Origin of the sequence: Sphingobacterium corticibacterium (assembly GCF_004208525.1) — a bacterium.
GTDB lineage: Bacteria > Bacteroidota > Bacteroidia > Sphingobacteriales > Sphingobacteriaceae > Sphingobacterium > Sphingobacterium corticibacterium.
Genome location: NZ_SGIT01000004.1, coordinates 230,687 through 287,860, shown reverse-complemented (window position 1 = coordinate 287,860; position 57,174 = coordinate 230,687). Strand labels below are relative to the sequence as shown.

64 protein-coding genes and 2 tRNA genes (2 of these 66 only partly in view) are annotated in these 57,174 nt (G+C 41.4%); 21 read left to right on the top strand and 45 right to left on the bottom strand.

The window, feature by feature from the left end; genetic code table 11:
• From ykgO to EWE74_RS17930, 32 genes are all read right to left on the bottom strand, one after another.
• Positions 1-103, bottom strand: the 5' portion of a protein-coding gene (gene ykgO, locus EWE74_RS18085) for a type B 50S ribosomal protein L36 (protein ID WP_130143056.1). Its footprint begins 14 nt before the window's first position; only the first 103 of its 117 coding nucleotides appear in the window; it begins with the start codon at positions 101-103; the stop codon falls past the left edge of the window.
• Between the two features lie 48 nt (positions 104-151).
• Entirely contained in the window at positions 152-370 is a 219-nt protein-coding gene (gene infA, locus EWE74_RS18080) for a translation initiation factor IF-1 (RefSeq protein ID WP_021071231.1), read from the bottom strand.
• Positions 371-445: 75 nt separating this feature from the next.
• The gene (gene map / locus EWE74_RS18075) at positions 446-1,228 is read right to left on the bottom strand and encodes a type I methionyl aminopeptidase (RefSeq protein ID WP_130143055.1); all 783 of its coding nucleotides are present in this window, start codon (positions 1,226-1,228) and stop codon (positions 446-448) included.
• A gap of 3 nt (positions 1,229-1,231) precedes the next feature.
• Positions 1,232-2,575 (bottom strand): preprotein translocase subunit SecY, encoded by a 1,344-nt coding sequence (gene secY / locus EWE74_RS18070; RefSeq protein WP_130143054.1) that lies wholly within the window; start codon positions 2,573-2,575, stop codon positions 1,232-1,234.
• A gap of 6 nt (positions 2,576-2,581) precedes the next feature.
• On the bottom strand, positions 2,582-3,028 hold the full coding sequence (gene rplO / locus EWE74_RS18065; protein ID WP_130143053.1) for a 50S ribosomal protein L15: 447 nt from the start codon (positions 3,026-3,028) through the stop codon (positions 2,582-2,584).
• A gap of 120 nt (positions 3,029-3,148) precedes the next feature.
• The gene (gene rpmD / locus EWE74_RS18060) at positions 3,149-3,328 is read right to left on the bottom strand and encodes a 50S ribosomal protein L30 (RefSeq protein ID WP_130143052.1); all 180 of its coding nucleotides are present in this window, start codon (positions 3,326-3,328) and stop codon (positions 3,149-3,151) included.
• A 5-nt stretch (positions 3,329-3,333) separates the two neighbouring features.
• The gene (gene rpsE, locus EWE74_RS18055; RefSeq protein WP_130143051.1) at positions 3,334-3,852 is read right to left on the bottom strand and encodes a 30S ribosomal protein S5; all 519 of its coding nucleotides are present in this window, start codon (positions 3,850-3,852) and stop codon (positions 3,334-3,336) included.
• Between the two features lie 11 nt (positions 3,853-3,863).
• Positions 3,864-4,217: a 50S ribosomal protein L18 gene (gene rplR, locus EWE74_RS18050; protein WP_130143050.1), complete on the bottom strand. Its 354-nt coding sequence runs from the start codon at positions 4,215-4,217 to the stop codon at positions 3,864-3,866.
• Between the two features lie 5 nt (positions 4,218-4,222).
• Positions 4,223-4,777 (bottom strand): 50S ribosomal protein L6, encoded by a 555-nt coding sequence (gene rplF, locus EWE74_RS18045; RefSeq protein ID WP_130143049.1) that lies wholly within the window; start codon positions 4,775-4,777, stop codon positions 4,223-4,225.
• Between the two features lie 22 nt (positions 4,778-4,799).
• On the bottom strand, positions 4,800-5,198 hold the full coding sequence (gene rpsH, locus EWE74_RS18040; RefSeq protein WP_130143048.1) for a 30S ribosomal protein S8: 399 nt from the start codon (positions 5,196-5,198) through the stop codon (positions 4,800-4,802).
• Positions 5,199-5,342: 144 nt separating this feature from the next.
• Entirely contained in the window at positions 5,343-5,612 is a 270-nt protein-coding gene (gene rpsN / locus EWE74_RS18035) for a 30S ribosomal protein S14 (RefSeq protein ID WP_130143047.1), read from the bottom strand.
• Positions 5,605-6,174: a 50S ribosomal protein L5 gene (gene rplE / locus EWE74_RS18030; RefSeq protein WP_130143046.1), complete on the bottom strand. Its 570-nt coding sequence runs from the start codon at positions 6,172-6,174 to the stop codon at positions 5,605-5,607. Before rplE ends, rpsN begins: the two co-directional genes overlap by 8 nt.
• The gene (gene rplX / locus EWE74_RS18025; protein ID WP_130143045.1) at positions 6,174-6,518 is read right to left on the bottom strand and encodes a 50S ribosomal protein L24; all 345 of its coding nucleotides are present in this window, start codon (positions 6,516-6,518) and stop codon (positions 6,174-6,176) included. The genes rplE and rplX overlap by 1 nt, the downstream gene beginning before the upstream one ends.
• A gap of 2 nt (positions 6,519-6,520) precedes the next feature.
• Positions 6,521-6,889, bottom strand: coding sequence for a 50S ribosomal protein L14 (gene rplN / locus EWE74_RS18020; RefSeq protein ID WP_130143044.1), 369 nt, complete (start codon positions 6,887-6,889; stop codon positions 6,521-6,523).
• Positions 6,889-7,143 carry a 30S ribosomal protein S17 gene (rpsQ, locus tag EWE74_RS18015; RefSeq protein WP_130143043.1) on the bottom strand — a complete coding sequence of 85 codons (255 nt, stop codon included), beginning with the start codon at positions 7,141-7,143 and terminating at the stop codon, positions 6,889-6,891. The genes rplN and rpsQ overlap by 1 nt, the downstream gene beginning before the upstream one ends.
• A 15-nt stretch (positions 7,144-7,158) precedes the next feature.
• The gene (gene rpmC, locus EWE74_RS18010; protein ID WP_130143042.1) at positions 7,159-7,377 is read right to left on the bottom strand and encodes a 50S ribosomal protein L29; all 219 of its coding nucleotides are present in this window, start codon (positions 7,375-7,377) and stop codon (positions 7,159-7,161) included.
• A gap of 93 nt (positions 7,378-7,470) precedes the next feature.
• The gene (gene rplP / locus EWE74_RS18005; RefSeq protein ID WP_093364169.1) at positions 7,471-7,893 is read right to left on the bottom strand and encodes a 50S ribosomal protein L16; all 423 of its coding nucleotides are present in this window, start codon (positions 7,891-7,893) and stop codon (positions 7,471-7,473) included.
• Between the two features lie 57 nt (positions 7,894-7,950).
• Entirely contained in the window at positions 7,951-8,745 is a 795-nt protein-coding gene (gene rpsC / locus EWE74_RS18000; protein ID WP_130143041.1) for a 30S ribosomal protein S3, read from the bottom strand.
• An 11-nt stretch (positions 8,746-8,756) separates the two neighbouring features.
• Entirely contained in the window at positions 8,757-9,188 is a 432-nt protein-coding gene (gene rplV, locus EWE74_RS17995; RefSeq protein ID WP_130143040.1) for a 50S ribosomal protein L22, read from the bottom strand.
• Positions 9,189-9,195: 7 nt separating this feature from the next.
• On the bottom strand, positions 9,196-9,462 hold the full coding sequence (gene rpsS / locus EWE74_RS17990) for a 30S ribosomal protein S19 (protein WP_037498931.1): 267 nt from the start codon (positions 9,460-9,462) through the stop codon (positions 9,196-9,198).
• Positions 9,462-10,289 carry a 50S ribosomal protein L2 gene (gene rplB, locus EWE74_RS17985; RefSeq protein ID WP_130143039.1) on the bottom strand — a complete coding sequence of 276 codons (828 nt, stop codon included), beginning with the start codon at positions 10,287-10,289 and terminating at the stop codon, positions 9,462-9,464. Before rplB ends, rpsS begins: the two co-directional genes overlap by 1 nt.
• Before the next feature lie 6 nt (positions 10,290-10,295).
• A complete protein-coding gene (gene rplW / locus EWE74_RS17980; RefSeq protein WP_130143038.1) occupies positions 10,296-10,586 on the bottom strand; it encodes a 50S ribosomal protein L23 in 291 nt (96 codons plus the stop codon).
• Position 10,587: 1 nt separating this feature from the next.
• The gene (gene rplD, locus EWE74_RS17975; protein ID WP_130143037.1) at positions 10,588-11,217 is read right to left on the bottom strand and encodes a 50S ribosomal protein L4; all 630 of its coding nucleotides are present in this window, start codon (positions 11,215-11,217) and stop codon (positions 10,588-10,590) included.
• A gap of 5 nt (positions 11,218-11,222) precedes the next feature.
• Positions 11,223-11,840 (bottom strand): 50S ribosomal protein L3, encoded by a 618-nt coding sequence (gene rplC, locus EWE74_RS17970; protein WP_130143036.1) that lies wholly within the window; start codon positions 11,838-11,840, stop codon positions 11,223-11,225.
• A 252-nt stretch (positions 11,841-12,092) separates the two neighbouring features.
• Complete coding sequence (locus tag EWE74_RS17965) at positions 12,093-12,452, bottom strand: CoA-binding protein (RefSeq protein WP_130143035.1); 360 nt, start codon at positions 12,450-12,452, stop codon at positions 12,093-12,095.
• A 14-nt stretch (positions 12,453-12,466) separates the two neighbouring features.
• The gene (locus EWE74_RS17960) at positions 12,467-13,612 is read right to left on the bottom strand and encodes a serine hydrolase domain-containing protein (RefSeq protein WP_130143147.1); all 1,146 of its coding nucleotides are present in this window, start codon (positions 13,610-13,612) and stop codon (positions 12,467-12,469) included.
• Between the two features lie 209 nt (positions 13,613-13,821).
• Complete coding sequence (locus EWE74_RS17955) at positions 13,822-15,492, bottom strand: 2-oxo acid dehydrogenase subunit E2 (protein ID WP_130143034.1); 1,671 nt, start codon at positions 15,490-15,492, stop codon at positions 13,822-13,824.
• Between the two features lie 45 nt (positions 15,493-15,537).
• Complete coding sequence (pdhA, locus tag EWE74_RS17950) at positions 15,538-16,533, bottom strand: pyruvate dehydrogenase (acetyl-transferring) E1 component subunit alpha (RefSeq protein WP_130143033.1); 996 nt, start codon at positions 16,531-16,533, stop codon at positions 15,538-15,540.
• A 110-nt stretch (positions 16,534-16,643) separates the two neighbouring features.
• On the bottom strand, positions 16,644-18,023 hold the full coding sequence (hisS, locus tag EWE74_RS17945; protein ID WP_130143032.1) for a histidine--tRNA ligase: 1,380 nt from the start codon (positions 18,021-18,023) through the stop codon (positions 16,644-16,646).
• A 110-nt stretch (positions 18,024-18,133) separates the two neighbouring features.
• The gene (rnc, locus tag EWE74_RS17940) at positions 18,134-18,874 is read right to left on the bottom strand and encodes a ribonuclease III (protein WP_130143031.1); all 741 of its coding nucleotides are present in this window, start codon (positions 18,872-18,874) and stop codon (positions 18,134-18,136) included.
• 90 nt (positions 18,875-18,964) lie between these two features.
• Positions 18,965-20,218 carry a beta-ketoacyl-ACP synthase II gene (gene fabF, locus EWE74_RS17935; protein ID WP_130143030.1) on the bottom strand — a complete coding sequence of 418 codons (1,254 nt, stop codon included), beginning with the start codon at positions 20,216-20,218 and terminating at the stop codon, positions 18,965-18,967.
• 22 nt (positions 20,219-20,240) lie between these two features.
• Positions 20,241-20,480, bottom strand: a complete 240-nt coding sequence (locus tag EWE74_RS17930; protein ID WP_105717695.1) for an acyl carrier protein — start codon at positions 20,478-20,480, stop codon at positions 20,241-20,243.
• Positions 20,481-20,741: 261 nt separating this feature from the next.
• Here EWE74_RS17930 and EWE74_RS17925 point away from each other — a divergent pair, with 261 nt between their 5' ends.
• From EWE74_RS17925 to EWE74_RS17910, 4 genes are all read left to right on the top strand, one after another.
• Positions 20,742-21,248, top strand: a complete 507-nt coding sequence (locus EWE74_RS17925) for an IPExxxVDY family protein (protein WP_239018707.1) — start codon at positions 20,742-20,744, stop codon at positions 21,246-21,248.
• Positions 21,249-21,378: 130 nt separating this feature from the next.
• The gene (gene pyk, locus EWE74_RS17920) at positions 21,379-22,809 is read left to right on the top strand and encodes a pyruvate kinase (protein ID WP_130143029.1); all 1,431 of its coding nucleotides are present in this window, start codon (positions 21,379-21,381) and stop codon (positions 22,807-22,809) included.
• A 141-nt stretch (positions 22,810-22,950) separates the two neighbouring features.
• A complete protein-coding gene (locus tag EWE74_RS17915) occupies positions 22,951-25,626 on the top strand; it encodes an outer membrane beta-barrel protein (RefSeq protein WP_130143028.1) in 2,676 nt (891 codons plus the stop codon).
• A gap of 3 nt (positions 25,627-25,629) precedes the next feature.
• Positions 25,630-26,490 (top strand): GLPGLI family protein, encoded by an 861-nt coding sequence (locus EWE74_RS17910; protein WP_130143027.1) that lies wholly within the window; start codon positions 25,630-25,632, stop codon positions 26,488-26,490.
• Between the two features lie 7 nt (positions 26,491-26,497).
• Here EWE74_RS17910 and EWE74_RS17905 read toward each other — a convergent pair whose 3' ends face one another.
• Both EWE74_RS17905 and EWE74_RS17900 read right to left on the bottom strand, forming a co-directional pair.
• Positions 26,498-26,854 (bottom strand): MmcQ/YjbR family DNA-binding protein, encoded by a 357-nt coding sequence (locus tag EWE74_RS17905; RefSeq protein WP_130143026.1) that lies wholly within the window; start codon positions 26,852-26,854, stop codon positions 26,498-26,500.
• Positions 26,855-26,866: 12 nt separating this feature from the next.
• Positions 26,867-27,418: a thioredoxin family protein gene (locus EWE74_RS17900; RefSeq protein ID WP_130143025.1), complete on the bottom strand. Its 552-nt coding sequence runs from the start codon at positions 27,416-27,418 to the stop codon at positions 26,867-26,869.
• A 246-nt stretch (positions 27,419-27,664) separates the two neighbouring features.
• Between EWE74_RS17900 and dnaK the strand changes: the two genes are divergently transcribed.
• A complete protein-coding gene (dnaK, locus tag EWE74_RS17895; protein ID WP_130143024.1) occupies positions 27,665-29,575 on the top strand; it encodes a molecular chaperone DnaK in 1,911 nt (636 codons plus the stop codon).
• Between the two features lie 82 nt (positions 29,576-29,657).
• Here dnaK and EWE74_RS17890 read toward each other — a convergent pair whose 3' ends face one another.
• The 3 genes from EWE74_RS17890 to EWE74_RS17880 form a co-directional block, all read right to left on the bottom strand.
• A complete protein-coding gene (locus EWE74_RS17890) occupies positions 29,658-29,918 on the bottom strand; it encodes a hypothetical protein (protein ID WP_130143023.1) in 261 nt (86 codons plus the stop codon).
• 28 nt (positions 29,919-29,946) lie between these two features.
• Positions 29,947-30,861, bottom strand: coding sequence for a sugar phosphate nucleotidyltransferase (locus tag EWE74_RS17885; RefSeq protein ID WP_130143022.1), 915 nt, complete (start codon positions 30,859-30,861; stop codon positions 29,947-29,949).
• A gap of 62 nt (positions 30,862-30,923) precedes the next feature.
• Complete coding sequence (locus EWE74_RS17880) at positions 30,924-32,480, bottom strand: helicase HerA-like domain-containing protein (protein ID WP_130143021.1); 1,557 nt, start codon at positions 32,478-32,480, stop codon at positions 30,924-30,926.
• Positions 32,481-32,707: 227 nt separating this feature from the next.
• Between EWE74_RS17880 and EWE74_RS17875 the strand changes: the two genes are divergently transcribed.
• From EWE74_RS17875 to EWE74_RS17865, 3 genes are all read left to right on the top strand, one after another.
• Positions 32,708-32,992, top strand: coding sequence for a hypothetical protein (locus tag EWE74_RS17875; protein ID WP_239018706.1), 285 nt, complete (start codon positions 32,708-32,710; stop codon positions 32,990-32,992).
• 189 nt (positions 32,993-33,181) lie between these two features.
• Positions 33,182-34,759 (top strand): SulP family inorganic anion transporter, encoded by a 1,578-nt coding sequence (locus EWE74_RS17870; protein ID WP_130143020.1) that lies wholly within the window; start codon positions 33,182-33,184, stop codon positions 34,757-34,759.
• 110 nt (positions 34,760-34,869) lie between these two features.
• Positions 34,870-35,517: a carbonic anhydrase gene (locus EWE74_RS17865; protein WP_130143019.1), complete on the top strand. Its 648-nt coding sequence runs from the start codon at positions 34,870-34,872 to the stop codon at positions 35,515-35,517.
• A gap of 73 nt (positions 35,518-35,590) precedes the next feature.
• Here the strand turns inward: EWE74_RS17865 and EWE74_RS17860 are convergent, their stop codons facing one another.
• On the bottom strand, positions 35,591-37,738 hold the full coding sequence (locus EWE74_RS17860; RefSeq protein ID WP_130143018.1) for a prolyl oligopeptidase family serine peptidase: 2,148 nt from the start codon (positions 37,736-37,738) through the stop codon (positions 35,591-35,593).
• Positions 37,739-38,002: 264 nt separating this feature from the next.
• On the opposite strand from EWE74_RS17860, the gene EWE74_RS17855 reads away from it, so the two are divergent.
• The 4 genes from EWE74_RS17855 to EWE74_RS17840 are packed head-to-tail and all read left to right on the top strand — an operon-like array spanning position 38,003 to position 41,469.
• Positions 38,003-38,746 (top strand): UDP-2,3-diacylglucosamine diphosphatase, encoded by a 744-nt coding sequence (locus tag EWE74_RS17855; protein WP_130143017.1) that lies wholly within the window; start codon positions 38,003-38,005, stop codon positions 38,744-38,746.
• On the top strand, positions 38,734-39,294 hold the full coding sequence (locus EWE74_RS17850) for a Crp/Fnr family transcriptional regulator (protein WP_165384765.1): 561 nt from the start codon (positions 38,734-38,736) through the stop codon (positions 39,292-39,294). The genes EWE74_RS17855 and EWE74_RS17850 overlap by 13 nt, the downstream gene beginning before the upstream one ends.
• A 46-nt stretch (positions 39,295-39,340) precedes the next feature.
• Positions 39,341-40,780 (top strand): sensor histidine kinase, encoded by a 1,440-nt coding sequence (locus tag EWE74_RS17845; RefSeq protein WP_165384764.1) that lies wholly within the window; start codon positions 39,341-39,343, stop codon positions 40,778-40,780.
• Entirely contained in the window at positions 40,777-41,469 is a 693-nt protein-coding gene (locus tag EWE74_RS17840) for a response regulator transcription factor (RefSeq protein WP_130143014.1), read from the top strand. The genes EWE74_RS17845 and EWE74_RS17840 overlap by 4 nt, the downstream gene beginning before the upstream one ends.
• A 44-nt stretch (positions 41,470-41,513) precedes the next feature.
• Here the strand turns inward: EWE74_RS17840 and EWE74_RS17835 are convergent, their stop codons facing one another.
• Positions 41,514-43,148: a RagB/SusD family nutrient uptake outer membrane protein gene (locus tag EWE74_RS17835; RefSeq protein WP_130143013.1), complete on the bottom strand. Its 1,635-nt coding sequence runs from the start codon at positions 43,146-43,148 to the stop codon at positions 41,514-41,516.
• A 10-nt stretch (positions 43,149-43,158) separates the two neighbouring features.
• Positions 43,159-46,206 (bottom strand): SusC/RagA family TonB-linked outer membrane protein, encoded by a 3,048-nt coding sequence (locus EWE74_RS17830; RefSeq protein WP_130143012.1) that lies wholly within the window; start codon positions 46,204-46,206, stop codon positions 43,159-43,161.
• A 238-nt stretch (positions 46,207-46,444) separates the two neighbouring features.
• On the opposite strand from EWE74_RS17830, the gene EWE74_RS17825 reads away from it, so the two are divergent.
• The 4 genes from EWE74_RS17825 (at position 46,445) to EWE74_RS17810 (ending at position 48,209) form a co-directional block, all read left to right on the top strand.
• Entirely contained in the window at positions 46,445-46,774 is a 330-nt protein-coding gene (locus EWE74_RS17825; protein ID WP_130143011.1) for a DMT family transporter, read from the top strand.
• A 74-nt stretch (positions 46,775-46,848) separates the two neighbouring features.
• Entirely contained in the window at positions 46,849-47,922 is a 1,074-nt protein-coding gene (gene prfA, locus EWE74_RS17820; RefSeq protein ID WP_130143010.1) for a peptide chain release factor 1, read from the top strand.
• 73 nt (positions 47,923-47,995) lie between these two features.
• Positions 47,996-48,069, top strand: a tRNA-Asp gene (locus EWE74_RS17815).
• 66 nt (positions 48,070-48,135) lie between these two features.
• A tRNA-Asp gene (locus tag EWE74_RS17810) sits at positions 48,136-48,209 on the top strand.
• Between the two features lie 131 nt (positions 48,210-48,340).
• Here EWE74_RS17810 and EWE74_RS17805 read toward each other — a convergent pair.
• From EWE74_RS17805 to EWE74_RS17795, 3 genes are all read right to left on the bottom strand, one after another.
• The gene (locus EWE74_RS17805) at positions 48,341-49,066 is read right to left on the bottom strand and encodes a basic secretory protein-like protein (RefSeq protein ID WP_130143009.1); all 726 of its coding nucleotides are present in this window, start codon (positions 49,064-49,066) and stop codon (positions 48,341-48,343) included.
• Positions 49,067-49,322: 256 nt separating this feature from the next.
• Positions 49,323-50,720, bottom strand: a complete 1,398-nt coding sequence (locus EWE74_RS17800) for a Gfo/Idh/MocA family protein (protein ID WP_130143008.1) — start codon at positions 50,718-50,720, stop codon at positions 49,323-49,325.
• A 149-nt stretch (positions 50,721-50,869) separates the two neighbouring features.
• Positions 50,870-51,694 carry a glycogen/starch synthase gene (locus tag EWE74_RS17795; protein ID WP_130143007.1) on the bottom strand — a complete coding sequence of 275 codons (825 nt, stop codon included), beginning with the start codon at positions 51,692-51,694 and terminating at the stop codon, positions 50,870-50,872.
• 145 nt (positions 51,695-51,839) lie between these two features.
• Here EWE74_RS17795 and panC point away from each other — a divergent pair, with 145 nt between their 5' ends.
• From panC to EWE74_RS17770, 5 genes are all read left to right on the top strand, one after another.
• Positions 51,840-52,685, top strand: a complete 846-nt coding sequence (panC, locus tag EWE74_RS17790) for a pantoate--beta-alanine ligase (protein WP_130143006.1) — start codon at positions 51,840-51,842, stop codon at positions 52,683-52,685.
• Between the two features lie 22 nt (positions 52,686-52,707).
• On the top strand, positions 52,708-53,058 hold the full coding sequence (gene panD, locus EWE74_RS17785; RefSeq protein WP_130143005.1) for an aspartate 1-decarboxylase: 351 nt from the start codon (positions 52,708-52,710) through the stop codon (positions 53,056-53,058).
• A 46-nt stretch (positions 53,059-53,104) separates the two neighbouring features.
• Positions 53,105-53,476 (top strand): hypothetical protein, encoded by a 372-nt coding sequence (locus EWE74_RS21355; RefSeq protein WP_223857708.1) that lies wholly within the window; start codon positions 53,105-53,107, stop codon positions 53,474-53,476.
• 205 nt (positions 53,477-53,681) lie between these two features.
• The gene (locus tag EWE74_RS21460; protein WP_130143004.1) at positions 53,682-55,919 is read left to right on the top strand and encodes a TonB-dependent receptor; all 2,238 of its coding nucleotides are present in this window, start codon (positions 53,682-53,684) and stop codon (positions 55,917-55,919) included.
• An 8-nt stretch (positions 55,920-55,927) separates the two neighbouring features.
• A complete protein-coding gene (locus EWE74_RS17770) occupies positions 55,928-56,413 on the top strand; it encodes a thioredoxin family protein (protein WP_130143003.1) in 486 nt (161 codons plus the stop codon).
• On the opposite strand, the gene EWE74_RS17765 is transcribed toward EWE74_RS17770, so the two are convergent.
• Together EWE74_RS17765 and EWE74_RS17760 are read right to left on the bottom strand one after the other, a co-directional pair.
• Positions 56,410-56,838, bottom strand: coding sequence for a CBS domain-containing protein (locus EWE74_RS17765; protein WP_130143002.1), 429 nt, complete (start codon positions 56,836-56,838; stop codon positions 56,410-56,412). The two genes, EWE74_RS17770 and EWE74_RS17765, sit on opposite strands and share 4 nt — an antisense overlap.
• A gap of 157 nt (positions 56,839-56,995) precedes the next feature.
• A protein-coding gene (locus EWE74_RS17760) for a fibronectin type III domain-containing protein (RefSeq protein ID WP_130143001.1) crosses the window boundary here: on the bottom strand, positions 56,996-57,174 show its end. The gene runs 445 nt beyond the window's last position; the window shows 179 of its 624 coding nt (coding positions 446-624); its start codon lies off the right edge, out of view; its stop codon occupies positions 56,996-56,998.

Genomic DNA, 57,174 nt, shown 5'->3' with positions numbered 1-57,174 from the left:
GCTTGAACTTAGGGTTCTTTTTGTTGATTACAAAAACCTTTCCTTTGCGACGGATAACTTTACAATCCGCGCTACGTTTTTTTATTGATGCTCTAACTTTCATTGTTGTAGTATTTTAAAAGCCTATTATACCGAAAAGTAAAAACAACCGCTATTTATAGCGATACGTAATTCTTCCCTTTGTTAAATCATAAGGCGACATTTCCAACTTCACTTTATCTCCAGGTAAAATTTTGATATAATGCATACGCATTTTTCCGGAAATATGCGCAATAATTTCATGCCCATTTTCCAATTCTACACGGAACATCGCATTAGAAAGCGCCTCCTTAATTATACCGTCTTGTTCTATCGAGGCTTGTTTAGCCATATATCCTATGTTAATTTACTTTTTTGGCCTGTACAAACAGGAGTGCAAAGATAAATAAAAAATATTGAAAACCAACTACTTTTTACCCAAAACTTCTTCCACATGTTCAAATGTCAGCAACACGTCCGGCGTACCTTTTCGGATAGCAACCATCTGTTCAAAATGAGCAGATAACTTTCCATCAATAGTACTCACCGTCCAACCATCATCCCAAAACTTCACACCAGCTTTGCCTGCATTGATCATCGGCTCAATACAAATGACCAAACCGGCGTCCAACTTTGGTCCAGAACCACGCTTTCCGTAGTTTGGCACTTCCGGCTTTTCGTGCAAATGTAAACCAACACCATGTCCTACTAGCTCTCTTACGATACCATAATGGTAAGGTGCAACATGTTCTTGCACGGCTGCTGAAATATCGCCTACACGTTTTCCGGCGACTGCCTGCTCAATACCTTTATACAAAGCTGCTTTGGTCACCTCCAACAATTGCTGTGCTTCTGCCGAAATATTACCTACACCAAAAGTGTAGGCTGAATCACTAATAAATCCCTTTAAATTGACGCCACCGTCTACCGAAACGATATCACCTTCCTTCAGCACATAATCACTCGGAAATCCGTGAACAATTTGATCGTTTACCGATATACATAACGAAAATGGGAAACCTTGATAGTTCAGGAATGCAGGGGTACCTCCATTGTCATGAATAAAATCATAGGCTAATTTATCTAGCGATAACGTAGTAATTCCAGGCTTTACTTCCTTTGCAATCTCACCAAGTAATAACGAGAGTACCTTTGCAGACTCTCGTATTTGCTCGATTTGTTCTTCTGTTTTATAATAAACTTTGGACATTTATTAAAGTGCTGATTGATCGATACCTTCTACGGTAGCTGTCGAACGACCCTTTACTCTGCCCGTCTTCATCAAGCCGTCATAATGACGCATTAACAGATGACTCTCAATCTGCTGTAATGTATCTAACACTACACCTACTAGAATCAATAAAGAAGTACCTCCATAGAAATGTGCGAATTGGTTATTCACACCTAATTTAGCCGCTAGAGCAGGCATCACCGCAATAATCGCAATGAATATAGCTCCCGGGAAGGTAATACGCGAGATGACGTTATCGATAAAAATATTCGTATCGTAACCCGGCTTTATTCCAGGAATAAAGCCGCCATTCTTCTTCATGTCTTCAGACATCTGCTGTGGATTTACCATAATTGCCGTATAGAAAAACGTAAACGCAATAATGAGAACAGCAAATGTTACGTTGTAGGCAACGGATGTATAGTTACTTAATGACGCTAAAAAATCAGACTGTAAATCTGGAAAAAACTGTGATAAAGCCATTGGCAAGAACATAATAGCCTGTGCAAATATAATAGGCATAACGCCGGCAGCATTCACTTTTAAAGGAATATACTGGCGTACCCCACCGACCTGCTTGTTACCAACAATCTTTTTGGCGTACTGTACAGGGACTTTACGAATACCTTGCACCACCAAGATGGCAAAAATCACAACAAAGAAAAGGGCGACAAACTCTAATAAAAGTGGAATAGGTCCACCTCCACTAGGACTCATACGAGATCCCCACTCTGCCACAATACCTGCTGGCAACTGCGCAATGATACCTGCCATGATAATTAAGGAGATACCATTACCAATACCTTTATCTGTAATTTTTTCACCAAGCCACATCACAAACAAGGTACCTGCTGTTAACACAATTGCAGAAAGAATAGTGAACATTGGTTCTGCTAATGTTTTCGCTTCTGCAGGGACTTGTGTTTTCACATAAGCTACCGCTTGCACCAACGTAATCGCCAATGTTAGGTAACGCGTAATCTGTGTCATTTTTTTACGACCCGATTCGCCTTCTTTTTGCATTTTCTGAAATGCAGGAACCGCTATCCCCAATAACTGAACAACGATTGATGCAGAAATGTAGGGCATTACACCCAACGCGAATATCGCCGACCGGGAGAACGACCCTCCAGCAAACATATTGATTAAGTCCAATATGCTATTGCCTTCGCTACTTCTAGCCACTAATGCATCAGGGTTGACACCCGGCAGAACCACGTGACAACCAATACGGTAGATAAGAAGAAGAAGCAATGTGGTAATAATACGATTGCGTAAATCTTCTATTTTCCATATATTGGTTAAGGTTGTGATTAGTTTCTTCATGTAATTTTATAGTTTTTCGATAGAACCACCTGCAGCTTCAATAGCTTTCTGTGCCGAAGCAGAAAAAGCATGGGCTTTAACTTCTACTTTAGTAGTCAACTCGCCACGACCTAAGATTTTCACTAAGTCTTTTTTGGCAACTAATCCATGAGCTTTTAAAGTATCGAAGTCGATAGCTGTCAAATTGTACTTAGCTACCAGCTCCTGCAATACGTCCAAGTTAATTCCTTTATACTCGACGCGATTCATGTTTTTGAAACCGAACTTAGGTACGCGACGTTGCAAAGGCATTTGACCACCTTCGAAACCAATCTTCGTAGAATGTCCTGAACGCGAACCGGCACCTTTATGGCCACGAGTTGATGTACCGCCACGACCAGATCCTTGACCTCTACCGATACGTTTTCTGTTTTTTACAGAACCTTTAGCTGGTTTTAAACTACTTAAATTCATTTTGTATTAAAAATGTTGTGTTACGCCTTCGCTCTCACTAAACAGGTCGTAACGATGAATAATTAATTAATAAACGGAATGGAAAGAATCCGAAAACCCTTTCCATTTACCTATTCTATCTTAAACAGTCTCTACCGCTACTAAGTGGTTGACTTTTCTGACCATACCGATAATGGATGGTGTAGCTTCAACTTCTACGAAGTGGTTGATACGTTTCAAGCCAAGGGCCTGAATAGTTCTCTTTTGGCGCTCGCTTCTGTCGATAACGCTCTTTATCTGGGTGATTTTGATTTTTGCCATGATAATTAACCGTTAAATACTTTGTTTAAATCGACACCGCGGTTTTGGGCAACGGTGTAGGCATCACGAAGTTTAACCAATGCATCAACTGTTGCTTTCACAACATTGTGCGGATTGGATGAACCCAATGATTTCGCTAATACGTCCTTAATACCCGCACTCTCCAATACGGCACGCATTGCACCACCTGCTAGTACGCCCGTACCGCCAACAGCTGGCTTAATCAAAACGCGACCTCCAGAGAATTTGCCATGTTGTTCGTGAGGAACTGTACCGTTGATGATAGGAACTTTAATCAAGTTTTTCTTTGCATCATCGATACCCTTCGTAATAGCCTCAGTAACCTCTTTTGCTTTACCAAGTCCGTAACCCACGATACCATTTTCGTCACCCACAACAACGATAGCCGAGAAACTGAAGGTACGACCGCCTTTAGTCACTTTCGCTACGCGTTGGATGCTTACTAAGCGATCTTTTAATTCTATTTCGCTTGATTTTACTCTTTTTATATTGCTTAATGCCATGTTCTTATTGATTAAAAGTCCAAACCGCCTTCGCGAGCACCTTCAGCCAATGATTTCACACGGCCATGGTATAAGTACCCATTACGGTCAAAAACTACTTTGCTAATACCTGCTGCTACAGCTTTTTCTGCCACTAATTTTCCGACAGCCTTCGATTGCTCTATTTTTGTACCGCTTGCGGCAAAATCCTTCGAACCTGAAGACGCTGAAGCTAACGTTTTTCCAGCCTCATCATCGATAATTTGAGCATAGATACCTTTATTGCTTCTGAAAACGGATAAACGTGGACGCTCAGCCGTTCCAGTCAGGCTCTTTCTTATTCCTTTTTTGATTCGCTCTCTGCGAGATGTTTTATTTCCTGCCATGGTTATTATTTTTTAGCTGATTTACCTGCTTTTCTTCTTAATACTTCACCTACAAATTTAACACCTTTTCCTTTGTAAGGCTCCGGCTTACGGAAGCTACGGATTTTCGCAGCAATCTGACCGATTAACTGCTTATCAGCACTTTCCAACGTAATAGTAGGATTTTTACCTTTTTCCGAAGTAGTAGTTACTTTAATTTCCTTTGGCAATATAAAAACAATCGGGTGAGAGAAACCTAAGGCTAACTCCAATGTATTACCTGTACTTGTTGCACGGTAACCTACACCGACTAGTTCCTGTGTAGTTTTGTATCCTTCCGTAACACCTACAACCATGTTATTGATTAAGGCGCGGTACAAACCATGTAATGATTTGTGTCTTTTTTGTTCAGTAGGACGTGATACTATAATAGTATCGTCTTCTTGTTTTACGGTAATATCACTATCCACTTGCTGTGTTAGTTCGCCTTTCGGTCCTTTTACCGTTACCAGATTTTTATCTGATACGTTGATCGTTACTCCCGAAGGAATAGCGATAGGCGCTTTTCCAATTCTTGACATTTCTTCTGTGTTTTTACCTAGATTAATAAACGTAACATAAAACCTCACCACCTACGTTTTGCAGACGGGCCTCTTTATCTGTCATTACTCCCTTGGAAGTCGACAAAATTGCGATACCCAGACCATTCAAAACACGAGGCATGCTGTCAACACCTGCATACTTTCTTAAACCAGGTTTACTCACACGTGTCAATGTGCGAATAGCCGGAATTTTGCTAATCGGATGGTACTTCAAAGCTATCTTAATGTTACCTTGAGGACCGTTTTCCTCGAATTTGTAATTAGCAATGTAACCTTTATCGAAAAGAACTTTAGTGATTTCTTTCTTAAGGTTCGATGCAGGAATTTCAACAACCCTGTGGTTGGCCTTAATGGCATTCCTTACTCGTGTAAGGTAATCCGCTATTGGATCTGTATTCATTATGTATAAAAATTGCGATAATGGTTTCTCACGGACTAACCAAAGTCTGGAGACCTGTCATCTGTTAATAAAATTTGCAAAACAAATTGCCCCGATAAACCGATTCACGATTTATCCGGGCAAAAGTAAATGTTTTTTTCTTGATTACCAAGAAGCTTTTTTCACTCCCGGGATTTTACCGTCCAAAGCCATCTCACGGAAAGTTACACGAGAGATACCAAATTGGCGCATATATCCTTTAGGACGACCAGTTAATTTACAACGATTGTGTAAACGTACCGGTGAAGCATTCTTCGGCAACTTATCTAACGCAGCGTAGTCACCAGCAGCTTTCAAAGCTGCACGTTTCTCCGCAAATTTAGCTACCAGCTTTTGACGTTTGAGTTCGCGTGCTTTTATTCCTTCTTTAGCCATTATTGTTTGAATTTTGATTTTTGAATGGTAAACCGAATTGTTTCAACAACTCCAAAGCCTCCACATCATTGTCGGCCGAAGTTACAAAAGTGATATCCATACCTTGGATTTTATTGATCTTATCAATATTAATCTCTGGAAAGATAATTTGCTCGGTGATACCTAAATTATAGTTACCTCTTCCGTCAAAACCTTTTTCGTTGATACCACGAAAATCGCGGATACGAGGCAAAGATACAGCTACCAAACGATCAAGGAATTCATACATATTGTTGTCACGTAATGTTACACGTGCCCCAATTGGCATTCCTTTACGTAGTTTAAAGTTCGAGATGTCCTTTTTTGATTTTGTAGGAACCGCTTGCTGACCTGTGATCAAGGTTAATTCAGCCACTGCATTGTCAATCAACTTCTTATCAGCAGTAGCAGCACCGATACCTTGCGATACCACAATCTTCTCAAGCTTCGGAACTTGCATAACGCTTTTATACTGGAATTTTTCCTTTAGCGCCGTACGGATTTCCTCCGCATATTTCGCTTTTAATCTTGGTACGTAAGTCATTATTTAATTTCCTCCCCTGATTTTTTTGCGTAACGAACAATTTTGCCATCTGCATTCACACGACGACCAACACGAGTAGGCTCACCTGATTTCGGATCGATCAACGCGATATTAGAGATGTGGATAGCAGCTTCTTTTTCAATAATACCACCGTTAGGATTAGCTGCACTAGGTTTAGTATGTTTTTTAACAATATTAGCGCCTTCTACAACCGCTCTATTAGTTTCTTTTATAACCTGTAGAACTTTACCCTGAACACCTTTAGCGTTACCGGCGATAACTTTCACTAAATCACCTTTTTTAATTTTGATTTTGTGCGTAGTTGCTTTTTTCTTCTGTGCCATAATTATAAAACCTCCGGTGCTAGTGATACAATTTTCATGAACTGCTTCTCACGTAGTTCCCGAGCTACTGGGCCGAAGATACGTGTTCCGCGTGGTTCATCGTTATTATTTAATAATACAGCAGCATTGTCATCGAAACGGATGTAAGAACCATCTTTACGACGGATTTCTTTTTTCGTACGTACGACTACTGCCTTGGAAACGGTTCCTTTCTTCACATTTCCTGAAGGTAAAGCGCTCTTTACGGTAACAACAACTTTATCACCGATAGATGCATAGCGCTTACGCGTACCGCCTAATACTCGGATTACTAAAACTTCTTTAGCTCCTGAGTTGTCGGCTACATTTAATCTTGATTCCTGTTGTACCATTATTTAGCCCTTTCTAATATTTCAACTAATCTCCAGTTCTTTGTTTTACTCAACGGACGTGTTTCCATGATTAATACCGTGTCGCCGATACCGCAGGTATTCTCTTCGTCATGAGCTTTGAATTTGGTAGTTTTTTTCACGAACTTACCATAGATAGGGTGCTTCACTTTACGTTCAACAGCCACCACGATAGACTTGTCCATCTTGTTGCTAACTACCAAGCCGATTCTTGTTTTTCTTAAATTTCTTTCCATTTTTCGACTTTACATTTATGCCTCAGCGGCTGTTTCGGATTGTGCAGCAATTCTACGTTTTGAAATCTCTGTAGAGATACGAGCGATAGTTTTGCGCCCTGCTTTGATCGCATTGGGGTTCTCAATAGCAGAAACAGCATGTGCAAATTTCAACTTGTTAAGAGCAGCTTTCTCTTGTGCGAGACGAGCTGTAAGTTCCTCTTGTGATAATTCGATAATTTCTGAATTCTTCATTTTCTTTCAGTATTGTGTCGGGTTATCTTAAGGTTTACATGTCATCATGTGGGTAACGGCCACATGATCTAAACCCATTGACATTACCAACGTTTATGCTTCTACGTAGTCTCTACGTATAACAAACTTTGTTTGAACCGGTAATTTTTGAGCAGCTAAACGCAATGCTTCTTTGGCAACCTCTAAAGGTACACCTTCTGCTTCAAATAACATACGGCCTGGACGCACTACGGCTACCCAGTATTCAGGAGCTCCCTTACCTTTACCCATACGTACCTCTGCAGGTTTTTTGGTAACAGGTTTGTCAGGGAAAATACGGATCCACACTTGACCTTCACGTTTCATGTAACGTGTTACGGCAATACGCGCAGCCTCAATTTGGCGGCTAGTGATCCATGCTGGCTCCATTGACTTGATACCGAAAGAACCGAAAGCTAACTCCGCTCCACGAGAAGCGTTACCTTTCATGCGGCCTTTCTGCATCTTTCTGAACTTCGTTCTTTTTGGCTGTAACATGTTCGTATTTTTTTAATCCGCCAAGCTGACGGATATCTGTTTTAATCTATTAATTAATTATCCTCTGTTTGAACCACCACGGCTTCCGCCACGGTCACGATTGCTTCCACCCCGGTTTCCACCGCGTCCACCGCCTTTACGGTTGTCACGACGATCGCCTCCGCCTTCGTTTCCGCCACGGGTTTTCGTGTTTGACGTTTGTCCGATATTAGGGGATAGGTCACGTTTACCGTAAACTTCACCTTTACAGATCCAAACTTTCACACCGATTTTACCGTAAGTAGTCAACGCTTCTGCTAATGCATAGTCAATGTCAGCACGTAATGTATGCAAAGGCGTTCTTCCTTCTTTATATTGTTCGGTACGTGCCATTTCAGCACCACCCAAACGACCTGAACACATTACCTTGATACCTTCGGCACCCATACGCATGGTTGAAGCAATTGCTGTTTTCATTGCACGACGGAATGAAATACGTGCTTCTAATTGTTTAGCAATACCTTCTGCTACCAATTTCGCATCAAGCTCTGGGCGTTTAATTTCAAAGATGTTGATTTGAACGTCTTTTTTCGTCAATTTTTTCAACTCTTCTTTAATCTTGTCAACTTCTTGACCGCCTTTACCGATAACGATTCCCGGACGAGCCGTGTGAATAGTAACTGTGATGCGCTTCAAAGTTCTTTCAATAACAACTTTTGCTACGCCTCCTTTTGCGATACGTACAGAAAGATATTTTCTGATTTTTTCGTCCTCAACTAACTTATCAGAATAGTTGTTGCCTCCGAACCAATTAGAGTCCCATCCTTTGATGATCCCCAATCTGCTACCTATTGGATTTGCCTTTTGTCCCATTCTTATCTAAATTAGTTGTTTACGTTATTTAAACTATCTACGACCAAAGTTACATGGTTTGAACGTTTACGAATTCTATAGCCACGACCTTGTGGAGCTGGACGCAATCTCTTCAATTGACGACCTCCGTCTACCTGTATTTCTTTCACATACAAAGCACTGTCTTCCAAAGAAGCTCCTTCATTCTTTGCTTCCCAGTTTTTGATAGCTGATAATAATAATTTCTCAACACGAGCAGCAGCTTCTTTTCCTGAATGTTTCAAGATATAAAGAGCCGATTCCACTTTTTCGCCACGGATAAGATCTACCACTAAACGCATTTTACGCGGTGAAGTAGGGCAGTTCAATAACTTGGCAGTAGAAGCTCCTCCTACTTGAGCTTTTTCCTGCTCTTTGCGCTGTCTGATTAAGACAGATTTTTTGAGTTTTTTTGTTGCTTCCATTACCTAATTATTTTTTCTTTTCTGCGTGGCCTTTGAATGTACGCGTAGGCGCGAATTCACCAAGCTTGTGACCAACCATATTTTCTGTTACATAAACAGGGATGAACTTATTCCCGTTGTGCACTGCGAAGGTATGGCCAACAAAATCAGGTGAAATCATTGATCTACGAGACCATGTTTTGATTACTGATTTTTTGTTTGTTTCATTCATAGAAAGAACTTTTCTTTCTAAGTTGTGATCGATATAAGGACCTTTTTTAATTGAACGAGCCATTATTTTTTCCTTCTCTCAATGATGTAACGATTCGATATTTTCTTCTTAGAGCGTGTTTTGAAGCCTTTAGCCAACACACCTGTACGTGAACGAGGGTGACCTCCTGATGAACGGCCTTCACCACCACCCATTGGGTGATCAACCGGGTTCATAGCCACACCACGAACGCGAGGACGACGTCCTAAATGACGTTTACGACCTGCTTTACCCAACACTTGATTCGCTTTTTCCGCGTTCGATACCGAACCGATAGTCGCAACACAGGTTAACAAAATCATACGGGTCTCGCCTGAAGGCAATTTAATAATAGCATACTTACCATCACGAGCAGACAATTGCGCGTACGTACCAGCCGAACGAGCGATTGATCCCCCTTGACCAGGATTCAACTCAATATTATGAATGATAGAACCTAGCGGGATATTTGCTAATGGCAATGTATTTCCTACTTCTGGGGCTGCATGATCACCTGCTATTACCGTTTGACCAACTGTTAGTCCAGCCGGGGCAATGATATAACGTTTTTCACCATCAGCGTAGTGCAATAAAGCAATACGCGCCGTACGGTTTGGATCGTACTCAATAGTAGCAACTTTTGCAGGGATATCTTTTTTATCGCGTTTGAAATCAATTAATCGGTATACTTTTTTATGTCCCCCACCGAGATAACGCATAGTCATTTTACCGGACTTATTACGACCACCTGATTTCTTGTTGATACCAACTACTAATGATTTCTCCGGAACGTTAGTTGTAACGTCCGAGTAGTCAGCACCTACTCTAAAGCGAGTACCAGGGGTAACCGGTTTGAATCTTTTAACTGCCATTTCTTATTATAGTGTACTGTAAAAGTCAATAGTTTCACCATCTTTAACTGTAATGATGGCCTTTTTATATTTAGGAGCTCTTCCAGATACAAAACCTGCTTTTGTATAACGGCTTTTTGCTTTACCGGCAACAACCGCGGTGTTAACTGCCAATACAGTCACACCAAACATTTCTTCTACAGCTTGTTTAATCTGAATTTTATTAGCTCTGTGGTCAACTTTGAAAGCGTAACGGTTTAATTTCTCCGTCAATAACGAAGCTTTCTCTGTTAAAATAGGTTTTTTGATAATTTCCATATTATTTAGCGAATGCTTCCTCCAAAGTTTTAACAGAATCCGCCGTCAACAACAGCTTTGTAGCATTTAATACGTCATACGTATTTAATTCTGCTGCAACAATAACTTTTGTTTTCTTCAAGTTTCTGCTTGATAAATAAACGTTCTTGTTTTCTGCTGGCAATACGAGAAGTGTTTTCTCATCGGCACAATTTAATGCATTGATGAACGATACATAATTTTTGGTTTTGATCGCGTCGAAGTTTACTTCGTCCAACACCAATATATTGTTCTCCTGAGCTTTATAGCTCAATGCAGATTTGCGCGCTACCTGCTTCATTTTTTTGTTCAATTTGAACGAATAGTCACGAGGTTGTGGACCAAATACACGACCACCACCATTAAACAATGGAGATTTGATAGAACCCGCGCGGGCACCACCAGTACCTTTTTGTTTGTGTAATTTACGAGTAGAACCCGCGATTTCATTACGTTGTTTGGATTTGTGTGTTCCTTGGCGTTGGTTCGCTAAGTATTGTTTCACATCCAAATAGATCGCATGGTCGTTTGGCTCTACACCGAATACAGACTCAGGAAGCTGCACCTTGGCACCTGTTTCTTTACCTGATAAATTTAATACATTAACTTCCATCTCTACTATTTGTCTACGATTACATAAGAACCTTTAGCTCCTGGAACGGAACCATTAACAACAATCAGGTTTTGCTCAGGATAAACTTTCAAAACCTGTAGGTTCTGAATCTTTACTCTATCACCACCTGTACGGCCTGCCATACGTTTCCCTTTGAATACGCGGGAAGGCCAAGAAGCTGCACCTAATGAACCTGGAGCACGTAGCCTGTTGTGCTGACCGTGAGTCGCACCACCTACACCACCAAATCCGTGACGCTTCATTACACCTTGGAAGCCCTTACCTTTTGAAGTACCAACCACGTCCACATACTCACCTTCTTCAAAGATAGTGACATTCACAGTGTCACCTAGTTGCTTCTCATCCTCGAAGGTTTTGAATTCAACTAGCTTACGCTTAGGACTAACCCCTGCTTTCGCAAAGTGTCCTTTTAAAGGAGCTGTCGTGTTCTTTTCCTTGGCATCATCATAGCCAAGTTGAACAGCCGAATAGCCATCCTTTTCTACCGTACGTATCTGCGTAACCACGCACGGCCCAGCCTCAATTACTGTACAAGGGATGTTCTTCCCTTCCGCATCGAACAGGCTGGTCATTCCTACTTTTTTACCAATAATTCCTGACATCTTATATATTAATTAATTAATCGTCCATCGAAGCAGTAGGGCTTCGCTCAAGACACACTTTCCCCATAAAGGGATTGCAAAGGTAGAAAGAATTTTATAAGTATCAAATAGTTAGCGAATTATTTTTTTCATGCAAGAATACATGATGGAGATACAGGAGTTGCATCTCCATAAACCTGACAGCCAAAAAAACCAAATCACACGCCTCTTACCGCGTTTTCTTATATTTCGTAGCGGACATTTATACCCGCACTAATATTGCTCGGTATTCAGCATTACAAGCGTACAAGCCTCCACAGCCTCAATCCCTGCTTCTTCGAGCCGCCGTTTAAGTTCCTCGTTCTCTGTGCCCGGATTAAAAATTACCCGTTTGGGTTGTGTCTGCAAAATATAATCATAATAAATAGCTTGATTCTGCGGCCCAACGTACAATGTAATCGTATCAATATCTGTATGGATATCATCCATATTCTCTATATCTACGCCAGCTACTTTTCCTTTTTTTCTTCCCACGTTCACAATTGGGTATCCCTTGCGAACCAACTTATTTGCTACCAAATAAGCATATCGAGCAGGATTATTGCTCGCACCAACGATAAGTGTCTTTTTCATAAATTGAACATAAGTTAGTTGACAATAAAGTCTCCATTTGCACTATAAGCATTTTGCCTTAAAATAGGCATTTTCAAAATCTTATACAAGTCGTCTAGTTTCACTAAACTACCATTTACCATATTGGACAATAAGACAATCGTAATATCGTTTGTCAAATCCCGTACATATAGATTGCGAAATCCGTGCCACCATCCGGTGTGATAAACTACCTGTGCCTTTTCCGGTGAAAATGTTCGCCAACCATAACCGTAGCTAAAAAGGCTACGTCTCGCGTCACTACGGGGCACATAAGCCGAGTCTAGTATCGCTTCATTGACAATCCTCCCCTCTTTCAACGCTATATCTAATAAAAACAAGTCTTGTACGGTACTATAGATACCTTTATCACCAACAGGTCCATCCAAATAGTTCTGCACTACGGATCTTCTCCACACCCGGTCATGTCCGACAACATCTGTCGGAATCTTATCATACACCGCTTTCGACAATACCGCCGTATTTTTCATACCTGCTGGGTTAAAGATCGATTCTTTCATGTACACGGCGAAATCCTGGCCCGTCACTTTTTCTATAATTGCAGCCAGCACCATGTAATTGGAATTATTATAATGAAAACGTCCATCAGGAGCTCCATACCGCGTAGGTTTATGTTCGATCAATAAATCCATCGCATCCATGTTATTCATCGCTTTTGTCCTGTCCTTCCATGCCTCTTCCGAAAAATAAATATAATTCGGGAGACCGCTGCGATGGCTCAATAGCATCTTTATCGTGATACCCAAATATGGAAAATCTGGAAAAAAATCGTTCACTGTCTGATCCAACCTTAATTTTTCTTCCTCCGCCAATTTCAGCACCCCCAATGCCGTTAGCGGTTTAGAAACCGAAGCCAGCTCAAACTTCGAGGTAATTTTCAGACTATCTTTATGCAGGTAGTCTGCCCATCCAAATGTGTTTTGGTAAATGATCTTTCCCTTTTTTGCGATCAATACGTTTCCGTTGAAAGCCGATTTCCGATGTAAATTCTGCATAAAAGCATCTATTTCAGGGTCTGCATCTGCTGGATTGTAAACCAACGTAATACTATCCTTCTCTTGTTGCTTTTGTTGCTTCTCTTCTACTTTCTTTTGCTTCGCTGCCGGCGAAGAACAAGACATCAAACCGACAAATAAACTGATAATTAATATCTTCAAAAAATGTATACTCACTGAACTGCCTCTCCGATATATCACGGTTTTATTAAATAAATGTTACCGCTCCAAATTAATATTTATTAAGAAAAAAATCAAGAATTATTCGCTATCATTTACACAAAAAGGACATCTTTCTATGGATGTCCTTTTCTTTATATTAATATGAAAAACAATTACGCTAAAAGCCTAATTGGGGCTTCCAATAATCCTTTTAATGTTTGTAAGAATGCGGCCCCAGTAGCACCATCAACCACACGGTGGTCACAACCTAGTGTTAGCTTCATGACATTCCCCGGAACAACAGCACCATTTTTCACTACCGGAACCTGCTGGATAGCTCCTACAGATAGGATAGCGCCATCAGGTGAATTGATAATAGATGTAAATTCGTCTATTCCAAACATCCCTAGATTGGATACCGTGAAAGTTGAGCCTTCCCAATCTGATGGTTGCAGCTTCTTCGCTTTTGCTTTCTGACCGTATTCCTTCACTTCAGCAGAAATATGAGATAACGACTTGCCATCAGCAAAACGCACAACCGGCACCAATAAGCCGTCTTCTACGGCCATTGCCACACCAACGTTCACATGCTCATTAAAGCGAATCGTATCCCCTTTCCATGAAGAATTTACGGCAGGATGTTGTTTTAACGCTACGGCAACTGCCTTAATAACAATATCATTAAACGATACCTTCACCGGCGCGACGGTATTAATTTGACCACGTGCTTCCATAGCGTTGTCCATATCTACTGAAATCGTCAAATAGAAATGTGGTGCTGTGAATAGGGATTCTGATAGACGGCGAGCAATCGTTTTACGCATTTGCGAGACTTTTTGCTCCGTATATTTTTCTTCACCGATATATTGTGGCAAAGAGATTGTTTTGGTTTCTGTACTTGCTGCAGCAGATACCGGCGCAGGTGCAGAAGTTGTCTCTTTTGCTTTTGGAATAAAGTTCTCTACGTCTTTCTTTACAATCCGTCCACCATCAGCAGAACCTTTTACATCATTCAAATTGATGCCTTTATCTTTCGCAATTTTGCGAGCCAACGGCGATGCTTTTACGCGCGAATCATCGGATGCACCAGAAGCATCACTTGATGACGAAACCTCTTCTTGTTGTTTTGTTTCAGTCTTTTCCTGCGTAGCGCCTTCCGATTTCGACGCTTTAGCTGGAGCATTTGACTTCTGTTTTAATAAAGGCGTTACATCTGTACCTTCCGGCCCTACGATAGCAATAATATCATTTACTTTCGCAGCTTGCCCTGCTTCTACACCAATATACAACAATGTTCCTTCTGCGTAAGCAGTTACCTCCATCGTTGCCTTGTCGGTTTCTACATCAGCAATAGCGTCGTCAGATTTAATGGCGTCTCCTACTTTAAAGTTCCATTGGGCAATTACGCCTTCGGTCATGGTGTCACTCAACAACGGCATCGTGATAACCGTACAGTCTAAATCTTCTGCGGAAACAGAAGAAGAATCATCACCAGCATCATCAGAAGCGCCTTCTTCCACGTTGGGGGAGTCTTCTTTTTCTTCTTTAGCCTCTTCTTTAGAAGATGATGAACTATCTCCCTCCAATAAGGCTTTATAGTCCTCACCTTCTTCACCCAAAACAGCAATTACAGCATCAACTGCTACCGCTTCACCTTCTTTTGGGCCTACGTACAACAATGTTCCCTCCTGATAGGATTCAAAATCCATTGTTGCTTTATCTGTTTCAACTTCGGCAATTAAATCTCCGGAGTTTACCTTATCACCGACTTTTTTGTGCCATTTAGCAATTACACCTTCGGTCATGGTGTCGCTCATTTTCGGCATTCTTACTACTTCAGCCATATTGTATAGTAGATTATATCTATTAAGTTAAAGTAATTCGCTAAATCATTCCTTTATAAAAGGATAATCCTCTTGTACATACACATCTTCATAGATGGCCGAAGGATCTGGATAAGGAGATTCCTCTGCAAACTTCACAGCATCATCTACTACTTTCTTTACTTCAGCTTCCACCTCTTTAAACCAAGCTTCATCCGCATATTTATTTTCCATAATAGCAGCTTTGGTAGTAATCAGTGGGTCTTTCCCTTTATATTCCTCTAATTCTTCTTTTGTACGGTATTTAGCCGGATCGGACATGGAGTGTCCTTTATAACGATACGTACGGATTTCCAAGAACGTCGGCCCTTCACCAGCACGAGCTCGTTGCACAGCCTCATCCATAGCATTGTGTACCGCCACCGGATCCATACCATCTACTGGCGCACTAGGCATATCAAAAGCGTGTCCCATCTTATAGATATCCATCATATTTGTGGTACGCTTTACCGAAGTCCCCATTGCATACCCGTTGTTCTCACACACAAAAATAACCGGTAATTTCCATAGCATTGCCATATTGAAAGCTTCGTTTAAAGCTCCTTGACGAACAGCACCATCACCCATGAAACATACGTTAACATTGTCCGTACCCAAATATTGCTCTGCAAAAGCAATACCTGCGCCCAAAGGGATCTGCCCACCGACGATGCCATGTCCTCCCATCATTTTATGCTCTTTCGAGAAAAAGTGCATGGAGCCACCTTTACCCTTCGAACAACCTGTTGCTTTTCCAAAAAGCTCTGCCATACATTCGTTAGCAGACATACCTTTTGCCAAAGCATGCGCATGATCACGGTAAGATGTTATAACGGAATCCTCTGGCCTGGTAGCAGAAATAGTACCTGCCATAACAGCTTCTTGACCAATGTAAAGGTGACAAAATCCGCGGATTTTTTGCTGACCATATAATTGGCCTGCTTTCTCCTCGAATTTACGCATAAGTAACATGGACTTATACCATTCTAAGTATGTTTCTTTTGTTATAGGTGTTGAACTCATTTTGAAGTATTGAATTTCTTAACTAATCCGACCACAAATCTAATCATTTATAACGATATATCGGACAATATTTCCGTAGGAAATGGTGATTTTTTGTGAATGCAGCTCCCTTAACTTAAAAAAGCAATCAGCTGTTCCAATGAAACTTTTTGTTGCTCACCCGATGTCATATCTTTCAGCGAATACATCCCAGACGCTATCTCCTCCTCTCCCACCAGCAGCACATAAGGAATTTGCTTTCCATCTGCATACCCCATTTGTTTCTTCAACTTGGCAGCAGTGGGATAGAGCTCTGCTGCAATATTGGTTTCCCGAAGCTGATACAACAAAGGAAGAGTATGTGAATAGGCTTCTTCTCCAAAATTCACAATAAGTACTTGGGTCGAAGTAGAAGAAGAAGCCGGGAAAAGATTCAATTCTTCCAATACATCGTAAATGCGATCGGCACCAAAAGAAATACCCACCCCCGTTAGATCTTTTAATCCGAACATCCCGGTTAGGTCATCATATCTTCCTCCGCCTCCGATACTACCCATCGAAACTTCGTTGGTCTTTACTTCAAAAATACACCCTGTATAGTAATTTAATCCACGTGCAAGCGTAATATCGACTTCTACCTCGCGATCCAACAAGCTCGCTGCACCAAAATCCCGCAGATAGCGAAAAACATCTTCTACTTCGGAAACACCTTGCAAACCAATTGCCGACGCAGCCAGCACTTGTTTTAAAGATGCCAGTTTATCAATGTTAGAACCGCCGAGAAGAATGATCGGTTTCAAAACTTCCACATCCGCTTCCGTAAAGCCACGACCTAGCAATTCCTTATTCACGCCATCCAATCCAATCTTATCCAACTTGTCGATCGCCACCGTCATATCCACCATCAGCTCCGGCTTTCCGATCACCTCCGCGATACCTGATAAAATCTTACGGTTGTTGATTTTTATTGTAAAATCTTTCAAACCTAACGCCTTCAACGCCTCTTGATAAACCAATACAAATTCTGCTTCATTAAGCAAAGACGGAGACCCCACGACGTCGACATCACATTGATAAAACTCCCTATAACGTCCACGCTGTGGCCTATCTGCACGCCACACCGGCTGTATTTGAAAGCGTTTGAAAGGAAGTACAATTTCGTGTTGATGCATAACAACGTATCGGGCAAAGGGCACAGTCAAATCGTAACGCAACGCTTTTTCCGAAATATGAGGAATGAGCTTATTGGACGATTTAACATTCAAAAGCTCCGCTGGCGTTTTCGCTAGATACTCGCCAGAGTTGAGTATTTTAAAAATCAGTTTATCGCCTTCTTCGCCATATTTCCCGGTCAGGGTTGATAAGTTTTCGAACGAAGGGGTTTGAATCTCGTTATAACCAAATTTCTTAAAGACAGTTCTTAAGGTATTGAATATATAATTTCGCTTTTCCATTTCTCGAGGAGAGAAATCGCGGGTACCTTTAGCTAATGAAGGTTTGATATTTGCCATAAGGCAAAGGTAATTATTTTCTTTATTCTTTTTCCCCGTGAAAAAGAAGCAAAAGTGGCCGAAGGGAGTTCATGAACACCAAATAAATAAGGCTCGTAAACCTCGTTGCTTCAGACAACCTCAAACACTTTCAATTCTTCGCAAGCCTTTTCTGCTGCCAATTTTTCAGCACTCTTCTTATTAAAATCTTTTCCTACTCCATGCACCTCGCCATTTATCACGACTTTCACCGTAAATAACTTCGGTGATTCCCCCGGCGGATTCTCGACCGGTATAAACTGAATCTCCTTACCAAAGTGTTGACACCATTCGATAAGCCGACTCTTAAAATTGGTTTCGGTAATTTCTAATAAGTGGATATCCACATGTGGCTTGATAATCCTCGTTAACAGAAACTCCCGGGTAAACGAATATCCTTTATCCATATACACAGCCCCAACGATAGCTTCAAAAGCATCTCCCAACAAAGACCCTTGTTTGTTGGGATAGTTAATCATGCGGGCATCATATTCTATTAACTCGTTAAAACCTAGTTTATGGGATAACTGGTTTAGATTGGCTCGACTAACTATTTTGGAGCGTAGCTCTGTCAGAAAACCTTCGTCTTTGTAAGGATATAACTTAAATAATAACTCCGCAACGACACAGCCCAATACCGCATCTCCTAAAAACTCAAGCCGCTCATTACTATTCTTTACGCCATCTTTAATCGTTGTTGCCACAGATTTATGACGAAAAGCCATCTTATACAACTTTATATTCCCCGGAACAAATCCAAGAATATTCTTCAGTTTACGAACGTAAGCTTTATGCGGAGAAAAGTATAAATAGTATATCCTCAAGAAAGGCATTAAGTATATAATATAAATAAGTAATAGGCAGTTTCTCTTCGAAACCACCTATTATTTGTACCTCAATAATCTCCTCTTAATATTAAGATCTTAGGAGTGGTATTTCTTTACAATAATGGATGCATTATGTCCGCCAAAACCGAATGTATTGCTCAATGCCGCATTTACTTCCCGTTTCTGTGCTTTATTAAATGTAAAGTTCAGGTTACTATCAATCTCCGGATCATCCGTAAAATGATTAATAGTAGGCGGTACGATATCATTTTTTACTGTCAAAATAGAAGCAATAGCCTCTACAGCTCCAGCTGCACCTAGAAGATGCCCCGTCATGGATTTTGTCGAACTGAGATTCATTTTATACGCATGTTCGCCAAATAAGCCGATAATAGCTTTTGGTTCACTGAGATCGCCAACTGGCGTCGATGTACCATGAAGATTGATATAATCAATATCCGAATACTCGATCCCTGCATCCGCAACAGCCATATTCATCGCTAATTTAGCACCCAGCCCTTCGGGATGAGACGCGGTAATGTGGTGTGCATCTGCACTCATTCCACCTCCAGCAACTTCGGCATATATTTTGGCTCCTCGAGCCAATGCATGTTCTAAGCTTTCTAAAACGATCGCACCCGAGCCCTCACCTGAAACAAAACCATCACGATCCTTATCAAAAGGCCGAGATGCTGTTTTCGGATCATCGTTACGGGTAGATAGGGCATGCATGGCATTAAAACCACCTATCCCGGCTTCGTTTACCGTCGCTTCCGACCCACCAGTAATAATGATATCCGCCTTACCTAACCGAATATAGTTAAAGGCATCAATCATCGCATTCGTGGCAGAAGCGCAGGCAGAAACTGCCGAAAAATTTGGGCCGTGCAAACCATAGCGCATAGAAATATGGCCAGGAGCTATATCAATAAGCATTTTTGGGATAAAGAAAGGATTGAAACGTGGCGTTCCATCTCCTTTGACAAAGTTTGCCACTTCTTCTGTAAAAGTGGTTAACCCACCAATACCAGCTCCCCAAATCACACCTATTCGGTTTCTGTCTACTTTATCGAATTCTAATCCAGCATCCTTTACTGCCTCATCGGTAGAAGCAATAGCATACTGAACGAAAGGATCGACCTTGCGAGCCTCTTTACGATCCATATAGTTATGTGGATCAAATCCCTTCACTTCACAAGCGAATTGGGTCTTAAATTTTGATGCATCGAAATGCGTAATAGGAGCAGCGCCGCTCACACCATTAATCAATCCGTTCCAATAGCTTGAAACATCATTCCCTAAAGGTGTAAGGGCGCCTAACCCTGTTACAACTACTCTTTTAAGCTCCATTAAATATGTTTGGCCTAATAAATTAGTTATTAACGTTCTTTTCTAAGTAAGAGATAGCTTGACCAACTGTACTGATGTTTTCAGCTTGATCATCTGGAATAGCTACGTTAAATTCTTTTTCGAACTCCATGATCAACTCAACTGTGTCAAGTGAGTCTGCACCTAAATCATTCGTGAAGGAAGCTTCTGGTGTTACTTCTGCTTCGTCTACACCTAACTTTTCAACGATAATTGCTTTTACTCTTGATGCGATATCTGACATGATTTTATAATTTAATTGTTTAATAAATCTGTGCAAAGAAAAATAAATTTCCCCAAATATCAAACCCTTTTTTGACTTGATGATGGGAAAGAAGAACGTACGGACTCCCTAACCAGTCTAAAAACCGCTACCATAAAGAGCGTATCCAATATTAACAATTTTTTTTGTTTATACCAAGAACTTTAAAATCAACCCGTATTTTCGCTATAAAAATAAGCAAAAACATACTTTACAGGCGATTTTTTCCTAATTTCGAAAACTGTGAGCATAACAAAAAAACATCTAACATTAGATCTCGATTTTGATATCGAACTTGATTTTGCATTGATTGGCATTAGTTCACCCCTGCGCGACTATAGACTTTGTCATTTTCTGTACAAACATGCCGGCCTCGCATTTGTGCGCGGAAAAGAAGACTATGTAGACCATAAAGGATATATAAAAGAAAAGGAACAAGATGAGATGGATTACCATATCGTATATGATAAAAACAAACAAAAAAAGCTTCTCAAACACTATTTTACGATCTACCGCTATTGCGACAGCAATTTTGAATTTGAGTTTTACATCGTAAACAATCGCAGTTTGGAGGGTACTTTTCTCCTACCCGAGCTACCAAATTTCGATTATTTTTTAATCATTAAACACTATATAGATCGGGACGACCTTCGTACATTATTATCAGAAATAAAGAATATCAGCGAGGTCATCCTCGCCAAAAAGTTAGACCCAGCTTCATTGAAATCCAAAGAAAATCTTATATTTTAGCACTTTAAAATAATGCAAAGTGTAAATTTTACACTTTCTTAAACCTGACTTATTAAACAGATTGCTATTTTTGCACCATACTATTACTTCTTAAAGAAGATAAAATATATATATAAATAAAACACTGTAAATGAACAAGATTCAGAAAAGGACAAAAATTGTTGCCACACTAGGTCCGGCATCGTCGGATAAGACAATATTGACCAACATGATTGCAAAAGGTGTGGATGTTTGCCGCCTTAATTTCTCCCACGGCAGCCAAGACGACCACCTCAAAGTGATTAAGACCATTCAAGAAATTAATAATGAACACCCCTTTAATGTTGGAATTTTAGCGGATCTTCAAGGTCCCAAAATCCGTATCGGAAAAATGAAGGAAGGTGGCGCTATTTTAGTAAATGGTGCAGAGGTGGAAATCACTACCGAGAAACTCATCGGTGATGAAAAGCGCATATATATTACTTACGAAAACTTCCCGAACGATGTTAAAGAGAATGAAATTATTCTATTGGATGACGGAAAGTTACAATTGAGAGTCATCAGCACGAATCACAAAGACACCGTAAAATGTCAGGTAGTACACGGTGGCGTATTGACTTCCCGCAAAGGTGTCAACCTCCCCAACACAAAAGTTTCCATCCCGTCTCTTACAGAAGAAGATCTGGACAATCTCCATTTTGCTTTAGACAACGGAGCCGATTGGATTGCCATGTCTTTTGTACGTTCGGCAGAAGACATCCACCAATGTAAAGAAATTATCAACGCAAAAGGAAGCCATGCATTAGTGATTGCTAAAATAGAAAAACCGGAAGCTATTGATAATATTGATGCCATTATAGAAGCTACAGACGCGATTATGGTAGCTCGCGGAGACCTTGGCGTAGAAATGCCGATGGAAGTAGTACCTGGCTTACAGAAAATGATCGTACAAAAATGCCGTGATCTTTCGAAACCGGTTATCATCGCTACGCAAATGCTAGAAAGTATGATTACGACACCTCGGCCGACACGTGCGGAAGTCAACGACGTTGCCAATTCTGTCTTGGATGGTGCTGATGCTGTCATGTTGAGTGGCGAAACCTCTGTCGGAGAATTTCCAGAAATTGTTATCGAAACCATGGCAAAAGTAATTACACAAGTGGAACGCACGTCTTATCCATATTATAGTCATAAAGACAGCATTCACGCGAATACAACGAAAATACCAGATGCCATTTGCAGTTCCTCTATACATCTCGCTAAAAATACAAATGCATCGGCTATCGCAGTTATGACATCGTCGGGATACACCGCATTTGAAATATCAAGCTACCGTCCGAATACCGATATTTATGTATTTACAGGCAATAAAAAATTGATAAACTTGCTGAGTTTAGTATGGGGGGTACGCGTTTTTGTATATAGCAAATTTGAAAGTACCGACGGAACTATTCAAGATGTGAACGGACTACTGAAAGAGTTAAATCTCGTTTCTCCAGGCCAGATCGTCATTAATACCGCTTCTACACCGTTACACCAAAAAGGGAAAACAAATACCATTCGAGTATCCCAATTAGACTAACTTGAGGCAACTCCTCGGGAACTAGCGTAGATTTAAAATCTACGCTTTTTTTATGTCCATTTGTATCAAAGCTATTACAAGTGTCTTTTTAACATGATTTTACCCATTTTCTTCTTTTCTTTGAACCACTAGCTTTAATGAATGAAAAGGTGTACACTTATTTTTCTGTGCATAATCAACCATTACCTGTTTGCACAATCCGTACAGGGAGTGATTGTTGACCAAGCAGACCAAAACGCATTGGAAAACGCTTCCATCGTTCTTTTGGATACAGATTCCATCATGCGATATTTTACACGGGCCAATCCGAGCGGAAAATTTAATCTGGAGAAAATAGAAAAAGGAGAGTACCTTTTATTGGTCACCTATCCCAAGTTCGAGATTTACAGTCAACCAATAACCATAAAAAACGACAATATTGACCTGAAAACCATCGGGATAAATTCGCAATCCAACTTACTCGAAGAGGTTGTCATCAACCAAAAAATCCCTATTAAAATTAAAGGTGATACGATAGAATACGATGCAGGCAGCTTTGAAACAGAAAAGAATGCCAAACTAGAAGATCTCTTACGTCGACTACCCGGACTAACCGTATCGGCTTCCGGTGAAATTACCGCACAAGGAAAAAGTGTTTCAAAAGTATTGATCGACGGAGAAGAATTTTTTGGTTACGACCCAAAGATTGCCATCCGTAATGTTAGAGCTGATGCCGTCGATAAGGTACAAGTATATGAACGAAAATCGGAAGAAGCGGAATTGACCGGCATCGACGATGGTGTAAGGCTTCAAACGGTTAACGTGGTATTAAAAGAAGAAGCACGACGAGGAATATTCGGCAATGCCAATGCCAGCGTGGGCACGAACAGTCTTTTCGACGTTAATGCTTTCGCCGCAAAATTCAATAGATCGGAACGCCTAGCCATTACTGGAAATTGGAATAACATGGGTAATAGTGGCGATGCCAGCCGGATTCGTATGAACAACCAAATCGTTGGACGTCCGATGCATAAAAGTGCAGGCATGAACTACGAAAACAATTTTTTAGAAAAAAAGCTGCACTTAACCTCCAGCTACAATTTTACGAACAACGGTACTGCGAATGAATCCAACAGCTATAACAAACGTGTGTTGAATGACGACCAGACACAAGAAACGACACGAGAAAGCACGTCAGAAAACGACAATAAAAACCATGCTCTGCGCTCCCAAATTCGTTATCGCATCGATTCTATAAGCAATTTAAACATACAGCTAAACGGCGGCAAAGGACAACAAACGGCTGCTTCCAGTTCGTCTAGTAACACCTTGCGAAACGAAAATATAAAAGCAAACGAGTTTGAAGGTCGGAACAATAGCGAAAGTGATAGTGAAAACCTCAATTTACGGGTAGACTATAGAAGACGCTTAAACAAAAAAGGTAGAAGTTTAAACCTTCATCTGAATACACAAGTAGACAATTCTACATCCACCAATCAAGTAGATGAACGAACAAATTTATATGATACATTCGGTGTTATTCAAGATACGGTTATTGTTGACCAAACACGTTTATCGGAGAACAAAAGCAATAACCTGGGCGCATCTATAAATATCAGTGAGCCGTTAACGAAACAATTAAACCTTACATTGGGCTACAACTTCAACACTTCTGCCCGAAATGCCCTCGTTAATGCGTATGACAACGATAGGGATGCTATTAGCGCCCTAGATAGTCTTTATTCAAAAAACGAAACAAATAATGCGCATACCAATGGCATGAATGTCAACTTAAACTTCCATAGCGATAAGTTTAATGTAAATCTTTCTAATCGGATCACGCATAGACATCAAGAGCTAACGGACAGTTATCGGAATATCGGACTTTCCAGAAATTTCTGGCAGAATAACTTAAACGCCAATGTGTCTTATAGAATTACGAACAACAAGAACCTGACAATAGGCTACCAAAACAACACCAACGTACCTAGTTTTTCGCAGCTCCAACCCATACAACCTCCTACTAATGAATTGTACCGACAACTCGGAAACCCCGATTTGAGACGGGAGATTAACAACAATATAAACTTCAACTTTAATAAGTTTAGTCTGTTGAAAGCATCGTCCTTTAACATCAATGCGAACAGTGGTTTCACCAAAAATGCTATTGTAAACCGATCGATTATCGATGACGAGGGAAGAACTACCACGACATTCGTCAATATTCAAGACCACGTTAACTGGAATGGCCGTATTTACGCCAACTATACCCGACCAATCTTAAACGGCAATGTACAGTTTGGTCCGTTTACATCTGCACAGTTCAGCAACAACTATGGATATATTAACGGTGATCTCAATCGTAGCAACAACACAAATGCGCAGGGAGGCATTAATGCAAATAAGCAAAACTCAAAAAATATCGATTTTAATCTCAATCTAAGCTTTGGAGTGAACAATGAAGTAAATACCATCCAGCGACAGCTCAATAATACGGCGTTTCGATCGTCAGCAAATGCCGACTTAAAATATTTTCTTCCGTTTAAATTCAGCCTAACCCAAGTACTGTTCTACAGCTATACCGGAAAATCTAAGGTGTTCCCCGATCCTATCCAGCAATTCTATATGAATTTGGAGCTTACCCGCAAACTATTAAAAGATGAATCGCTTTTACTAAGCGTAAAAGCTTTCGATGTATTCAATAGCTTTAACAATACAAATCGTTCTTTCAACAACAATAGTTTCTCCGAAACGCAACAAGAGATGCTTACCCAATACTTTATGGTTGGTGTAAAATGGGATTTTAACAAGAATTTAGGAAAGAAAAGTGGAGATTAAAAAATGAGCAAACTGATTTTACTATATATCATACTGATATGCTGCTATTTTGACACAGCAGCACAACATGCATATTTCCCAAACAAAGGCATTATTAGCTTTGAAAAAGAAGTATATGTAAGGGCAAGAATGCGTGAAATGACCAACCGAGCTGACGGAAGAAATCGAGGCATGATGATGCGGTTTGGCGGCAACATAGATGATGTACCAGAGAAAAACTCATCGATGTTTACACTGCGATTTGACGATGACGAAACACTCATGACTCCAGCAGAAGAAGCAGAAACAACGGGAAGCACAGCGACCTCCGGCCGCAGTGGTACGGGTGGGGGCAGAGGAGGCAATAGAACTATGAATCGTGCGCCGAATGTCCGACAATCCACCAGGCCAGGCGAACAGAAAGTGTATTATCAGAATTTCCGTGAGGGCACGAGCGAATTGGAATTGAATTTGGACGAAAAATATCTATTGCAGGATTCATTACAGCAAATTACCTGGCGTTTTACCGATGAATATCGAAACATAGCAGGCTATGATTGTCGACGTGTTAATGGTGCCACGCCGGATTCACTTTATATAGTAGCTTTTTATACTGATCAAATCCCTATATCCGGAGGACCTGCATTAGTACACGGGCTTCCAGGCATGATACTAGGACTCGCCATTCCCGAAATGCACATCAATTATTGGGCACGCAAAGTAGATTTTGTGGTAGATAATGTCCCAAACCAATGGCGAGACAAAAAAAGTAAACCCATGACGATGAACGACTTTTTCGATGCATTGGGCAATAATCGGTTTTTCGGAGGTGGCTCCAACCCGCAGCAACAACGGCGGAATCTATTGGAGAATTTGATTTACTAATATGTTACTACTTTATAGTTGCCTTTACTGCTTTAGATAGCGAATTATACACCAATGCATAGCTGTCATCTATAAACGTCCTCAAACGCTCATCCGAAAGTTGGCGGTTACAATATACCGTATTCCAATGCTTTTTGTTCATGTGATAACCGGGAATAACCGTTTCAGGATAGTTTAGCCGTAATTCAACGGCTACATCGGGGTTGCATTTCACGTTGAAGCTTAAAGATTCAACTTGATCCAGCCCCACTAACAAGAACACCTTTCCGCCCACTTTAAAGACCAAAGTATCCGGACCGAAAGGCAATTCTTCAGTTACTGCCGGCTTAGTAAGACAGTGCTCCCGAATGTCTTCAATATTCATCCTATTAAACGATTAACTTAACTGCGTAAGCAGTTCTCTTTGCAGTACCTCTCCTTTATCTTCATTATACCACTTTTGTATAACTTCGTTAATTTCAGCGAAAGCCTTTCCTTCCACTTTCATCTGCATATATAAATCCTGCAATGGTTGTGGACGAGGCCCCCAAATAAATTTGTCATGGCCTACATCGTTCCGGATGATAAGTTTAGGTATAGATTTGCTTCCGTTCGTAAGATAATCTTCAATGAGGAATGGTTCCTTATCACGGAGTTGTATTTCAAAATCGATGTTTGGATTGTTTTTCACTATCTGATAAAGCTGTGCCACAGAGTGGGCCGCATCGCCGCACCAAGGTTCGGTGATTACAATCCAGTGTTGAGGTTCGGTCATGCTTGCTATTAAGCTTTTTATAGCATCATTCGGTTCAAACCGTTTCAACCACCGGTTCATCCTTGACCAATTTAATTTTGTGTAATTTAAATATTCCTCATCTCCATAAGGATCGTAATCCTCAGGAGAGGCTAAAATTTGTTCAAAATAGTCTAAGTATTCCTGAAAGGTCATGTTTATGTTATCTTACCAGACGAATTTACTAATTTATTCTGGGTAAAAAAATATTTTAGCCGTATGTTACCAGCCGCAAGCGAGGGGTTCTGGATAATATTATGACAGATTGACAGCGGAGATAAAAAGAAAAACGACATAAACTACATTTTTATGACGATTTTAACCTTGGCACAAGTGTTGTTAAAGACATAGCATATTAAAAACAACGTTAATTACTAATTCGTAAATATTAAAAAACAAGATATGTCAAAAATTATTGGAATCGACTTAGGTACTACAAACTCATGTGTTGCCGTGATGGAGGGTAACGAGCCGGTAGTTATTGCAAACAACGAAGGAAAGCGTACCACCCCTTCTATTGTTGCTTTTGTGGAAGGTGGTGAACGTAAAGTGGGTGATCCTGCAAAACGCCAGGCTATCACGAATCCTCACAAAACAGTTTATTCTATCAAACGCTTTATGGGTTTGTCGTACGATGAATCCACCAAGGAAGCGGAGCAAGTACCTTATAAGGTCGTGAAAGGTGATAACAATACACCTCGCGTTGAAATCGATGACCGCAAATATACACCGCAAGAAATTTCAGCTATGATTCTTCAGAAAATGAAGAAAACAGCAGAAGATTTCTTAGGTCAGGAAGTAACCGAAGCCGTTATTACGGTACCTGCTTATTTTAACGACGCGCAGCGTCAAGCGACGAAAGAAGCTGGTGAAATTGCAGGATTGAATGTGAAGCGTATCATCAATGAGCCAACTGCAGCCGCATTAGCATACGGTTTGGACAAAGCCCACAAAGACATGAAAATTGTCGTGTTTGACTGTGGTGGTGGTACACATGACGTTTCCGTATTGGAACTTGGAGATGGTGTATTCGAAGTTAAATCAACAGATGGTGACACGCACTTAGGTGGCGATGACTTTGATAATGTGATTATCAACTGGTTGGCAGAAGAATTTGCAAATGAAAACAATGGCTTCGACCTTAAAAAGGATGCGATGGCGTTACAACGCTTGAAAGAAGCTGCTGAGAAAGCTAAAATCGAATTGTCCAGCACCACCTCAACAGAAATCAATTTACCTTACATCACTGCGGATGCAACAGGTCCTAAACACTTAGTACGCACACTTTCTCGTGCTAAATTTGAATCGTTAGCTGCAGATTTGATTAAACGTACAATAGACCCTTGTAAATCGGCATTGAAAAATGCAGGATACGCTACTTCCGATATTGATGAAATCATTTTGGTAGGAGGTTCTACCCGTATTCCGGCTATCGTAGAAGCCGTTAAAAACTTCTTTGGCAAAGAGCCGTCAAAAGGTGTAAACCCCGACGAAGTGGTAGCGCTAGGAGCTGCTATCCAAGGTGGTGTATTAACGGGAGAAGTAAAAGATGTATTGTTGCTAGACGTTACACCGCTTTCATTAGGTATCGAAACGATGGGTGGCGTGATGACCAAATTAATCGAAGCAAATACGACTATCCCTACCAAAAAATCAGAAGTATTCTCTACAGCATCGGATAATCAGCCATCTGTAGAAATTCACATTCTACAGGGGGAGCGCCCAATGGCCTCACAAAACCGCACAATTGGACGTTTCCAGTTAACGGATATTCCGCCAGCGCCTCGTGGTGTGCCTCAAATCGAAGTAACATTTGATATTGACGCCAACGGTATTATTAAAGTATCTGCAAAAGACAAGGCGACAGGTAAAGAGCAAAATATACGTATCGAGGCTTCCTCTGGATTATCTGAGGAAGAAATCCAAAAAATGAAACAAGAAGCGGAGGCAAACGCTGAAGCAGATAAAAAAGTAAAAGAAGAAGCAGAAAAAATAAATGCAGCTGATGCCTTAGTCTTCTCTACAGAGAAACAATTGAAAGAATATGGCGATAAGCTATCTGCCGATAAAAAAGGTGCTATCGAAGCCGGATTAGAGAAATTGAAAACAGCTTATGCTGCCAAAAACTTTACCGACATCGATACAGCATCTGCTGAACTTCAGAATGCTTGGAATGCCGCTTCGGAAGAGATGTACGCTGCTTCACAACAAGGAGGAACAGAACAACCGCAGGGCGACGCTGGTCAAGCACAGGATAATAACAAACAAGGTGGTGACGATGTGCAAGACGTAGAGTTTGAAGAAGTAAAATAGTTTTATTTTGATAACCGCATACATAAAAAGTCCCGATGGAAAATCCATCGGGACTTTTTTATAAAAAACAATCATTATATAGCTATCCTCGAGCGTCTGATCTATCAAAAAGTATTTTAAGAGATACGCAGATAGAATCCGTGGAGACATTACGTACTTCGACATCCATCTTCAACAAATTTCCTTCAAGTATACCTACCTTAATACCGTCAATTTCTGCGCAAAAGGACTCCACTAATGTCTTCTCTAATCGCTCTTCCTGAAGAGAAGCGACAACTAACCACATCAAAGCTCCGGCTGCCAAAACTCTAACTGTCCTTAAAATAAATCGTATAAAATACATAGGTTTATAATTTAGCGTTTACTTACATCTAAAACAACTTATCCGGGTATACCCCCTCGTTAACCAGATTGGAAATAGAGTCCTGTACAATAGGTTTGTCCTCTTTGTATGTTACGCCAAACCACTTAGAAGAAGTTGGTATAACCCGAAAGCTAGCCATATCGTTTTTTACCATATAATCCGGAACAGAAGGAATAAAAAACTCCGACTTTGGATTGTCACCGTTCTCTTCCACAAACTTAGAAAACATATTTTGAGCTACTTCAAAAATTCGTGGCGTGAAACCCCAAAAGTTCATCGAAACCCTGGTATCTGGATCTAAATCATGTTGTATACCATCTTCCTCGTAAACGATTTTCTTCGTACCAACATCATTTGTTACATAATAGATATTTGTACGCTCTGTTACCGACACCATATTCCCCTCTCCATCTACATCACACACTCCTCTGGAAACATATCCATAATCTGACATGGTATTGCCGACCTTAAATCCCATAAGGGCCATTTTTTTATCTGTAACTTCATCACGCAGGAAAGCAGCCATCTTCTCAAAAGCATCCTTACCGTAAAAATCATCTGCGTTAATTACACAAAAAGGTTCATTGATATGATCCTTTGCACTCATAACAGCATGGGCAGTTCCCCAAGGTTTAGTACGTTCGATTACGCTGTCAACACCAAATTTCGTTAAGTCAAAACTTTGAAAAGCATAATCCACCTCAATCTTACCTTGCAACTTTTTATCGAAAACTTCACGCATCTTTTCTAAAAATTCCTCGCGAATAATAAATACTACTTTTCCAAAACCAGCGCGGATGGCATCATAAATAGAATAATCAATGATGGTTTCTCCATGCGGACCAAATCCATCCATCTGTTTTAACGATCCATATCTACTCGCCATTCCTGCGGCTAGAATTAACAATGTTGGTTTATTCATTATCTATTTTGTTGTTAACAATTACAAAATCCACCTCTAACAAAGATAGAAATTTATTCCTTCTATTTCTTTTTGAATAGGGCATTTAAGATGCCGTTTGCTAATTTTCCCAAAAGCTTGGCTCCCTCCCGAGCCAATGTACGAGAGGCCTGTGTTTTAGCGGCTTCCATTGGCGTCTGTCTCGAACTTCGCCTACTCGTGCCACGGCTTTTCGATTTTTCTACCTCTTTCTTCGCTTTTTCTTGTTCCTGTTTTGCTTCAAAGACAGCCATCTTTTCATCCACAATTTCCGCGGCACTTCTTCGCTCTACCCGTCCTTGGTACTTACCATAAAACGCCGAATCCACTGTAATTCGGGTATAGCTTTCCGGTTGACAAGGTCCCATAACTGCTCTCGCAGGCACTAAATGCGTAGCCACCACTTCCGTTGGAATTCCTTTTTCATTGAGTACAGTAATCAACGCTTGCCCTGTACCTAATGACGTCAACACCTTGTCAATTTCATAAAAGGGAGAATACGGATACGTCTTTACCGTTTTACGAAGGTTATCCGCATCATTGGGCGTAAAAGCCCGCAGCGCATGTTGCACACGATTCCCCAGTTGTCCTAAGACAGATGCCGGAATATCGCTAGCAGCCTGTGTACAGAAAAACACTCCGATTCCTTTCGATCGGATCAAACGTATAATCTGCTCAACTTGCGTAAGAAAAGCCTTTGACGCACCGTTAAATAATAAGTGTGCTTCATCGAAGAAAAACACCAACTTTGGTTTATCCAGATCGCCCACTTCGGGCAGTTTTTTAAATAATTGTGCTAAAAGACCTAACAGAAAAGTAGAAAATACCAATGGTTGATCCTGGATATCCGAAATATTCAACAATGTAATCACGCCACGACCATCTATCCTATTGAACAAATCCTGAATATCAAATTCCCTTTCTCCAAAGATGTGGGCAATTCCCTGTTGTTCTACAGCGACTATTTTTCGTAAAATCGTTCCCGAAGTTGACGTGCTTATTTTACCATAATCATCCTTTATATCTTCTGCTCCTGGGCCGTCGGCAAGGTATGTAAGCAGCTTCTTGACATCATTTAATTCGATCAATTCCCATTGTTGATCTTCAGCATATTTAAATAAGGCCGACAATACCCCCGTTTGTGTATCATTTAAATCCAATATCCGCGCTAATAGAATAGGACCAAAATCTTGTACGGTAATACGCATGGGAGCTCCCAGCTCACCACTAAGCGAAAAAATTTCCAATGGAAAATGTGCCGGCTCGAACGGAATCCCGACGAGTTCTCCGCGCTCTATTAATGCATCATTTGTTTTCCCCGGCTCCGCCAATCCCGATAAATCGCCTTTAACATCCAACATAAAGACGGATACACCTTTATCAGCAAGCTGCTCTGCCATCAATTGTAGGGTGCGGGTTTTTCCTGTACCGGTAGCACCGGCAATAAGCCCATGACGATTCATAATTTTAAGTGCTAAGTTCACTTTAGCATCCGTAATAACCTCCTTGTCCAATATGCCGGAGCCCAATTGAATATATTCTCCCTTGGGATTGTAGGAAGTTGTTATATTTTCGATAAATTCTGCTATATGGGAAGCCATACACCGATAAGTTAAGTCTCTAAATGCACACAAAAATGCCACATATTTGTAACAATTTCAACTAAATAGGGTAAGATATGGATAATTAATAAAAAAATAACCTAAATAGTCCACTTTCTTTATTTTTTTCCAAAGAAAAAATTGTATTTTTGAAAAGCACAAAATAAAAGAGCGTGATAACAAAGGCAACAAGGATACTAGCAGCAAAATTATGTTTTGCCATCTTTATGATAAAGATGCTAATTTCTGCCACGCCTATGTTTGTAGATATCTTAGACCAAGGAACCATTCTGCAGGTTGTTCTTCAGTTAGAAATTGAGAATACAGCGAAGGGGAATGGTGCTTCCGAAGATCTACATGAAGGAGGACTGAAACTCTTCACAACAACTTCTGATTATCTATCATTTTGCCCAATTATCGAAAATCTGGGTAAAGAGAAGCGCTACTTAAAAAACGAAAGGCTTTTAAGCTTGTTCCATCCATCCGTGCCTCCCCCGCCTCCTAACTGTTAATCCCTTATTTTACATTCATTCTTTTTGAGGTTTTATAAGACTTCAATAGGTTTTCATTGGAACATTTTTTCATAGAGACAATGAAGCTTGGCATGATCTGATTTATTTATGTCTTTATGTATGGCAGCTCATGCAGGTTCAGTTGGTTTTGGTTTATTAGAATAGATAACGGATTAAATTTAAAATTTTATGTCAGGAACTCGTTTGTCTGCTTTTCTTAAATTATCGAAAAGGGACTTAAAATATGATTTCCCAGCTAGTATTGTGGTTTTTCTTGTCGCACTACCGCTATGCTTGGGTATTGCAATGGCGTCTGGGGCACCATTGTTTGCAGGATTATTAACAGGTGTTATCGGCGGATTAGTCGTCGCATCCATCAGCAAATCCCCGCTTAGCGTAAGCGGTCCAGCTGCTGGTTTAACAGTTATTGTACTGGGGGCTATTGAACAATTAGGGGCGTACGAAACTTTTCTGCTCGCTGTGGTCATCGCCGGTATTGTACAGCTCATTTTGGGTATACTCAAGGCCGGGATGATTGGAAATTATTTCCCATCAGCTGTAATTTTAGGTATGTTGGCGGCTATTGGTATTACCATTATACTAAAGCAGATACCATTGGCTTTTGGGCTTACGGAAGAACATGCGTTTGAGCTTGATGGAGGTGGAGGAATAGCCGCATTTAGCGACACCATTTTCGCCAGTGTCAACTGGGGAGCAACTATCATTTGTTTGTTGTCGCTTGCCGTTCTCATTTATTGGCCGAAAATTAAAGGTATTAATAAAGTACCTGCACCGTTGATCGTTGTTCTATTAGGCGTTGGATTGGCCACCGTTTTTCAAGGCTCTACCATGCAACTGAATACGAACCACTTCGTTGTCATCCCTATTGTAAGCTCTTTCCAGGAATTTACACAACTGTTTATTTTTCCAGACTTTACGCAAATCGTAAATAAAGATGTCTGGATAGTTGCGTTCACAATTGCGATCATTGCCAGCCTAGAAACGTTGCTTAGTATCGAAGCTATCGACAAGATAGATCCTTTCAAACGCGTTACACCAACCAACAGAGAACTAGTTGCACAAGGTGTAGGTAATATGACCAGCGGTTTTCTGGGAGGACTTCCTTTGACATCTGTTATCGTACGTTCTTCTGCCAATGCACAGGCTGGTGGACGAACCCGGCAATCCGCTATGTTACACGGTATCTGGCTTTTAGTCGCTCTTTTAGCCATTCCATCCCTCATTAATCTGATCCCACTGTCATGTTTGGCAGCGATATTACTCCATACCGGATATAAATTGGCTAATCCGAGCCTGTTTAAAAAAATGTTGCGCAAAGGATTAGATCAATTCATTCCCTTTTTTGCAACTATCGTCGCCGTTGTCTTTACAGATTTGCTAATGGGTGTTGGAATAGGTATTGTGGTTGCTCTTTTTTATATCATCCGTGCGAACATGCAAAATGCCTTCAAAATGGAAATTGACGAGGAGAATGGTGAAAAAAAGGTTACGATGACACTTGCAGAAGAGGTATCTTTTCTAAACAAAGTACCTATTCAGCAAAAACTTTATAGTTTACCGAAAGGCGTACAAGCGATTCGTATTGACGGGAGATCTAGCAAATTTATTGACAAGGACGTCATTGAGGTTTTAAAGGACTTTCAGACGAATGCGATCAGTAAAGGAATCGACATTGAATTAGAATCCGTTACGTATAAAAAGAACAAGAAAGCGGTTACTCCACACAAAGAGGTAAACGTACAGTAATAAAAAACAAAAATTTACAAGAATATTCATAATAATGTATTAAATTGTCTGGACTGTCAATAGAAAAACGACACTCCATTCTATTAAAAACGATATCACAAATTATAATTATGGGAAATAAAGAACTAGAGTTAGGTTTTCAGAAAATATTAGAAGGCAACAGATCTTGGGTAGAGTTTGTTAAAAACGATACTTCTGGACGGTTTGAGCAATTGGCGAAAGGTCAAAGCCCGGAAATCCTATGGATTGGCTGTGCAGATAGCCGTGTTCCCGCCAATGAGATAGTCGGTTCAAGACCTGGCGAAGTATTCGTGCACCGTAACATCGCAAACATGTGTGTACATTCCGATATGAGCATGCTATCCGTACTTGACTATGCTGTCAATGTATTAAAAGTGAAACACATTATCGTAGCAGGGCATTATGGCTGTGGTGGTGTTGCCGCATCATTGAGCCGCAAACAATTCGGTGTCATTGACAACTGGTTATGTCACATAAAAGATGTTTATCGCCTGCATGCCGCCGAAATCGACGATATTCAAGATCACGACGAAAAGGTAAACCGACTTATAGAACTTAATGTGAAAGAGCAAGTTTTTAATCTTTGCACAACTTCCATTGTACAAAACGCCTGGAAAAATGACCAAAATTTAGCCGTACATGGTATGGTAATTGATATTGCTACCGGAAAACTTAATGACTTAGACAACACTTTTACAAATAACGAAGCGTTAGGAAAAGTATTTGCTTTCAAATAATAATAACCGTTAATTCAAGTTTAAGATTTATAAGAGAAGCCGTCTCAAAAAGTAACGAGACGGCTTCTTCTCTTTATTTTATCTCCCTATAACCTACTCCCATATTCTGGAACATAAACGCCCACTTATCCGTTTGCTCGTCTATAACCATAGCCGTCGATTTTCCAGCACCGTGGCCTGCTTTGGTATCGATACGGATCAGAACCGGATTATCACCGCTATGATACGCTTGTAAACGCGCTGCAAATTTAAAGGAATGAGCCGGCACTACCCGGTCATCATGATCTGCTGTTGTCACCATGGTAGCTGGGTAAGCTGTTCCAGGTTTCAATGCATGATAAGGTGAATACGCGTGCAAATAGTCAAACATTTCTTTACTGTCGTCAGCCGTGCCGTAATCGAATGCCCAGCCTGCTCCTGCAGTAAATTTGTGATAACGTAACATATCCAACACACCAACCGCCGGGAAAGCCACTTTGAAAAGCTCGGGGCGTTGGGTCATACTCGCTCCAACCAATAGCCCCCCATTGGAGCCCCCGGCAATCGCTAGCTTTTCAGGGGAAGTATATTGCTGGTCAATCAGATACTCCGCTGCTGCAATAAAATCGTCAAATACGTTTTGCTTATTCATTTGTGTTCCAGCAAGGTGCCAACTTTCCCCATATTCTCCTCCTCCACGGAGGTTCGCTACAGCATATATGCCCCCTTGTTCCAACAAGATAATATTACTGGTAGAAAAAGATGGCGTTAAGCTGATATTAAAGCCACCATATCCATATAGCATCGTCGGATTTGTTCCGTCTAACTGGATACCTTTTTTATAGGTAATAAGCATCGGTATCTTCGTTCCATCCTTAGTTGGGTAGAACACCTGCTTCGATTCATATTGCGAAGGATCGAAATTGATCGCCGATTCTTTATAAATCTCCGATTTTCCGGATACGATATCATACCTATAGATGGTCACTGGATTCACGTAGTTCGTAAAAGAATAATACAAATCTTTATCTTCTAATTTCGCATCAAATCCACCTGCAGAACCTATCCCCGGTAGCTCGATTTCCCTTTCCAACTTCCCATTTCGGTCGTATTGTTTTACAAGCGAAGTTGCATCCTTTAGGTAATTAGCAAATATTTTACCGCCACCTACCGTAGGTGCCAGTGCCTCGTCCGTTTCAGCAATCAATGTTTGCCAGTTTTCCGACTGTGGATTGGCAGCGTCAACCGTTACTACTCGGCCATTTGGTGCGTCAAGCTCCGTATACAGGAACAATTTAGACCCCTCGTTATCTATAATTTCATGGTTTTTATCCATGTCACCTACCACCGTCACAAATCCAGTATTGGAAGCAGAAAGATCTTTAATATACAGTTCGTTACCCGAAGTCGCATTTGCGGCCGACACGATTAAATAACGTTCATCCTCCGTTAATCCGGCACCAATATAGCGACGCGGCATTTTTGGCCCGCCAAATATCAATTCATCCGTTTTCTGCGGCGTATTTAATTTATGGAAATATAACTTATGTTGATCTGTCATAGCCGATAATGCCGATCCCGCTTTGGGCTTATCATAACTGCTATAATAGATACCTTCATTGCCTTTCCAAGCCAATCCGGAGAACTTGACATCCACCAGCGTGTCCCCTACGATAGTTTTATCTTCTGTTCTCAGCACAACAACCTTTCGCCAGTCGGATCCACCTTCTGAAATCTGATAAGCGACCAACGAACCATCCTTCGAGAAGGATATGTCGGCTAATGAGCTCGTACCATCTTCCGAAAATTTGTTAGGATCCAGAAAAACCTCTTCTTTTCCATCTTCGCCTTTTTTACGCCATAGTACGTATTGGTTCTGAAGGCCGTCATTTTTATAGAAATAGATATAATCTCCCTCTTTAATCGGCGCCCCTTCCTTCTCATAGTTCCATAAATTTTCCAATCGTTTATGGATAGCTTCACGAAATGGAATCTGACCTAAATAATCTTGTGTTACTTCGTTTTGGGCAGTTACCCATTGTTTGGTTTCAGCGGATAAGTCATCCTCTAACCAACGATATGGATCGTCTACAATCGTTCCAAAATAATCATCTTTTTGATCTGTCTCTTCTGTTTTCGGATAAGGTTTCAGCACGATGTCATCTTTTGATTCTATAACATGTTCTTGATTGCAGGATGTAACGCCCAATACCAACAGCATGATACCTAAATTTTTATTCATAACCATTTTTTTAAACCGATTGCAAGTTAGGCTTTTTATCCTCTTTTTCCCATAAAAAGAAGCTAAACCGAACGAAGTGAGCTCATGGACACCAGAATAAACACTTGTCCATAAACCTCGTCGCTTCAAATATTTTACATTAGGGATAGTACTAAAAATAAGTTTGTGCAGTTGTAAAATATTTGGATGCGACCTTGAATGTTAAAGGAGGGGTTCGGCTTAAAACAACAACTTTAATCAAAAATTGATTAATTTTGACGCTCCATGAGAGATAAAATATACTTTGCTTCGGATTTTCATTTGGGTGTCACATCCAGAACAACCTCTACAGCGCGGGAGCGGCAGCTTGTCTCCTGGCTAGACCATATCAAGCATGACGCAAAAGCTCTTTTTTTAGTAGGCGATATTTTTGACTTCTGGTTTGAATACAGCACCGTAGTTCCCAAAGGATTTATCCGTTTTCTGGGCAAATTAGCGGAGCTATCCGACCTCGGTGTGGAGATCACGCTCTTTAAAGGCAACCATGACATGTGGATGTTCGGCTATTTAAAAGAACAATTAAATGCCCATATTGTCGATAATGAACTAATCCTCCAACTCGACGGCAAACGATTTTATATACATCATGGCGATGGACTTGGTCCTGGAGATGCAAAGTACAAATTTCTGAAAGCTTTCTTCCGCAGCAAGGTCTGCCAGTGGCTTTTTGCAAGATTACACCCAAACCTCGGCATTGGTATTGCGCAAAGATGGTCTCGTCACAGCCGAGCGGCTAGTTTAGGGGAAGAACATTTTTTAGGAGAAGACCAGGAATGGCTTATTCAATATGCGAAAGAGCTGCTGCAACAGGAGCATTTCGATTATTTCATCTTTGGACATCGTCATCTCGCCTACGATATTCAACTGCCCGGAAACAGCCATATCACTAACCTCGGCGAGTGGATACATGCCTGCACCTATGCTGTATGGGATGGCACAAAATTGGAATTAAAAAAATGGAAGCCCTAACCATCATTCAACGTATTGCTCCTCTCCATACAGCAGACCAACAAGCCCTATTAGCGCTTTTTGAAGAAGTTACATTCAATAAACAGCATAATATTATAGAAACAGGCAAAAATTCCCGCTATCTCTATTTTCTGAAAACCGGATCTTGTCGTATATTTTATTATAAAGAGGATCGGGAGGTCATTTTAGATTTTGCTTTTCCGGGTGATGCCCTTGTATCTTTAAATAGTTACGTACATGGTAAACCGGGTTATGAAACTATACAATCCCTCGAGCCTGTCACGGTGTATAGAATCCATTCCGCTCAATTGCAATCACTCTTTTCCAATACCTTAGGTATAGCTAATTGGGGTAGAAAACTTGCCGAAGTAGAAACACTAAAAATTGAATATCGGCTCATGTCAAAACTATTTAAAACAGCACGTGAAAGCTATCAAGACCTGTTGGAGCGGGCGCCGGAATTGGTTAATCAGATTAAACTAGGATTTATCGCTTCGTATCTGGGTATCTCACAAGTTACATTAAGTAGGATTCGCGCAAAGAAATGATGCGATAAATTTATTCCAGAAGATGCTATACAGAAGTTTTGCACGCATGACGAAAAAGATCTTCCACACTACCCACCGAGATATGGCGTTGCGGCTTCTTGCTACGCTATGCTTTTTTATACTTCTAATTCTACAATACAAGCTCATATCAAGCTCTTATCATATTGAAAGCCGTGAAATTGCACAGAAAGAAAAAGATGTAATCAAGCGTCTCTACGGGGAGGCGATCATCAATGACAAACTATATCCGGGAGGTCAAAACGTGTTTGATAATTACTTGGATAAAGAGCGTCTTATGGCGTTAGAACACCTTTATAAAACGGATAGACGAATGTTTAATGACTCTACACGTCTGATCAGCAATCATATTTTGAAAGAATTGACCGCAGCATCCAATATGGATTCCGTGATGTCCGCTATCCTGAAATCGATCCACCTGGATCTGGAAAATTATGGGTATGCGATAACACTCGATGAAATTTCGATCTCTTTCGATGGTAAAAACTATATCGATCTAACGATTTGGAACGACGTTCTTCTACCCCTTCGTATTGACGGGAACGAGCGTTATATCGGTCCAAATGAGGTAGTATCCAATATTTCCGTTTCTTCTTATATGCCCTATAGCTACGGGGTAAAATTCACCCTTTACGGATTAAATCATTCACAAAAGTTCACGGTCTACAAGAAGATATTCCCACTTTTTCTTCTAACAGCTATTTGTACATTGATTATTGCGACAACTTATATTTTGACCTTTCGGCGTTGGCAAAAACAGAAAAAACTGAATGAAGTCACACAAGATTTTTTGAATAGCATTACCCATGAATTTAAAACACCCATATCATCTATATCCGTTTCCGTCAAAAACCTGATACGAGAAACAAAACCATACAACAATACGCGCGTCACGCAAAGCATTGCCGTCATCGAAAGGCAATCTAAACGAATTGATCAACTAGTAGATCAAGCCATTGACATATCGATGTTCGATCCCAGTAATGTTCGTAAGGAACATCGTAACCTGGTCGAAGATATAGAAAATAGTCTGCATGATTTGCGTCTAAAATATATACATCATCCACATGTTCACATAAAATTTGAGACCGATTTACAGCAGTTTTTTTCAAAATATGATTTTTTTTATTTTACAACAGCCGTAAACAACCTCATGGAGAATGGCATAAAACATAATAATAGTACCGATAAAGAAGTCACGGTACGGCTTATAGAAAGAAAAGCAAACATTCTGCTAGAAATTTCCGATAATGGCGAGGGAATACTTCCAGAAGAACGACAATACGTCTTCCATAAGTTTTATCAGGGTAGACAAGGCAAAGAAAAAGGCGGATTAGGACTAGGGCTATATTATGTTGATCAAATGATAAAAATTCATCAATGGAAGCAAGAGATACGTCTGCGTGACACGCGCGGAACGGAGATTCGAATCATCATTCCCAAAAACGATAAAAAACACGAAGGATGAAAGGTAAGTTGTTGTTGATAGAAGACGATCAAGACCTCGGTCAAGAAGTAAAAAATTATTTGAATGCCGTGGGGTTTACAACCCAGTTGGTTCCAAGCAGCTTCGGAGCCTTAGAATACTGTAAAGCAAACGATTACGATTTGTTATTAGTCGACATTCATTTACCGGGAAAAGATGGTTTCGAACTCATTGAGAGCATCCGTAAAATAAAGCCACATTTACATTTTCTGTTTCTAACGGCGAGAAATCAAAAAACAAGTCGGTTGAAAGGATTGAAATTAGGTGCTGCGGATTATATCACAAAGCCGTTTGACGTCGAAGAACTTGCCTGGCGCATCCATAATATCTTGAACCGATATCAGGGATCGACACGGGATGAACTGAAGGTATGTGATGTTTACCTCCGCAATAACACCATGGAGTTAGTGATCGACGATAGCAAGGTATATAAACTCACTGCACGTGAATTTGAACTGTGGAAATATCTGTTGGAGCATGTAGAACAGGTATTAAAGCGAGAAGATATTTTGATCAGCGTGTGGGGTGACAACGATTATTTTCTCGGTCGCAGCTTAGATGTTTTTATCAGCCGGATTCGAAAAATTTTACAGCATTCACAATTTCTGACCCTAGAGACCGTCTTCAAGGTAGGGTTCATTTTAAAGCAAAAAAACGGGCACGTACGTTAAAGTACCTACCCGTTTCCGATCATAACCACGCTATTCTTATTTCGTTAATAGCCGGGATTCTGTTGCAAGTTAGGATTGATGGCCAGCTGCGTCTGCGGAATGGGGAACAATTCCTTCTGCTCATCATTTGTGGCTTCATGATCCCACCAGGATCCGGTTGCAAATTTACCGAAACGGATCAAATCCGTCCTACGCTTACCTTCGAAGATAAACTCCCGTCCTCTTTCGGCTAGAAGTTCATCAAGCGTTAAGTTCGCCGTGGTGTATTTATTCGCATTCCAGTCGGCCGCCTCAAAAGCGCGTTCTTTGGACACGTTGATTAAATCAACAGCTTCCTGATCAGCGGTACCACCATTCTTACGCATGAGCGCCTCAGCCTTATTGAAATACATTTCCGTTAAACGATAAATAATGTAATCGTTTTCCTGATAGTTTACGTCGCTTAAGCGTCCAGACTTATATTTATGGAACCTCGCACCCGAGTTTTCTTCTCCTTCGGCCATAGAGCCTTCTGAATTCGTGTCGCCCTCACTTTCTCGGCGGATGGCGTTGACAAAGACCAGATCTTGTCCTGCATACTCTTCCGTTCCTTTTACCGGTGTTTGTGTTCCATATTTGTACTGTGGCCCAAAGAGAAACCAGTCTTGTTTACGTAGATCACTCTCCTGATAGGCATCAAAAGCTGTTGGGACCACCACGAAAGCATTCCAACCACCGTACCCTACATCTAACACTTCCTTCATATAGTCATAGCTCATGTAGAAACCTCCCCAATCAAACGTAAAACCTCCTTTGCGGCTATACTGGAACTGGAAAAGTGCTTCTGGGTTTGCGCTATTCGTATTGCTAAAGATAGCGTTAATATCCTCGGATAATTGCGGTGTTCCGCCTATACCACCACCCGCGCCGGATATCACTTTTTCCGAAGCGGCGATACATTCATCCCACATCGCTGTACCAGACCACTTGTCGGCATTCAGATATAACTCCGAAAGCATTGCGTATCCTGCTGCCTTGTTTACTTTACCCACCGTTTCCGCAGATAAATCCGGCAACTTCTCCACTTCCGCTTCAAGCTCCGTCTTTACAAATTCAAAGACTTCCGCCCGCGGCCTCGTTTCGGGGTTTTCAGGCGTTTCTGACACCTTTGTAGCGACGGGAACATTTCCCCACATATCCATAATGCGCATGTAGTGATAAGCGCGCAAAACTCTCAACTGTGCAAACACTTCATCGATCTCTTCCTGCGTCATGCCGATAGCTTCAATATCAAGTGCTTCAATATCAGCTAATGCGTTGTTTATAAATCCGACTCCAGTCCACATCAATTCCCAAGCGGTTCTCATCCGGTTCTCGTTGTCGGTCCAGGTATGATAATGCATCCGAAAATGGTCTCCTCCATCATATCCATGGCGACCTTTTTGAGGCCATGCCACTTGATCTGCGGCCAATTCTGAATGGTAGTAAAAGCCATTACCTCCCGTCGGTGCCAACCAAGCCTGCATATGCGTAAATGGTCGCAATGCTGCCTGCATTACTTCCAATTTATTTTTGTAGAAGCTAGCTTCCTCAAGCTCGCTGTATAGGTTTTCATCCAAGTTTGTACAACTAGAAAAACCGGCCGTCGCAACCAATACCGCTGCCGTAAATCGTATCGTATGTTTTTTAACTGTTTTCATAATTCTTTCATTAAAAGCCAATATTCACCCCAAATGACCAAGACTGTGTTCTCGGATAAAAACCTCTTGAGTCAATCCCCGCATCGAATCCCGTATCTTGTAGTTCAGGGTCCAATCCAGAATAGGAGGTGATGGTAGCCAAATTTCTAGCCGTTAGATAAACATAAAGATTTCTGACATGTTCGCTTTTCAAACTGACGTTATATCCCAAGGTAACATTGTCAATCTTGACAAATGAGCCATTTTCCAAATAGTAGTCTGAGTACTGCGGATCATCGTCTAACTGATCGTGTTTGCCAAAAGCAGATTCAAGAACATTATTAGGCAACCATTTTTTGTTCCCAAAGAACATATCCGCGGTATTCAGGATGTCATATTTAAATTTACCACGGAGGAATACCGTCAAATCAAATCCCTTGTAACTAACGCGGTTACCCAAAGATGCCTGAAATTTGGGCACCCCATTTCCGATATAGGTCAGATCATCGTTATTCATGTCTCCCGCATGTGCAGTAGATCCGTCCGCTTTGTAAAACAGCCATTTCCCTGCATCATCATATCCGGCAAAGCGCTTTCCGTAAAAAGACCCAATTTCTCCTCCCTCTTCCAAGCGAATTGCGGAGCCTAAGTTACCTGGAGAAGGAAGACCACCAAATTCTAAATAATCGCTTTGGAAGACATCACTAGACAGCTTTGTCAATTCATTCTGTTGATAATTGCCGGTAAAATCGATCTGCCAATGTACGTTGTCATTTCTAATCGGCGAACCACTCAGCTGCAACTCGATTCCCTTGTTAACGACTTCACCTACGTTGTACCAGATGGTTGACTGTCCGTAAGATGGTTGTTGCGCACGATACTCATACAGCAAATCGGAAGTTTTCCGGTGGTATACATCAAGCGCTCCGGTCACCCTATTGTTGAACAAACCGAAGTCGACGCCGATATTCGTTTCCGCTTTCTGTTCCCAACGCAAATCAGGGTTCGGGTTACGTGAAAGTCCGTAGGTTTGATAATAAATACCGCCTTGTGGGTACACACCGCCGGTTCCCAATGTAATTAACGAAAGGTAGTTTGGAATACCTTGATTACCGGTTACCCCATAGCCTACACGTAACTTCAGGTCATTAACCACTTCTTTGTTGGCAAAGAACTCCTCATTGGAGATATTCCAACCCGCCGAGACTGCGGGGAAATTACCCCATTTATTATTCGCCCCAAATCTGGACGAACCTTCACGACGTAGGATCGCGGTAATAAAGTATTTATCCGCATAATTATAGTTCACACGACCAAAGAAGGCGATCAAGGTATTATCTTCTTTAAAGGATCCCATGGTGGGACGTGGCAGCTGATCATTTGTAAGCGCGGTTCCAGACCCAAAATTCCAATCCAGAAAACCATCGGTGGTAAATCCGTTATTAGACATATCAAACCATTCCGCTGTAGCATATTGATAGCTATAACCCAATAGACCTGTTATGGTATGCAGGTCGTTAAAAGTCTTATTATAATCAATTGTGCTCTCGAATGTCTTGGTCCAGTTCAATTCATTGCGTTTATAAGCATAAGCCATCCCCTGATAGTCAGAATTAAGTCGCTGGTCCCAATCTTCCGTAGAACGATACTGACGATCATTCCAGTTATCGCGGACATAGGATCCGAAAGCAGACGCGCTCAGTTCTTCTAAAATCTGATATTTTAGACGGGCGTCCCCCGAGAAAGTTTGTTGGTTACGGTCATTGAGACGATGTGCCAATCGGCTCATTGGGTTATAGTTATTGAATTCCTGGGTCTGATAAAAAGATCCATCTTCCCCATAAATAGGGGCGGTAGGATTACGTTGGACAGCTTGCTCGAAATCTGGAACATTCTCGGAATCATCATCCTTCCGACCACCCAATAAGTCCGCCTTACTGAAATTAGCAGCAATATTCGCAGACAACGTCAATCGGTCGTTAAGTCCAGTCTGATTAAAATTAATCCGCCCTCCAAACTGATCTTTACTATTCGATTTGGCAATACCCTGTGCCTGTTCATAGTTAAAGGAAGCACGATAAGTTGAATTTTCACCACCACCACTGGCTATAAAATTATGGAAGTGCGAAAAATTATTTTTGTTTATGAGTTCATTATAAAGATCGGTATCAGATCCCAAGTCATACGACGGTCGGTTCAGTCCATCAACCACTTTTTCACGAAATTGTGTCGCATTAAGCATGGAGGGTCTACGGTTCACTACTTCGGTTTGACCATAGGTCAAATATTCAAATTGTGGCGTACCAGCCTTTCCTTTTTTAGTCGTTACCAGAATTACACCACCATTTCCCCGGGTACCGTAAATAGCTGCTGCCGACCCGTCTTTCAGTACGTCGATCGACTCAATATCTCCTTGCTTGACCAAGTCCAGATTCCCACCAGGAATCCCATCAATAACAATGAGTGGGCTGTTTGTTCCTTTCATAGAGGCCATACCCCTTAATTGGATATTCGTCGCCGAATTTGGATTACTCCCCTGAGCACGTGTAATATTCAAACCCGCCACTTTACCCTGAACAAGTTCCATAGGGTTTCTCATTCCCCCTCGATTGAAATCCTCTTCTTTGACTGAGGCAACAGCAGAAGTAATTTCTTTCCGCCGCTGCGTACCATAACCGACCACCACGACCTCATCCAATATTTCTTCATCGGAAGTTAACCTGACCTGTACCGTTGTTCCCCGCACCGTGATCTCTTGGGTAGAAAAACCAATGAAACGAATTTGCAGCACATCACCAATTTCCGCTGCAATTTCAAAGTTACCCGCACCATCCGTTTGCGTGGCGACGTCTTCTCCTTTCACCTTGACCGTTACGCCCGACAGCGGGTCACCCGTTGTCGCATTTTGAACCGTACCCGTAATAGTTTGTTGTTGAGCCATCGAGGCTGTTATTTCTGCTGCATCCCGATAGGGTCTGCTCTCTGCATGACCATAATGACAGGCTAGTAAAGCAAAGCACAGCATACTGCCCCTTACAAAACCTGTCCGATACCTGTTTAAACTGTAAATGTTTGGCATATTAATCATAGTTTTATTGTCAGCTGTTATGTAGATAGGTCTGTTTTACTTTTGTGTATAGATTCCCCGCCTACATATTGTAGCAATAAAGTTACAGTGTTATACAGACAGACTTGTTAATAAGATGTTAATGACGAGTGCAGCGATAGACATGGGAAATCATTTATTTTTTTATCATTTGTAAAAAGTATTCTGTTTTCGGATATAGATATTTGTAGCATACATAATATGAAGGACTATGAATTGGATTATATTAATTATTGCAGGTCTATTTGAAGTGGGATTCACATCCTGCTTAGGAAAAGCTAAACACACAACAGGAACGGAAATGTACTTTTGGTACGGTGGATTTGGTGTATGTTTGACCATCAGCATGCTACTGTTGATGAAAGCTACCCAAGCGCTGCCGCTTGGAACCGCCTATGCGGTTTGGACAGGCATTGGCGCAGTAGGAACTGTCTTAGTTGGTATTTTTATCTTTAAAGAGCCGGCCGATTTTTGGCGTGTATTTTTCATTTTTACATTGATCGCTTCTATTATTGGCCTCAAAGTGGTTTCCACGCATTAATACCAAAAAAATACGTACTTTTGTGCCTAATAAAAACGGAAAACACCTTTCCGTTATGAAGAGCATTACGCACTATGTTAGAGAAACTACAAGCTATAAAAGAACGGTGGGAAGAGGTAGAGGCTGAATTAAGCAACCCAGATACCATCAATGATATGAAGCGTTTTGCCAAGTTGAATAAAGAATATAAAGACTTGGGGAAAATTGTGGAGCAATATCATATCTATAAAAATATCGTTAGTAATATCGACACCAACAAAGATATACTCGCCAACGAAAAAGACCAAGAACTCCGGGAGATGGCGAAAGAAGAATTGGACATCCTTTTAGATCAAAAGGAAGAAAAAGAGGAAGAAGTTCGCTTAATGCTTATCCCGAAAGATCCCGAGGATGCCAAGAATGCTATTATCGAGATTCGCGGCGGCACTGGTGGCGATGAAGCTGCCCTATTCGCTGGCGACCTATATAGAATGTACACACGATATTTCGAAACAAAAGGTTGGCGCACGGAAGTAATGGATGTAACGGAAGGAACATCCGGTGGATATAAGGAGGTTATTTTAAAAGTCCTCGGCGAGGACGTGTATGGTCAATTAAAATATGAATCCGGGGTCCATCGTGTACAGCGTGTTCCAGATACCGAAACGCAAGGTCGGGTCCATACATCTGCAGCTTCGGTAGCTGTTTTGCCGGAAGCGGAAGATGTTGATGTCGAGTTGAACCCTGGTGACATTGAAATGCAAACATCCCGTTCGGGCGGTGCTGGGGGACAAAATGTCAACAAAGTGGAAACGAAGGTGCAGTTGACACACAAACCTTCTGGAATTGTAGTTGTGTGCCAAGTTGAACGCTCCCAATTAGCAAACCGCGAACTGGCCATGGAGATGCTTCGAAATAAATTATACGAACTTGAGGTGCAGAAAAAACATGGTGATGTCGCAGCTAAACGTAAAACGATGGTATCTACCGGAGACCGTTCTGCCAAAGTACGGACATACAATTATCCACAAGGACGTGTTACGGAACACCGCATCGGCTTGACGCTCTATAACCTTCCTACCGTTATGGATGGTGATATTCAAGGCATTATAGACGCGCTCCAATTTGCGGAGAATGCAGAGAAAATGAAAGAGGGTGCGGTAGACTAAATTTTTTCAAAAAAATTTCGACATTCTGCAAAATACACCTATATTTGCACACCTTCAAACGGGAAGGATAAAAGGTCTGGTAGTTCAGCTGGTTAGAATACATGCCTGTCACGCATGGGGTCGCGGGTTCGAGTCCCGTCCAGACCGCTCCATAAAAGAAGCATTGCTTCAAAACGTTCTTAGCATATATTTCCGCATAAACGGAAGAAATTAGGTCTGGTAGTTCAGCTGGTTAGAATACATGCCTGTCACGCATGGGGTCGCGGGTTCGAGTCCCGTCCAGACCGCTCAATAAAAAAGGTATCTTTTTAATAGAGATACCTTTTTTTTATTTATGCTTACAGTAGATCACCTTGCTTTTGCGCCTTCGCTCCCATCTTAAACTTCAGAAGCGCACCGTTCACGATATCACGATGTTTTATTCGCTTATTGCAGTTTGTGCATAGGTATCCCAAAGCTCATCTAAAGACATCGTCGTATATTCTGCCCACAGCTCCTCCGTATAGCTTTTGTTGCGCAATGCCGCATCCAATTTTTCGACAATACCATTCCTTTTATTCTTTTCTATCCATAACAGAAAACGTGCAGCAATACGATAACTATTCGTATAATGTTGGTCTGCCTTCAAATCGGGCAATGACCAGCTGGCGGCAGCGTTGTCGACACCATAAACTTCCCGAACGTAGTCCGCAATACCCTCTACGAGCCATCCAGGACCACTGCCGGAGGGGTATGCCTGCACAATGTGCATCACTTCATGCGTAACGATATCTATATCGTTCGGGTTCTTCACAAACCAGGCAGGATTATAGCGTACGATACCACCAGATGTTGCGGCGATACCGTCGTAATCTGGATCGATAACAAACGTAATTTCCTTACGTGCGTCTATATTAAACTTTTCCACGAGCTTCGGATAGTTCATAAAATGAACATCAATTAATTTTTTCGTCAGCTTCGGACCGAAATTTTCGTCCTTGTTGATCCAAATCAACGTAAAACCCTTCTGCCGTATGGTATCTACCGCAACGGCTTTTTTTCGATCATCGTCGGTATTCCTCCAATTGCTCTGCGCGTAAAGTCCGCCAACATTAGCACTAATAAATACCAGTGTCCATCCTATTCTTTTTGCAATTCTTAACATAGTTATTTTGATTTTCCCTCGGTTTTTAAAGTTATACTCAATCTAAAAAGCTGAATACCAATCATAATTCGTTTAAACGATTGATATATAAACCTCTTCACCAAGGAGCGGTAACGCGCCATCAAATTTGACAAAAAAATAGTTAGGCACCTTAGGAAGCACATTGTACTTAAGTTAGTGATCTGATCATAACCCCACTTCATTTCGATAGCTATTAGCGGTCTTAATGTCGATACTGATATTTTAGCGCTATTCACTACGTTCGTTTGGCTTGGGGTTTTAAATCTGTCAACGAAGCAATTTTTATTGGACTGCCTTGCTCGATACTATGGCGTGCAGCTACACCAATTAAAATAGACATTACGCCATCCCGCAAACCCGCTGAATGTCCGTAAGGATCAGGGGCCTCGGTTTGCTTGAACAGTTTATCGTGTAAGCGGCGGTCGCCACCACCATGACCGGCGCGTTCGCTAGCGACCTGGATAATCTGGTAATCCTTCCAGTTTTTATACAGCACAACCGGCTCATGAATAACATCGACATTTTCCGCCTGTTGCATTTCTGCGGCGTGCAAACTCTCCTGATCCACACTATCATTTTTCATCCATGGAATATCTAACCATGCCTCAACACGTCCTTTTTGCCCGTTAAAAGCAATTCGCCAACCCTCAAACGGCGAATACGTAGTTAGCGAATAATTAGCGATCGCGCCATTTGCATATTTAATTTGCGCCGACATCTTGTCGTAAATATCGATCTCCTTCCGATAAACACAGCCATCACGAATATACCCATCATGTGCTTCATTAGCCACATACAGTTTCATAGCATGCGCGTCACCCGTAATATCCCAATAGTAATCACATTCTTTTTTATACGAGCAACTCCGGCAACTGGTTCCTCTGAATGGCCCGTTTTTGCCATAGTGCTCCAGCGCACCATAAGCAAACACTTCATCAGGTTCGGAATCCAACCACCAATTGAGCAAATCAAAATGGTGCGTAGCTTTATGTATCCATAAAGATCCGCCTTTGTTCATCAGTCCGTGCCAACGACGGAAATAAGACGCGCCATGATGGGTATTGAGATACCAATTGAAATCAACCGATGTAATTTCACCAATTTCCCCGTTCATAAGCAGTTCCTTGATTTTCGTCATATAAGGACTCCACCTATAATTAAACCCCACAATTAGGTTTTTCCCATATTGTCGTTCCGCATCCAGGATAGCTTGTGCTTTTATTTCATCGGTCGTTAGCGGCTTTTCGGTAAGTACGTCACAGCCAGCCGCCAGCCCCCCAATGATCTGCTCATGATGAGAAGAGTCTGTCGTACACACGATCACCAAATCAGGTTTGGCCGTGCGCAGCATCTCTTTGAAATTGACAAAGGTCGGACAATCCACTTTCATGTATTCCTTCGCATACTGCAATCTACCAGGATTGACATCACTTAGACCCACAAATTCCAGTTGGTCTGGATACTGTTCTACCAAACGGCGGCCCCAAAAGGAGATACCTCTAACACCAGTACCGACCAAGGTGACTCTTAGTTTTCGATGCAATCCAAATGCATTTGCGGGCAACGACACGACCGATCCTGCGGCGAGCAGGGCAACGGCTTGTAAAAATGATCTTCTTGAAAAACTTTCCATGTTCTTTCGTTTATAATAGTCTATTCCTCTTTTGTATCCGACAATACAGTTAGCAGATCCAAAATAAGAAAAAACTTTGTATCAACAAAAAAAGACGCGATATGAATCGCGTCTTTCTAACATTTAAAACTTAAAATTATGAAAAAACTTTATGCCGTTTCCTCTATGTCAGCCGTGGAAAACTCCTCAAACACTTCCGCAAAACCCTCATAATCAACGTCGCCATCCGGAGAAAAACTACGGATTCCATTTTCTACTACATATGCTTTCAATTCGGGGTGTATATCTCCGCCCGCAAATACAGCAATGTCCGTGTATGACAGCGCCCCTTTGTATAGGTCTACGTACGAGCCGTCACCATAAGGAGCTGCTTCCTCCGCACGCATATCTGTTTGTGCTGCCATCGTCCGGTATTTAGCGCCTACCGTATCAAAATCTTCGTCCGCATAAAGCGAATACATCACTTTGGCATCCTTAAATGTAGGATCATCTTTGTAAGCCGTTTTCAAATAGGCCGGAACCATAGCCGAAAACCAACCATGGCAGTGCACCACATCCGGTGACCAACCCAACTTCTTCACCGTCTCTAAGACGCCTTTACAGAAGAACAACGAACGTTCGTTGTTGTCGGCAAAAAATTCACCCTTTTCATCACGAAAAACCTTTTTCCGTTGAAAATACTCTTCATTATCTAAAAAATACACCTGCATCCGTGCAGCAGGTAATGAAGCAACTTTAATAATGAGCGGATTGTCATTGCTATCCACCACGATGTTCATTCCCGACAACCTTATCACTTCATGAAGACGATTTCTGCGCTCATTAATATTACCAAAACGTGGCATCAGAATACGGATTTCAAATCCTTTTTCTTGCATTGCTTGTGGTAACTGGCGTGTTATTTCAGAAATTTTACTTTTTTCAAGGAAAGGCGACATCTCATGGGTTACAAACAATATTTTCGTTTTTGCCATCTCCAATTCTTTTTTTATTTATCGAACAGTAAAATCGGTCTACAAAGATACGATTATTTTATGAATTTTACAATTCATTAAGTTTCATCACTTTATATTACGAATTTATTTCTGCAAATTTGCGCCCTTATTTCAACGTTTTGCCGTGAACATATTTAGAACAAGACAGGCCCTTCAAACTTACCTCGACGGACCCCGTAAAGCCACACTGCGCATAGCGCTTATACCAACAATGGGGGCGCTCCATGAGGGGCATCTTTCACTCCTAAAAGAGGCACAACAAATTGCAGACATCGTCGTCTGCAGTATTTTTGTAAATCCCACCCAATTTAATGACCCGGGTGACCTCGAAAAATACCCCCGTCCGGAAGAAAACGACTTGCGGTTATTACAGGAAATAGGTTGTGATGTAGCCTTCCTACCTTCTGTGGAAGAAATGTACGGCCCAGCGGAAGAACCTTGGCACCTTGATCTCGGGAATCTGGAGCAGGTATGGGAGGGTGAGAAACGGCGAGGCCATTTTCAAGGGGTAACACAGATCGTATACAAATTGTTCCGTTTAGTGGAACCCGATATAGCTTGTTTTGGTCAAAAAGACTTCCAACAGGTGATGGTTATTCAACGCCTCATTGAGTTAAAAAAACTGCCCGTCCGCCTACATATCGTCCCAACGGTCCGAAACGAGGAAGGACTCGCATTAAGCTCACGTAATATGCGCCTTTCGGAAGTGGGAAAGCGAAAAGCATTGGTATTATATCGTGCGTTAAACCATATAAAGCGCCATTTTAAAGACCACGATTTGAACATACTTCGACAGGAAGCTTTGGACATCCTGCATCAGGAGAAGGAAATTGACATCGAATATCTGGCTATTTGTGAGACACGTTCGTTACAAGAAATAGACCGCATCGACCCTGCGAAAAACCACGTAGCCCTATTGGTAGCATGGGTAGAAGGCGTACGGTTGATAGATAATATGTTACTGGATTAAAAAAAAAGCGTAATTTTGTATTATGTTGATTGAAGTAATGAAATCAAAGATTCATCGGGTTCGTGTTACGCAAGCGGAACTGAACTACGTGGGAAGCATCACGATTGATGAAGATTTGATGGATGCAGCAAATATTGTTGCGAACGAAAAAGTGCAGATTGTAAACAACAATAACGGGGCTCGATTGGAGACTTATGTTATTCCGGGTGAACGTGGAACAGGTACTATTTGCCTGAATGGAGCTGCCGCTCGGTTAGTTCAGGTGGGTGATATCATTATTATCATTTCTTATGCAAGTATGACCCCGGAAGAGGCTAAAATACACAAGCCCAGTTTACTTTTCCCGGACCATAACAATAAATTGACACTGTAGTCTCCAGATCATTTTGTATCTTTGCCACTAAACGGCGTAATATTATATGCATAAATTAAGTACCACATATCGCAATTTCATCGCTTGGTCATTAAGTGTGTGGATGGTAGCGATTATCACCAGTGGTGTGGTATTTATGCACAAGGAGATCACGTCTACCGGGGAAATGGTTACCCACATTCACCCGTACGACTTTACCAAAAAAGGCGAGCCTCATCATCATGAATCCGATGATGAAATTCAATTTCTGAATGTTGTATTTGCAGGTGTTTTCGTCGCTGGTGATCTACAGGCTTTCGAGCTTGTCATTACCCCGCTGTTACTTTGTATACATTATGCAGAACTAACGGAAAGCACACCTTCCACCCTACTCTTTCACTACGATTTACGGGGTCCTCCTGCCTCTTCTCTATCCTAATTTCCACTTTCCGAATATTCATCGGAAATTTAACGAAACACATTTATTATTACAGGATAAGGTCTGCATCATATTGTGATTTTTTTCACTTCCTGCATACCTTGACGGCTCATTCGCCTAGCACCTATCACCCGTGATGTCTTTACATGGCAAAACGCTGTTTCATGATGGTGTCATGGGATGTAGCTTCATATGAATTATTTACATGACAAAAAGATACAATTACAGGCTTTGTCTAATAGCCTTACTCTATATATTCCCACTCGCACTTTTTGCCCAAACACAAATACAGGGACAGATTACGGATGCGGATAATCAACCTATTTTCGCGGCTAGTGTACTACTAGAAGGATCTACCATAGGAACAACAACAGATAAAGATGGAAATTTCCAATTGGAAGACATTCCAACTGGAAAAGCGACATTAGTAGTCCGCGCTATAGGTTACTTACCCATCAAACAACCTATCCATCTCACCCAAAACAACACACAACTCCCCATTATATTACAAAAGGACAATCGCAATCTAGATGAGGTAGTCGTATCGGGAACACTGCGGGAAGTTTCCAAATTAGAAAGCCCTATACCGGTCGAGGTATATTCTGCTAAATTTTTCAGGGCTAATCCGGCACCGACAATTTTCGAATCGCTCCAAAATATAAATGGTGTACGCCCACAGATCAACTGTAGCGTGTGTAATACCGGCGACATCCACATCAATGGCCTGGAGGGCCCGTACACCATGGTACTGATCGATGGTATGCCCATTGTGTCCGGTCTGTCCACTGTATACGGGTTGAATGGGATCCCACAAGCTTTAATCGAACGCGTAGAAATAGTCAAAGGACCAGCTTCCACATTATATGGTAGCGAAGCCGTGGGCGGTCTCATCAATATCATTACGAAAACACCCGACAACGCTCCATTATTTAGTTTAGAGACCTTCGGCACCACCTGGCAGGAATACAATCTAGACCTCGGAGGCAAGTTTAACGTAGGTTCTGCACAGTCGTTGTTAGGTGTAAATTACTTCAACTATTCGAATCCGTTGGATAAAAACGGAGATAATTTTACAGACGTCACCCTGCAAGACAGGATATCCATCTTTAATAAATGGAATTTCGCCCGTAAGGACAACAAAACGTTCTCGCTGGCCGGACGGTACATCTATGAAGACCGCTGGGGTGGAGAGATGAACTGGAGTAGGCAATATCGTGGAGGTGATGAGGTATATGGCGAAAGCATCTATACCAAACGATGGGAGGTAATGGGTGTCTATGATTTACCCGGTAGCGAAGATCTCTCCTTCTCCTTCAGTGCCAACGGGCACGACCAAAATAGCGTTTATGGCGATACCGAGTATATGGCGGACCAAAAAATTGTGTTTGGTCAATTAACATGGCGTAAACAACTTAAAAATCATGATTTATTGACCGGACTCGCTTATCGTTACACCTATTACGACGATAACACACCTGCAACGACCGACGTATCACACACCCATTTACCGGGGCTATTTGTGCAAGATGAAATTACTTTACATCCACAGCACAAGCTGTTGCTCGGCGCACGATACGATTATAACTCGATTCACGGGAGCATCTTATCACCGCGTTTGAATTACAAATGGAACTCCAAGGATAAGAGCCAAGTGCTACGTATGGGTGTAGGGAATGGCTATCGTGTCGCGAATGTATTCACCGAAGACCATGCGGCTTTGACCGGTGCGCGCGATGTGGTGTTCATTGGGGACCTGAAACCCGAAACTTCGTGGAACACCAATGTTAACTATGTCAAGAAGTTCTACGCAGATAATGGCGCTATATTTGGTATTGATGCGACTGCATTCTATACGTATTTCACCAATAAAATTATCCCCGACTATGATACCGATATCAATAAAATCATCTACTCCAATTTAGATGGACACGCCGTTTCACAGGGTATTTCGGTCAACTTAGATTGGGCACATCCAAGCGGTTTTAAAGCCATGGTCGGCGGAACTGTAATGGATGTCCACAGTGAAGAAGAGGGCGAACGGGAATGGCAGATGCTGACGGAGAAATACATGGGTACTTGGACTATTGGCTATAACTGGAATCGTTTAGGATTAAGTTTTGATTACACGGGTAATGTCATAGGCCCTATGCGTTTACCTGTGTTGGGCGAGGATGATCCTAGACCGGACGAGTCGAAAGCATGGAGCATCCAGAATATACAGGTTACGAAGCATTTCCGTAACGGATTGGAGGTTTTCGGTGGTGTAAAGAATTTACTAAACTGGACGCCCACTAAAGGGATTCCTTTTATCATCTCCCGTGCCCACGACCCGTTTGAAAAAATTGATGATCCGAATCTTCTACCGTTTGACCCTAGTTACGTTTACGGACCAAACCAAGGGATTCGTGGATTCTTAGGTGTCCGGTATAATTTATTACGATAGAAAGTATCATGATAGCAGGATTCGGTAAACGTTATATAGTATGGCTAGCCATTATGGGACTGTTCACGTCGTTTTGTAACGCGCAGATCAATCCTGTGGGCATCGAGAAGGTAGATAGTCTTCTGGCACAGCACGCGAAACCTATACTGATCCTGCTATCTACTGATTGGTGTCAATATTGCCGGATGCAGAAAAACCAGCTACGCAAGAACAAGGATTTTGCAAAAAAAGCCGACTTATTCTATTATGTAGAATTTGATGCAGAAAGTAAGGATGATATTTTGTTTCAAGGCAAGAGCTATACGTTCAAGCCGACGGGTAAAAATACCGGAACACACGAACTCGCCCGGACATTAAACGGCCCCGGAACACTCGCTTTTCCAAGTTGGGTACTTCTTGACAGAAACTATCAGGTGTTATTCCGTCATGGTGGCGTATTAACACCTATCCAATTAAAGAAACTACTAGATGCTATCGGTGATATGAATCCCTAGCTACTGATATAGTTTTGGAGCTGGTCAATGGTCTGCTTTTGATCTTCGATGATATGTTTCACGAGGTCACCGATAGAAATCATGCCGACCACCTGACCACTTTCTACGACAGGCAAATGCCGCACGTGGTTATTGGTCATCAGTTCCATGCAATTCTCCACTTTTTCGTCGGTTGTAATCGTGCGTGGGTTAGGTGTCATGACGAGCTGGACAGGTGTCTCTTTGGACGATTTTCCTTGCAGGATAATTTTCCGGGCATAATCCCGTTCGGTGAAGATACCCACTAATGTTTCCTGTTCCATAATCAACAACGCACTGATGTTTTTTTCCATCATCGTTTGTAAAGCGTCAAAAACGGAGGTGCTTTGGCTTACAGCGTACACCACAGCGCCCTTTGTCTGGAGGATGTGTTTTACGGTTTTCATATTATTATCAATTTATAATGGCTGATGAACAGGCTCCTGATTGTATCAGGAACGGCTTTCCAAAATACCGTAGCACGATAAAAAAGCGTATCGACAACGGAAAATTGGGGATTACTGTTTAAAGATAACGGTTTTGTTCCTATTAAAAAAATAGCGATCAAAATACATACGAGCTGACGATATCACTATAGGTTATCTGCGGATTTCGACCAATATAGGCTACCCGAAACTCATATTCCTGTACGGGCTCCAACCCGGTTATCGTCACTTTGGATTTCGAGCTCAACACCGGGTTCCAATGGCTATCGCTGTTCTTCTTCCGGTATTCAAATCGAT

Coding starts and splice junctions, on each gene's coding strand:
- infA (WP_021071231.1), bottom strand. CDS start 370: ATGGCTAAACAAGCCTCGATAGAACAAGACGGTATAATTAAGGAGGCG.
- map (WP_130143055.1), bottom strand. CDS start 1,228: ATGTCCAAAGTTTATTATAAAACAGAAGAACAAATCGAGCAAATACGA.
- secY (WP_130143054.1), bottom strand. CDS start 2,575: ATGAAGAAACTAATCACAACCTTAACCAATATATGGAAAATAGAAGAT.
- rplO (WP_130143053.1), bottom strand. CDS start 3,028: ATGAATTTAAGTAGTTTAAAACCAGCTAAAGGTTCTGTAAAAAACAGA.
- rpmD (WP_130143052.1), bottom strand. CDS start 3,328: ATGGCAAAAATCAAAATCACCCAGATAAAGAGCGTTATCGACAGAAGC.
- rpsE (WP_130143051.1), bottom strand. CDS start 3,852: ATGGCATTAAGCAATATAAAAAGAGTAAAATCAAGCGAAATAGAATTA.
- rplR (WP_130143050.1), bottom strand. CDS start 4,217: ATGGCAGGAAATAAAACATCTCGCAGAGAGCGAATCAAAAAAGGAATA.
- rplF (WP_130143049.1), bottom strand. CDS start 4,777: ATGTCAAGAATTGGAAAAGCGCCTATCGCTATTCCTTCGGGAGTAACG.
- rpsH (WP_130143048.1), bottom strand. CDS start 5,198: ATGAATACAGATCCAATAGCGGATTACCTTACACGAGTAAGGAATGCC.
- rpsN (WP_130143047.1), bottom strand. CDS start 5,612: ATGGCTAAAGAAGGAATAAAAGCACGCGAACTCAAACGTCAAAAGCTG.
- rplE (WP_130143046.1), bottom strand. CDS start 6,174: ATGACTTACGTACCAAGATTAAAAGCGAAATATGCGGAGGAAATCCGT.
- rplX (WP_130143045.1), bottom strand. CDS start 6,518: ATGGCACAGAAGAAAAAAGCAACTACGCACAAAATCAAAATTAAAAAA.
- rplN (WP_130143044.1), bottom strand. CDS start 6,889: ATGGTACAACAGGAATCAAGATTAAATGTAGCCGACAACTCAGGAGCT.
- rpsQ (WP_130143043.1), bottom strand. CDS start 7,143: ATGGAAAGAAATTTAAGAAAAACAAGAATCGGCTTGGTAGTTAGCAAC.
- rpmC (WP_130143042.1), bottom strand. CDS start 7,377: ATGAAGAATTCAGAAATTATCGAATTATCACAAGAGGAACTTACAGCT.
- rplP (WP_093364169.1), bottom strand. CDS start 7,893: ATGTTACAGCCAAAAAGAACGAAGTTCAGAAAGATGCAGAAAGGCCGC.
- rpsC (WP_130143041.1), bottom strand. CDS start 8,745: ATGGGACAAAAGGCAAATCCAATAGGTAGCAGATTGGGGATCATCAAA.
- rplV (WP_130143040.1), bottom strand. CDS start 9,188: ATGGAAGCAACAAAAAAACTCAAAAAATCTGTCTTAATCAGACAGCGC.
- rpsS (WP_037498931.1), bottom strand. CDS start 9,462: ATGGCTCGTTCAATTAAAAAAGGTCCTTATATCGATCACAACTTAGAA.
- rplB (WP_130143039.1), bottom strand. CDS start 10,289: ATGGCAGTTAAAAGATTCAAACCGGTTACCCCTGGTACTCGCTTTAGA.
- rplW (WP_130143038.1), bottom strand. CDS start 10,586: ATGGAAATTATCAAAAAACCTATTTTAACAGAGAAAGCTTCGTTATTG.
- rplD (WP_130143037.1), bottom strand. CDS start 11,217: ATGGAAGTTAATGTATTAAATTTATCAGGTAAAGAAACAGGTGCCAAG.
- rplC (WP_130143036.1), bottom strand. CDS start 11,840: ATGTCAGGAATTATTGGTAAAAAAGTAGGAATGACCAGCCTGTTCGAT.
- EWE74_RS17965 (WP_130143035.1), bottom strand. CDS start 12,452: ATGAAAAAGACACTTATCGTTGGTGCGAGCAATAATCCTGCTCGATAT.
- EWE74_RS17960 (WP_130143147.1), bottom strand. CDS start 13,612: ATGTCTTGTTCTTCGCCGGCAGCGAAGCAAAAGAAAGTAGAAGAGAAG.
- EWE74_RS17955 (WP_130143034.1), bottom strand. CDS start 15,492: ATGGCTGAAGTAGTAAGAATGCCGAAAATGAGCGACACCATGACCGAA.
- pdhA (WP_130143033.1), bottom strand. CDS start 16,533: ATGAGTTCAACACCTATAACAAAAGAAACATACTTAGAATGGTATAAG.
- hisS (WP_130143032.1), bottom strand. CDS start 18,023: ATGGCAAATATCAAACCTTCATTAGCTAAAGGTACCCGCGATTTCTCT.
- rnc (WP_130143031.1), bottom strand. CDS start 18,874: ATGCCTTTCTTGAGGATATACTATTTATACTTTTCTCCGCATAAAGCT.
- fabF (WP_130143030.1), bottom strand. CDS start 20,218: ATGGAGCTTAAAAGAGTAGTTGTAACAGGGTTAGGCGCCCTTACACCT.
- EWE74_RS17930 (WP_105717695.1), bottom strand. CDS start 20,480: ATGTCAGATATCGCATCAAGAGTAAAAGCAATTATCGTTGAAAAGTTA.
- pyk (WP_130143029.1), top strand. CDS start 21,379: ATGAACAAGATTCAGAAAAGGACAAAAATTGTTGCCACACTAGGTCCG.
- EWE74_RS17915 (WP_130143028.1), top strand. CDS start 22,951: ATGAAAAGGTGTACACTTATTTTTCTGTGCATAATCAACCATTACCTG.
- EWE74_RS17910 (WP_130143027.1), top strand. CDS start 25,630: ATGAGCAAACTGATTTTACTATATATCATACTGATATGCTGCTATTTT.
- EWE74_RS17905 (WP_130143026.1), bottom strand. CDS start 26,854: ATGAATATTGAAGACATTCGGGAGCACTGTCTTACTAAGCCGGCAGTA.
- EWE74_RS17900 (WP_130143025.1), bottom strand. CDS start 27,418: ATGACCTTTCAGGAATACTTAGACTATTTTGAACAAATTTTAGCCTCT.
- dnaK (WP_130143024.1), top strand. CDS start 27,665: ATGTCAAAAATTATTGGAATCGACTTAGGTACTACAAACTCATGTGTT.
- EWE74_RS17890 (WP_130143023.1), bottom strand. CDS start 29,918: ATGTATTTTATACGATTTATTTTAAGGACAGTTAGAGTTTTGGCAGCC.
- EWE74_RS17885 (WP_130143022.1), bottom strand. CDS start 30,861: ATGAATAAACCAACATTGTTAATTCTAGCCGCAGGAATGGCGAGTAGA.
- EWE74_RS17880 (WP_130143021.1), bottom strand. CDS start 32,480: ATGGCTTCCCATATAGCAGAATTTATCGAAAATATAACAACTTCCTAC.
- EWE74_RS17875 (WP_239018706.1), top strand. CDS start 32,708: ATGATAAAGATGCTAATTTCTGCCACGCCTATGTTTGTAGATATCTTA.
- EWE74_RS17870 (WP_130143020.1), top strand. CDS start 33,182: ATGTCAGGAACTCGTTTGTCTGCTTTTCTTAAATTATCGAAAAGGGAC.
- EWE74_RS17865 (WP_130143019.1), top strand. CDS start 34,870: ATGGGAAATAAAGAACTAGAGTTAGGTTTTCAGAAAATATTAGAAGGC.
- EWE74_RS17860 (WP_130143018.1), bottom strand. CDS start 37,738: ATGAATAAAAATTTAGGTATCATGCTGTTGGTATTGGGCGTTACATCC.
- EWE74_RS17855 (WP_130143017.1), top strand. CDS start 38,003: ATGAGAGATAAAATATACTTTGCTTCGGATTTTCATTTGGGTGTCACA.
- EWE74_RS17850 (WP_165384765.1), top strand. CDS start 38,734: ATGGAAGCCCTAACCATCATTCAACGTATTGCTCCTCTCCATACAGCA.
- EWE74_RS17845 (WP_165384764.1), top strand. CDS start 39,341: ATGACGAAAAAGATCTTCCACACTACCCACCGAGATATGGCGTTGCGG.
- EWE74_RS17840 (WP_130143014.1), top strand. CDS start 40,777: ATGAAAGGTAAGTTGTTGTTGATAGAAGACGATCAAGACCTCGGTCAA.
- EWE74_RS17835 (WP_130143013.1), bottom strand. CDS start 43,148: ATGAAAACAGTTAAAAAACATACGATACGATTTACGGCAGCGGTATTG.
- EWE74_RS17830 (WP_130143012.1), bottom strand. CDS start 46,206: ATGCCAAACATTTACAGTTTAAACAGGTATCGGACAGGTTTTGTAAGG.
- EWE74_RS17825 (WP_130143011.1), top strand. CDS start 46,445: ATGAATTGGATTATATTAATTATTGCAGGTCTATTTGAAGTGGGATTC.
- prfA (WP_130143010.1), top strand. CDS start 46,849: ATGTTAGAGAAACTACAAGCTATAAAAGAACGGTGGGAAGAGGTAGAG.
- EWE74_RS17805 (WP_130143009.1), bottom strand. CDS start 49,066: ATGTTAAGAATTGCAAAAAGAATAGGATGGACACTGGTATTTATTAGT.
- EWE74_RS17800 (WP_130143008.1), bottom strand. CDS start 50,720: ATGGAAAGTTTTTCAAGAAGATCATTTTTACAAGCCGTTGCCCTGCTC.
- EWE74_RS17795 (WP_130143007.1), bottom strand. CDS start 51,694: ATGGCAAAAACGAAAATATTGTTTGTAACCCATGAGATGTCGCCTTTC.
- panD (WP_130143005.1), top strand. CDS start 52,708: ATGTTGATTGAAGTAATGAAATCAAAGATTCATCGGGTTCGTGTTACG.
- EWE74_RS21355 (WP_223857708.1), top strand. CDS start 53,105: ATGCATAAATTAAGTACCACATATCGCAATTTCATCGCTTGGTCATTA.
- EWE74_RS21460 (WP_130143004.1), top strand. CDS start 53,682: ATGACAAAAAGATACAATTACAGGCTTTGTCTAATAGCCTTACTCTAT.
- EWE74_RS17770 (WP_130143003.1), top strand. CDS start 55,928: ATGATAGCAGGATTCGGTAAACGTTATATAGTATGGCTAGCCATTATG.
- EWE74_RS17765 (WP_130143002.1), bottom strand. CDS start 56,838: ATGAAAACCGTAAAACACATCCTCCAGACAAAGGGCGCTGTGGTGTAC.